The sequence below is a fragment of the Clostridium sp. 7_2_43FAA genome (genome assembly GCF_000158375.2).
GTDB lineage: Bacteria > Bacillota > Clostridia > Clostridiales > Clostridiaceae > Clostridium > Clostridium tertium.
In genome coordinates this window covers 499,917-557,587 of record NZ_JH815222.1, presented here as the reverse complement: position 1 = coordinate 557,587, position 57,671 = coordinate 499,917, and the positions used below count along the sequence as shown (strand labels likewise).

Genomic DNA, 57,671 nt, shown 5'->3' with positions numbered 1-57,671 from the left:
TTAAAAGTTCTAACAAATCTAGTTTAGTTGAAAAAGTTATTACTAAAGCTATACAAAGCGCCCCAATTTTATCAATAGATAATTTACCATTTTGCCATACCATTTTTAAAGTTTCCCAAACACTTTCTGCTAGTAAAGAAAGAAAAATCAATATTATCAAGTTTTCCATGCCATAATCCACCTCTTTTTATATCATTTAACTTATTTTATATTGCCGTGCTATATTCTAATATTAAGTACCTCATCTTTATAATTTTTATATATTATTTAATACTATTTAAATACACTTTTTATAACCATAATTTATTATTAAATTTAAAATTTCTTAATTTTATAAAATTCTAATTGACATAAAACTTGTCTTTGATTTATTATCTATATCAAGTAGTTAATTATTTTCCAGGTAGATGTTTTCATACTGCTTTCTATCTGGTACTATAAAACATTAAAAATAGCACTTAGGACATCCCTCCTAAGTGCTATTTATTTCGTATCAAATTAAAATTATGTATTTGCTAAATATTTATTTTTGTAACTGCTTATTTAGAAGAAATATATTTTCTATCTCATTCCCATTCTCATCATAACATTTAACATTTGCTCCTACTATGTATCCTATTGTATCTCTATCAAGTACACTCCCTTGAATTTTTAATAATATATCCTCATTCATAGGCAACTCTACTTCCTTTGTTTCATTATCCCTATCACATACTATCTTTACTTTCATAAATATCATTCTCCTTTATAATTTTAGTATGCTTCAATAAAAACTAAAATATTTCTAATAAACATACATATTATTACTAATTTTTGATGGTCTCCACGTTTATACTACTCCTATAATTATTATTCTTTTAATATAGTGTTAATTTAATATTTTTTTAATACTAAAAAATATTATTTTGCTATAATCTTTTTATCAAAAATAGGACATCTAAAAATATAGATATCCTACTAAAATTATTTAAACTATCATAATATCTTTTTAACACCTTTAAAGCCCCTGCCACCTTATTAGCAGAATCTAATGGCTTATCAATTGATTCAAAATGAATATACATAAGCCTTGGATTATCAAATAACCAGTGATTATGCAATGCAGTTACTAGTATTCATCTCTCCTTTAATTCAAATATAAAATCATTTATTTCATTTTCAAGTATAACTGTTTCGCCTAAATTAAGAGTTCTACCATTATCATCGAGAGATTCAAAAGAAAACAATGCTAATAAAGCTAATGGTGATTGTGTTCTTATTCCTAATATTTCTGTCCTTATATTTGTCATAAATGTTACTGTACAAACATTATTATCTGTACTCAAAATCTTTGCACCAAGTATTCTGGCAAATTCATTACAAGTTCTACAAAAGTTTATCATAAGTTTCCTTCTAAATATTATAGATAATAATCCTCTTTCTTTGATGATATATAAAAATTATCTCTTATTAAACTTTTTTAAATTTACTTTTACTATTTATTTGTACTACTTAAAATAATCAAACTCATATTTAGCTTTTAACTGCAAGAGAAAATAATTTGTAAAAATTAGGTGAATATTCGCCAAGTTATATCTAATATTAATATCATTCATATAAGCTTTTTATAAGTACAAACAAAAAGCACCTAGATTTTACTCTAAGTACTCTTTTATTATTATGGCAAGTAGCTTTTTAAAGGATGCTACTAAGAACCTTTTCTCTTTATTTAGGCATATCATAAAGATATTTATAAATTCACTTTATTTTCCTCTTTCTGTATTTGGTATACTTTTTTAATTTTCAAATAAAAAGAAGTTTTAAGATCTACTTAAAACTCTCGATTCAAACAAAAACTATCTTCTATTTTGCTCTTTCTTAGCTCTTCTACAAGATATACATCTTGTTGGCTCATTATCGAATCCTTTTTCTTTGTAAAATTCTTGTTCTCCTACTGAAAATATGAATTCACTTCCGCAATCTCTACATGTTATTGTCTTATCTGTCATAAATATTCCTCCTAAATTTAAAGATTCCAAATGGATAATAACCTCTAATTTATGAGAAATTATTTATCTAAATCAAACCTATTTTTATTAGCTCTTTGCTATTTATTTATAATAACATATTCTAATAGTTTTTACAACATTTTTTTATATTTTAGAATAAAAGTAGAATTTTGTAACAAACACTCTGAATAGAAAAGCCCCCATGAAAAATAAAAAAATTTATGTTATACACAAGAAAAATATATATAATATATGCTTGTTTTATTAAAATAAAAGAAAAACACTAGGCGTTAACCTAGTGTTTTTCATATTGCGAGATAAGCCGTAAGCGGAGTTCTGTATTAAGCAATCATCTATCTAGGCTTATTGTTGCCAATAAGCTCAAGCGGTACACCCGGAAACGGAGCGGGCAACTCCTAAATGTTTCCCTATTCGACCTTGCTCCAGGTGGGGTTTACATAGCCATCATGTCACCATGATGCTGGTGAGCTCTTACCTCGCCTTTCCACCCTTACCTAAAAATTTAGGCGGTATCTCTCTGTTGCACTTTCCTTCAAGTCGCCTTGACTGGACGTTATCCAGCACCCTGCCCTATGGAGCTCCGACTTTCCTCTCCTAGATCTAGTCTAGCAGCGATTGCATGTCTTACTCGCGAAGATTATCTTAACACAACTTAATTAATAATGCAAATTATATTTTTTACAATTTACACAAATTGTAGTATTAATACTAACATAATTAATATAACCCAAGAGTAAAATCCTATCCCAGAAAGTAATAAAGTTAATAATATAAGTATGAATATACATAACCTAGCAGCTGGATTTACACAAGTTTTAAAAAAAGTTCCACCTTTTCCAATATTTTTACCTATACCATCACATATATCTTTAAAACCATCTTGAAATACTTTTGTCCATGATTTATTTTTCTTTTTATAATATGATTTACTCATAGTTCATCCCCCAATAATATTCCTATTATTAATATTATGCTTAAATCAAAAATTTTGTGTATAAAAAAGACCTTACACAAATGTGTAAGGATCTTCACTTTTTGTAGATATTAATATTTCTAAGTCTTCTAATTTATCTTTTATTTTATTTATAACTTCTAAAAAAACTATCCATTCAGACGAAAAATGTCCTGTATCTATTATAGATACTCCCATTTCTTTATAATCAGATGCATAATGATATGTTGTATCACCTGTTATTATGCAGTCTGCTCCTTTTTTGTATGCTTTTTCAAAAAAGTCACTTCCACTTCCATTTATAACTGCGATATTTTTTACTTTTTCACAGCCCCTAACAACCTTTAAGGAATTTATATTTAGCTTTTCTTTAATATCTTTTATTAAATCTTCCAATTGAATATAATCTTCTAATCTAATAATTCTCCCTAACCCTTCATTGTCATTTCTAGCCCTCTTATTTACCTCTAGAAGCTCTTTAGATTCATATCCTAGTATATTTACTATAGTTTCATTTAAACCTTTCTCAGCCGAATCTAAATTAGTATGACTAGAATATAAACTTATATCATTTTTAATAAGTTCTATTATTTTTTTGCCTATTAAAGTATCAGTTGTTATACTATTAGGTTTTCTAAATATAAGTGGATGATGGGTTATTATTAAATCTACCTTCTTTTCCTTTGCTTCTTCTATAACATTTAAGGTACAATCTAAAGCCAAAAGTATTTTTTCTACTTTCTTTTGTTTATCCCCTACCATTAGTCCTACATTATCAAAATCTTCTTTTAATGTTTTTGGAGCAAATTCCTCCATTACCTCAATAACATCTTTAACTTTTTTCATAAACATCTTCCTTATAAAAAATTAATCATATTACTAATAACATCTATTTTTTCTTGTATTGATTTTCTTCTTTCACTTGCATTAACAGTACTTTCTGTTATAAAACTAATAATCCTTTTATAATTTTCAACTTTTGAAATTAAATACTCCTTCATTAAATGATGTTTTTGCATCAAAAGTTTTGGACTTACTTCGTAATATATTGAATCTAAACTAGTAGCTTCGCCCTCTTTTCGTCTTACCTTAAAAAGCTCATAATATATATTTTCATCTAAACAAAGATCTTCACTTATTATTTCATAATTATTATTATAAAGATATTCTCTTAACACTTCTGGATTTTGTGCTGGTTGAAGTATTAAATATTTCATAGAGTCAACTTTTTCAATTTGTGATTCAAGTATATCTCTAATTAAATTTCCTCCCATACCTGCAATTACAGTTACCTCTACCTCATCTTTTTCTAGAGCCTTAAGCCCATCACCTAATCTAAACTCTAATTCGTCTCCTGTGCCTTCTAATATAGCATTTAACCTTGCTTTATCTAAAGGTTCCTTATTTATATCTACTGCAATTGCTTTACTACAAATTCCATTTTTTACTGCATATAGAGGAATATATCCATGATCTGTTCCTATATCTGCTAATACTGATGTGTTTTCAATGTGTTTAATTATAAAATTTAATCTTTCGCTTAGTTCCATAATTCTTCTCCTTGCTAAATTAAAATTAGCACCTTTTGGTGCTAATCTAAATAATCCTTTAATTTTTTACTTCTTGAAGGATGCCTTAATTTTCTAAGAGCTTTCGCTTCTATTTGTCTTATTCTTTCTCTTGTTACATTAAACTCTTTACCAACTTCTTCAAGAGTTCTTGCTCTTCCATCATCTAATCCAAATCTTAGCCTTAATACTTTTTCTTCCCTAGGAGTTAAAGTATCTAATACATTTATTAATTGTTCTTTAAGCATTGTAAATGCAGCTGCTTCTGCTGGTGCTAAAGCATCATCATCTGGTATAAAGTCTCCAAGATGTGAATCTTCTTCCTCACCTATAGGAGTTTCTAGAGATACTGGCTCTTGAGCTATTTTTTGAATTTCTCTTACCTTATCTACTGGTAAGTCCATAACCTTTGATATTTCCTCTGGGAATGGATCTCTTCCTAGCTCTTGTAACAATTGTCTTTGTACTCTTATTAGCTTATTTATAGTTTCTACCATATGTACAGGTATTCTGATAGTTCTTGCTTGGTCAGCAATAGCTCTTGTTATTGCCTGTCTTATCCACCATGTAGCATAAGTAGAGAATTTAAAGCCCTTTCTATAATCGAACTTTTCTACTGCTTTTATAAGCCCTAGATTTCCTTCTTGTATAAGGTCTAAAAATAGCATTCCTCTTCCAACATATCTTTTAGCAATACTTACAACAAGTCTTAAATTTGCTTCAGCTAATTTTTTCTTAGCTCTTTGATCACCTTGCTCTATTCTATTTGCTAATTCTATTTCCTCTTCTGAAGATAATAAAGGAACTTTTCCAATTTCTTTTAAGTACATTCTTACTGGGTCATCTATTGCAATTCCTTCTGGAATAGTTAAGTCTAAGTCTAGTTCCTCTTCGACTTCATCTGCTTCATTAGGATCACCTATTACTTCAATTCCCATTGACTCTAACACTTCATAAATTTTTTCTATTTGTTCTGGACTTAGGTCAATATGCTCAACCTCATCCATTATTTCCTTATATGTTAAAGTACCACTCTTCTTTCCTTTATCTAGTAGATTTTTAACTATAGTCATTTTGCTATTTTTGTCCTCATTCTCTTTTTTGCCTTGCTTAGCTTTTGTTTTTTCATCTACCATTTTGTTACCTCCTTCCGTTATTACCAACTACTACTTTGCACCTCTCTTTAACTGATCATTAACATTTTTTAATTCAATTGCGATTTGTATAGATTCTTCAATTTTTCCTTGTGATTCTAATACTTTTTGCTTACGTTTTAATTCATTTAGTTTTTGATTCAATTTATAATTATCCAATTGCTTGATAAAATCTTGTATTAACTTTTTATTATCCTTACCTATCAGTACATGATGTTCTTTTATTTTTACAATTTCCTCAATTGTTTTTACATTTGTACACTTCGATTCTAAAAAGGTAATTATATTATTTATATTCCCCTTTTTGGCTTCTTTAATAATAGAAAAAATCTCTTTATGTTCTGGAAGAATTAACTCATCTTGGTTTATTAACTGACTAATATAATCAAAATACTCTTCATTTAAACATAACTTCATTAAAGATCTTTCAGCTTTTATAAAAGCTGGCTCTAAATATAATTTTGTTCCATTTTCTTCCTTATTATTCATAAAATCATTTTCTTTTATATTTTTTGTCATTTCTTTTGATAATAAATCGTATAATGTTTGTTCTCTTATGCCTGTATTTTCAGATATTTTTTTTATATAGACATCTTTTTCTATAGAATTAACACTTGCTAATATTTCTGTAACTCTTTTTCCATATCTAACTAAGTCATTACTATCTTTAAGATTAATTCCTTCTTCTGCTTTCTTAAGCCTATAATCGATTAAGCTTTCAGCACCATTTATTAATTTTATAAATGCATCTTTTCCATTGCTTCTCACATATTCATCTGGATCTTTTCCCTGTGGAATACTTAAAACTCTAACATCAAATCCTGCATCTTTTAATATATCTAGTCCTCTCATAGTTGCTGCTTGACCTGCTATATCAGCATCATATGAGATTATTACCTTATCTGCATAACGTCTTAATAATCTTGCTTGATTTGTAGTTAAAGCTGTTCCTAATGAAGCCACTACATTTGTTATTCCATACTGATGCAACGTTATTAAGTCCATATATCCTTCAACAATAATAAAGTATCTTTCTTGCATCTTGCTTTTTATTGCAAAGTTTAATCCATAAAGATTAGTTCCCTTTTGAAACACCAAAGTTTCAGGTGAATTTAAATATTTTGGTTTTGAATCATCTAAAACTCGTCCTCCAAAACCTATTACCTTCCCCCTGTAATCAAATACAGGAAATATAACGCGATTTCTAAACCTATCATATTTATTTCCTGTCCTCTCAGAAGTAGATACTAATCCTGCTTCAAGCAATAAATCATCTTTAAAGCCTAACTTTCTTAAATGAAATAATAAATTATTCCAACTATCCTTTGCAAAGCCTAATCCAAATCTTTTAATTGTCTCTTCCTTAATACCCCTATTTAAAAAATATTCCTTTGCTTCTTTTGTTAATCTTAAGTTTGAATAAAAGAACCTTGCTGCTTCAACATTAACTTTATAGAGCAATTCTCTCTTTTTTGCAGTTGGACTTATTCTCCCTTTATCACTTTCTATTGTAATATTAACCCTATCAGCTAAATACTTAACTGCTTCAACAAAAGGCATATTTTTATTTTTCATAACAAAAGTAATTACATTCCCTGATTCACCACATCCAAAACATTTATATATTTGTTTATCCTGTGATACGGAAAATGAAGGTGACTTTTCATTATGAAATGGACATAGTCCTGAAAAGTTTCTTCCAGATCGCTTTAGTCTAACTGACTCAGATATTACATCTACTATATCATTTTGTTCTTTTACTTTTTCTAGAATCTCTTCAGAAATCTGCAAGGAGATTCACCTCCTTACCTATAATTTTCGTCAACTTATATTCATTTCGACATTTTTTCTCTATTTCCTTCTTTGAAAGAAAATTTTTATAAAAATTTATTAAATCTTCTTTATTTATATTCTTTATCAAATCTAAAATTCCTTTTAAATATATACTTTTTATTGTATCCATTTATTTAATATATTACTATTTTTGGTACAAATAGAGAGTTAAACTTATTTAAGCAATAATCATCACTCATTCCAGCTATATAATCTGTAACTGCTCTTTTTAATCCTTCTTCTTTAGCTATTTCTTTATATATAGTTGGCAATTCATCTTCATGAGTATAGTAATAGTTTATTATGTTTTCTAAAATAAATTTCGCCTTATTTCTCTCTACTTTTAAAATATCCCCTAAGTAAACATTTTTAAACATAAATCTTCTAAGCTCTGTCATAGCCTCCCAAACCTCAGTACTAAATTTTATATCAACTTCATTATTATTTAATGCATTTGTAGTGTTTTCTATTACATCTGTAACTAAAGTTTCAATTCTTTGAGAATGTGTTTTACCTAACACCTTTATTACTTCCTTTGGCAATACATCTTCACTTAAGAGCCCAGCCCTTATTGAGTCATCTATATCATGATTTAGATATGCTATTTTATCACTTACCTTAACTACTATTCCTTCTAATGTCTTAGCTTTGTTGTTGCCATTATCAAGACCACTATGATGTAATATTCCATCTATAACTTCAGTTGTTAAATTTAATCCTAATCCATTCTTTTCAAGTTTCTCAACTACTCTAACACTTTGTTCATTGTGTCTAAATCCGCCTTCCAAAAACTCATTTAAGACCTCTTCTCCATTGTGGGCAAATGCTACATGACCTAAATCATGCCCTAATGATATGGCCTCAATCAGATATTCATTTAATCCAATTCCACTACCTATTGTTCTTGCAATTTGAGATACTTCTAATGTATGAGTCAACCTTGTTCTATAATGATCACCAAAGGTCTTTATATAAACCTGAGTCTTATGTTTCAATCTCCTAAAGGACTTGCTATGAATGATTCTATCTCTATCAACCATAAAACAAGTCCTTACAGCGTCACTTTTTTCATCTCTTTTTCTTCCTAAAGTTGAAGTGCTAAAAGTAGCTTGAGGGACTAATGTCAACCTTTCGAAACTCTCTATTTTTTCTCTTACATTCATATATCTCACCTCTATATTACATATTCTATATTTTTCTCTTTTTTCCTCTATTTAAACATATTTTATAATAATATATTTAATACCAATTATATTTTACTTATATAAGTATATTTTGTTTTTTTTATTAATATCTTAATAATGAGTAATTATATAAGGAGAGAGTAATGGAAAACCTATTATCAGATTTAAGAGAAGAGTTGCTTCCTGTTAATGAAATAAAGACTAATATTTTGTCTCACTATAAACTTCAGAAAGCATCTATATTTAGTATTAAATTCAAAGATACAGAAAAACAAAGAGCTGTATATAGAATAGACTCTAATAATAAAAGTTATTGTTTAAAAAAAGTTTATTATGATGAAGCAAATCTTTTATATGTATATTCAGCCATGGAATGGTGTTATAGAAATAGAATCGATGTTCCTAAATTGTTACCTACTGTAGATGGAAATAGATATGTTAAATATAAAGATATGCTATTTATATTAACTCCATGGCTTAAAGGTGAAAAATGTGATTTTGATAACTTAGACCATGTTTTGTTATCATCAAAAACATTAGGCAAACTACATATAGCTTCTAAAAACTTTTCTCCAATAGCTGGAAGCAGCTTAAGAGAAGGTTTTGAAAATTATAACGAAACTATATCAAAACACTTTAATCAACTACTTTTGAGTATAAATAATGCTCATAGATATAATGATAGATTTTCAAAAATATTCCTAGAAAATATTAACGAAAACTTAGAACTTGCTAAAATTTCATTTGAAGTATCATCATCAATTATCCCTAATGAACTTTCAAGATCTCTTTGTCATGGAGATTACGTAAATAAAAACATACTAATAGATGACAATAAAATTTCTCTCATTGATTTTGATAAATGTAAAATGGATTATTGCTCTAGAGATATATCATATTTTTTAAGAAGATTATTGAAAAGAGAAAGTACTAATTGGCAGATAAATTTAACCTTAGAAGTTCTTGATAAATATATGGAAGAAAACACTTTAACCAGTTCAGATTTAAAATATATCTTAGCATATATTGCTTTCCCTCAAAAGTATTGGAAATTATCTAGAGATTATTATAAAAATATAAGAAGATGTAATAAAAATGCTTTTATTCAACTCCTTGAAAAAGGTTTAGATAGGACAGCTAATCAATTAGAGTTTATTTATGAGCTTATGAATTCATTTGAAAAACATTATAATGTAAAATTTTAAAGAGGAGGTTTAACACCTCCTCTTTTTATAAATTATCTTTTATTTCTAACCTGTGCTTGTGCAGCAGCTAGTCTTGCTAATGGAACTCTAAATGGTGAGCATGATACATAATCTAATCCAATATTATGACAGAACTCTACTGATGATGGATCTCCACCATGTTCTCCACATATTCCAAGCTTAATATTTGGTCTAGTTAATCTACCTTTTTCTACTGCTATCTTAACTAATTCACCAACTCCAGTTTGATCTAGCTTAGCAAATGGATCTTGTTCGTAGATTTTCTTTTCATAGTAATCTTTTAAGAATTTAGCAGCATCATCTCTTGAGAATCCAAATGTCATTTGAGTTAAATCATTTGTTCCAAATGAGAAGAACTCTGCTTCCTTAGCAATTGTATCTGCAGTTAACGCAGCTCTTGGTATTTCTATCATAGTACCAACTTTATACTCTAATTCAACACCCTTTTCTGCCATAACTTCTTGTGCTGTTTTAACAACTATATCTTTAACATATTTTAATTCTTTTATTTCTCCAATAAGCGGAATCATTATTTCTGGAACTATGTCAAATCCTTTAGCATTTTTCACTTCTATTGCTGCCTCAATTACAGCTCTAGTTTGCATTTCAGCTATTTCTGGATAAGAAACTGCTAATCTACATCCTCTATGTCCCATCATTGGATTAAATTCATGTAATTCATTAACAGTAGCCTTTAATTCTTCAAAAGTTATATCTAACTCTTTAGCTAATTCATGAATATCCTCATCATTATGTGGTAAGAACTCATGTAGTGGTGGATCCAAGAATCTTATAGTAGCTGGCATTCCACCTAAAGCTTCATATATTCCAACAAAGTCTTCTCTTTGCATTGGAAGTATTTTTTCAAGAGCTTTTCTTCTTTGCTCTTCATTCTTAGCAACTATCATTTCTCTAACTGCCATTATTCTATCTTCTGCAAAGAACATATGCTCAGTTCTACATAAACCTATACCTTCTGCTCCAAATTCTACTGCTTGTTTTGTATCTCTTGGAGTATCAGCATTAGTTCTAACCTTTAATTTTCTAATTTCATCTGCCCATCCCATAAATGTAGCAAAATGTCCTGATATTTCTGGTGTAACTGTCTTAACAGCTTCTCCATATATATTTCCTGTTGAACCATCTATTGAAATAAAATCATTATCAGTATAAACTTTTCCATCAACTTCTAAAGTCTTAGCTTCTTCATTAACTTTTAAAGCTCCACATCCTGCAACACAGCAAGTTCCCATTCCCCTAGCAACAACAGCTGCATGAGATGTCATACCGCCTCTAACAGTTAATATACCTTCCGCTGCTATCATACCTTCTATATCTTCAGGTGAAGTTTCTAGTCTAACTAAAACAACATTTTCACCTTTTTCTTTTCTTTCTTTAGCTTCTTCAGCTGTAAAAGCTATTTTACCACAAGCAGCTCCAGGTGATGCAGGAAGTCCTTTAGCAATTGGTGTAGCCTTCTTTAAATCTCCTGTATGGAAAGCTGGGTGAAGTAGAGAATCTAATTGATTTGGCTCAACCTTTAATATTGCTTGTTCTTTAGTTAACATTCCTTCTTCAACTAAATCAACAGCTATCTTTAAAGCTGCTTGAGCTGTTCTCTTACCATTTCTAGTTTGTAAGAAATATAGCTTTCCTTCTTCTATAGTGATTTCCATATCTTGCATATCTCTATAGTGATTTTCTAATGTATGAACTATATCAGTAAATTGTTTATATATAGCTGGATTTTGCTCTTCTAATTTTGCTATTGGAAGTGGTGTTCTTATACCTGCAACAACGTCTTCACCTTGTGCATTCATTAAGTATTCACCATATATTTTATTTTCTCCAGTAGCTGGGTCTCTTGAGAATACAACTCCTGTACCTGAAGTTTCTCCTTTATTACCGAATACCATTTCTTGTACGTTAACTGCTGTACCCCATTCCCCTGGAATATCGTTTAATCTTCTATAAACTATTGCTCTTGGATTATCCCATGATCTAAATACTGCTGTAATAGATTCAATTAATTGAGTTTTTGGATCTTGTGGGAACTCTTCTCCCATTTCTTTTTTATAAAGCTCTTTATATCTTCCAACTAATACTTTTAAATCATCAGCTGTTAAATCGGTGTCAACTTCAACACCCTTTTCTTCTTTTATCTCATCTATCAGATTTTCAAATAATCTCTTTTCAATCCCCATAACAACATCTGAGAACATTTGAATGAATCTTCTATATGAATCATATGCAAATCTTGGGTTATTAGTTAAATCAGCCATTGCAACTACTGATTGATCATTTAATCCAAGATTTAATACTGTATCCATCATACCTGGCATTGATACTCTTGCACCTGATCTTACAGATACTAATAATGGTTTTGTTAAACTCCCAAACTCTTTTCCTGTTAGTTTTTCTAGTTCTGCAATTTTTTCGTGAATTTCTTCAATAACTTCTTCTGCGATTATTTTTCCATCCTCGTAATACTTATTACAAGCCTCTGTTGTAACTGTGAATCCTTGTGGTACTGGAATTCCTAGTAGAATCATTTCTGATAAATTTGCCCCTTTACCTCCTAGAAGGTTCTTCATTGAACCATTGCCTTCACTAAAAAGGTAAACGTACTTCTTTTTCTCCATCTCAATACTCCTCCGTTCAATCAAATTGAATATATTTACTAACAGTACTTTTGCACTGTAGTTACCCTAAATAAATTACCCATAGTCTTCTCTTAATTGCCTTCTCCAAGCTTAACAAAAAGCTTTGTTATGTTAGTTTTTGATATCTTTCCAATTATTTTAAATTGATTTTTTTCATTAGCTGTTGTTTCTATCTTTTCTACTATTGGAATACTATCAATCTCATGCTCAATAATTTTCTTTGCTAAGCTATAAGCACTATCTTCCGCATATCCACATATGATATTTGGCATTCTAGTCATTATAACCCCAATAGGAACTTTATGAATATCAGTTCCCCCTATAGCATTTTTTAAGAAATCTTTTCTAGAAACTGCACCTACAAGCACTCCGTTACTTTCTACAAACAATGTACCTACATCGTTTAAGAATAAGAATACGATTGCATCATACACTGTAGTTTCCTCACTTACTGTAACCGGTTTAGACATAATTTCTCCAACTAAAACCTTAGAAATATTTTCTAAAATTCTAGTATTTTGTGCCTCTCCTAAATATACATAACCAACCTTAGGTCTAGCATCAAGTATCCCTATCATTGTTAAAATAGCTAAATCTGCTCTTAATGCTGCTCTAGTTACACCAAGATGCTCTGCTAAAGCTTCGCTTGTAACAGGCTGTCCTTCTTTTACTATCCTTATAATTTCCTCTTGCCTTTGTGATAACTTCAAATTTATCCCTCTTTCTGCATTTACAAGGAATATTCAGATAATTTAGATTTGTTTGATTAGTTTGATATTTACAATCTAATTATAACATTTTCTAAAAGTTTGACTATACTTAATTTTCTGAAAAATTAGTCATATTAGCTGAATATTCCTTTTCTGTTTATTTTATTCTGCTGTATCTCCTGTTTATCTCAATTTTGCTTTAATTTAGTCCTCATCTTCAAAATTCACAGTATATGTAAATACATTTTCATCTACTTGCTCATTTTTATCAGATTTTGTTTTCTCATTATTATTGTCATTGCCCTTAAATTTTTCATTTTTAACTTCGCTTACTTTATCTTTAAACATATAAGCAACATCTGTAGCAGCATCCTTTATATCATTAGCAGCCTTACTTATATATTTATTAACAACTTCGACACTACCATCTGCTTTAGTTATTTCTATAGTTATTTGAGTTACCACTGCTGCAATAACAACAAAAGCTAATATAGGCGGAATAATGACAGCAATTACCCCAGCTGCTATCCCTGCATTAACAGGAACATCTACAAGTTCTTTACCATCCTTACTAACTTTAATCCTAGTAACATTTCCCTTATTTATTAAGTCTTTTAACCATTTCTTAAGCTCATCTATAGTTTCATATTTTTCTTTCTCTGGGCTATCTTCTATATGGTCTTGCTTAATTCCCTTTGTGCCTTCAATATATATTATTGCTTCTAGTACGTCTCCATTACTTACTTCAAGGGCATATTTTGCCTCTGCATAGCTTACACCAGTTCTCTCTTTAACTTGATCTACCTTTTCTAAAGTTATTTCCATATCTATTCACTCCTTTATATAATTTAACATTTCTAAGCTTTTTGGCTTTTTAGAATAATTTGAGGATATAATAAATGTCGTAACCTTACTTATATCTCTCTTTACATCCGCATTAATATTTAGTTTGTATATCTTATCCATAGGAGTCCTCATTAAAAATCTTATAGCATTATATGCAGGCTTTGAAATATAAATTCCATGTTCTCTTGAACATTCTTCACAAACTCCACCATAATGTGATAAAGATATATAATTAGATACCGATATTTTTTTTCTACAACTTACACAACTTTCTAAGTTTAATCCATACCCAGTTGCTTTTAATAATCTAAGTTCAAAGGATCTAATAAGCATTTCATAATCTAATGCATCTGTATTAAGTAAATACATACAAGTTAGAAAATCTTTAAATAGCCCCTCATTTACTTCTCCCTCTTCTACACATATATCTATTAATTCACATATATAGGATGAGTAAGTTAATTTATCTAAGTTATCCAATAAGCCTTGAAAAGAATTTGTTATTTTACCTTCTTGAAGATTAAATAAACTTTTCCCTTTAAATAAAACATACTCTCCGTAGCATAGAGGCAAAGTAAGAGATAAAAGCTTACTCTTACTTTTTCTTGCTCCTTTTGCTATAGCTGTTATTTTTCCCAAGTTATTTGTGTATAACCATACTAGTTTATCATTTTCTTTAAATTCTTTAGTCTTTATAACTACCGCATTTACCTTATGTAGTGACAGAAACACCATCCCCTTATTTTATTTAACCTTTTTATACCCTAGCTCTTTTAATAGGTTTTGATTATCTCTCCACTCTTTTCTAACCTTTACCCAAATTTTTAGATTAACCTTAGCACCTAAGAATTTTTCTATTTCATATCTTGCACTTTCACCTATTTTCTTTAGACATTGACCATTTTTTCCTATAATTATTCCTTTATGTGAATCCTTCTCACAAAGCATATCTACTTCAATGTGCCATGTTCCACTTGGACTTTGTTTCATTTGAATTATATCAACTGCAATTCCATGTGGTATTTCTTCTCTTAATGTTCTTAAAGCCTTTTCCCTTACTATCTCTGATACAACAAATCTCTCTTGTACGTCTGTTATCATATCATCTGGATAATATTTAGGTCCTTCTGGCATTGTTTCAATCATCAATTCAACTAATTTATCAACATTTTTTCCTCTAAGTGCTGAAATAGGAATTATTTCTTTGAACTCTAATTCTGATGAATACATTTGAAGAGTTTTTGCAACTCTCTCTTGAGTAAATTCATCAATTTTATTTACTACTAAAAACACAGGAGCTTTTTGGTTCTTTAAAGTCTCTATTATAAATTTATCTCCTCTTCCTATTTCCTCTTCAGGATTTATTAAGAATAATACAAGATCTACTTCTTTTATAGAATCTTTTGCTGAGTTAACCATGTATTCTCCTAATTTATGTTTAGGTTTGTGTATTCCTGGTGTATCTACGAATACTAACTGATGATCTTTTCCTGTTAATATTGTTTGTATATTATTTCTAGTAGTTTGGGGTTTATTTGATACTATTGATAGCTTTTCTCCCATTATATGATTTAATAAAGTTGATTTCCCTACATTTGGCCTACCTACTATTGTTACGAATCCTGATTTAAACATTTTTCCTCCTAATTATCTAAATCTTTTAGTTAATGCTTCTAGCATTATTTTTAAAAGTTTTAATTAGATACTTATCCTTATTTTTATTATTTTGTCTTTTTAATTTCAAAATTATTGTATCTTTTATTATATCATTACTTTTTCAAAATTAAAGCATTGTTAGTAAGATTTATAAAAGTACCAAGATACTATATTATATCTTAAATATAACAAATATCAATAATGTTAATAAAGTTCCAAATAGAGCCCCCACAATAACCTCCCAAATAGAGTGCACATTAGAATCTACTCTACTTTGCGCTGTTATTAATGCCATTAAATAACTTAATACTATACATATGGGTTCTTCTGTTATTAACGAAATTGCTGTTGCTATTGAAAACGAAAGAGCACTATGCCCGCTAGGCATTCCTCCTCTTAATGGCGTTCCTTCTCCAAAAATAGACTTTATTATTAAAGTAGCTAAAACTACAAATACTAATGCTATAAATATCATATAAGGTTCTGATTCTTTTACCTTGTGTATTACATCATAAGACAAATTAGATATCTTATCCCAAAATATTATATATCCTACAAGTAATGCATTTACAGCTGTAACTAATACAGCTCCTGCTGATGCATTCTTTGCTATTTTTGCTAAAGGATGATAATGATTTGTAGACATATCTATAGTTGCTTCTATTGCTGTATTAATTATTTCAGCTCCAAGTACTAATGTGATTGTGATTGCTAAAATAAGAAACTCTATCTTTGATACATCGAATAAAAAACATGCTAACAGCACGCATAATGCTGCAAATATATGAATTTTCATATTTCTCTGTGTTCTCACAGTTTCTATAATCCCATTTATTGCATAGTTAAAACTCTCCACCATCTTCTTTATTTTCATAAGCTCCCCCCACTTATAGTATTATCTTCTAATTTGCAATTTATTTAATATTTCTTCCTCTCTTTTTCTCATTCTTTTTTTGTCATCTTCCTCCATATGATCATAACCTAATAAATGAAGAATTGAATGTACTACTAAATAGCTAACTTCCCTTTCATATGAATGGCCATATTCCTCACTTTGCTCTAAAGCCCTTTCCAAAGATAAAACCATATCTCCTAAAATCAATTCATCTCCATCTTTGAAAGTTTCATCAAAATCATAATTTAAATACATTTCATTAAAAACTTTCTTATCTTCAAAATCTAACATTGGAAAAGATAACACATCTGTTGCTCTATCAATATTTCTTGTTTCATTATTTATTTCCCTTATTTCTTCATTATCAACAAATAATAAAGAAATTTGATATTGACATTCTACCCCTTCTTCTTTCAATGAAAAATCACATACATCGCTTAATCTTTCTATAAAATCTTCTGTAACCTCTAACTTATCTTGTCTGTTTTCAGTATATAACATTTTTATCTCCTTTATTATTTTTTTAAAATTAAAGGGAAAGGTATGATACCCTCCCCTATCAAATCCCTTATAAAATTAAATTGCTTAGTTATTTCACTTTCTTTTCAGTTGGATATTCGATTCTATGATGATATATTCCATCTAATGTCTTAAGAAAAGTCTTTCTTATAGTCTCTATATCTTTTAATGTTAAATCACAATTCACAAGCTGTCTAGAATTAAGTTTATCATTTATTATATTATTTACCATCTCTTCTATTTTACCCTTTGTAGGCTCATTAATTGACCTTACAGCAGCTTCTACACTATCTGAAAGCATCAAAATTCCTGATTCCTTAAAAGATGGAATTGGTCCTGGATATCTAAAATCCTCTTCCTTAATTTCCTCTGGTTTATCTGATGAATTCTTAAGTTTATAATAGAAATATTTAACTAATGTAGTTCCATGATGTTGTTCTATCATATCTTGAATTACCTTAGGAATTTTATGCTCCCTAGCCATTTCTAAACCATCTTTTGTATGTGATAATATAATTAATGTACTTAAATTAGGTGTTATCTTATCGTGGGGATTTTCTTTTCCCATTTGATTTTCTCCAAAAAAGTATGGTCTTTTTGTTTTTCCAATATCATGATAATAAGCACCTACTCTAGCTACAACTGGATTTCCTCCCACAGCCTCTGCAGCAGCTTCTGCCAAATTAGCAACCATCATACTATGATGATATGTTCCTGGCGCCTCCATTAATAGTTTTTTCATTAATGGTTGGTTTGGATTTGATAATTCTAATAATTTTATATTAGTAACTACATCAAATATCGATTCAAAGAAAGGTAATAGCCCAACTGCTAAAATTCCTGAAAGTAAAATGCCTATTGCAGTATATCCTGTCTGTATTAATATTTCTTTTATATTATTTGATGAAATCATACCTAAAGTAAATGATAATAAAGCTAGTATTCCAGTTATATAAATGGTTGAATATATTATATCATTTCTTTGCTGAACTTTTTTAAGACCTGTTGATCCAAGAACAACACTTAATATTGATAACACAACTACTGATGGATTAAATCCAACTATTATAGCTATAAATATTATATTTAACAAATTTACAACTAAGGATATCTTATAATCGATTAATATTGTCATAAGCATAGCACTACAAACTAACGGTATTAAATATGGAGAAATTACATTTAACCCCATTGAAATCAATATTATTATAAGATTTATACTACTTATAAGTATGATCATTTTAGTGTCATTAAATACTTCAGGCTTTTCTTTAGATATATATCTATATTGAATAAATAATACTAAAGCAACTAATATTCCTAAAGAAATAAATGAGAATAAGTAACTCTTTGTTGTACCATTATTTAAAAGACCTAATTCTTTTAAAATTTCTATTTGTCTTTCAGTTACTGGCTCCCCTTCTTTTACTATTATTTGATTTTTCTTTATTATTTCTTTTGGAACACTTTTTTGAGCTTCTTTAACTGCTTCTTCCATTTTTGCATTATCAACAAATTTATTTGGATTAATTTGAATATGGCATATATTCTTTAAAACATCCTCTAAGTCTCTATCTATATTACTATTAGACAATTGACTATCTGCTATTGACTTAGCTTCTAATAAATCTTCATATTTATTTTCTTCTATTTCTTCCTTATAAACTGTTTCTAATACATTTACTACCAAATGTTGTATCTCAGATGTCTTTTCCTTTAACTCAACTAATATCTTATACTCAGCATCAGTTAAATTAAATTCTTCAATTTTTTTTATTTCAGCTATCTTATCTTTTTCTTCCTTATTAGAAGAATTTTCAGATACAATCTTATTAAATAATTTATTAACATTTTCAATTGCTTGAGCTTTTACCTCACTTTTAACTATATACTGCTTATCTTCTCTTGCTTTAGCCATAGCCTCTTCTTCTTTTTGCTTAGTTGCAATTTCATCTACAGTATCAATAGGAGCTTTTATATCTACAGTTGCTATATCTCCAACTGAAAGATTATGCCTCTTAGGTGCAATCACTGTTAATAAAAGTAAATATATTACTAAAAACACAGTTAGATAAGTAAATCCTCTTTTGTATTTTATATCATCTTTTTTCTTTTCTTTATTCCAAAACAAGTCCATCACCCTCTAATCCATATAGTTTTTCTAATAATCTATCGGCTCATTATTTACTATATTTTGTTCTACAACAAATACTACATTTACTATTATATTTCCATCCGAACTATCCTTTGTGCTTATTATTCTATCAACCACTTTAGCTTCTCTAGTTAAATTATTATAAAGAGATTCCTCTAATTCATTTACTGCACTATCAATCGCCTCTTCTTTTGTGTATGTAACTGGAATTTCTCTCTTTTCAAAATAATTAGCCTTCTTTATAATTTTTCCACTCTCTTCTATTTTATCATACTCTTCAAAATCTTTTATAGCTTTTTTCAGATAAATTTTTTTTCCGAATACTTCTACGTATATATCACTATCTTTCTCTCCACTTCTTTTTAGCTCTGTCCCTTCTACTTTAATAGTCATACTCTTTTCATAAAAAGTATTTGCCATAACTACACCTTCTGGTACAACTTCATATGGATCTTCCTCTTTACCGTTAATTCCTTCTATAACAATATCACCAGCCTTCACCATATCTCCAACATGAACTGCTGATCTACCTGAAAAAGCATAAACTCTACTTACTTCCCCATCCATCTTTGCAACTAAATTTCCTTGTTTTTCTTCTTTAACTTCTGGTGGATTCACTTTCTCTTCTATAAATATCTTCAATGTTGAGCCTTCTATTCTAGCTCTTAGCCATAAAACATCCGAATTTACATCCTCTAGTTTCTTTTCTACATCTTTAACATCTATTTTATTTTTGCTTATCCCTGGCTTTATACCTATTTCATATAATTGTTGTCTTAACTCATAAGGTGAAACATTCTTTTTAGTAGTTATTTCTATACTCCAAACATAGGTAGAAAAATATAATAACAACGCAATAAATATCCCTCCTCCTATAGCTAAGAATAATTTACTCTTTAGTTTTCCTATAAAAAATAATATTCCGGTACTTCCTATGACTTTACTTTTACCATTCAATCTTTTTACAACATCAATTAAAACATTATAATCATTATAATCAATTGTTACTCTAATCGTTGCTACATCTATTCTCTTAACATTTATAACATTTATATTTTCATTCCACAATATGTTTAAAAGTCTTTCTGGCTTTAATATGTTAACTTCAACTACTACTTTTCCACTATCAAAAACTCCTGTTGCCATATTACACCTCGTATGATATAGATTTAAATTTTCCACTAATTGTTATTGTAGAATCCCCAATATAAAGTATCTCAAAATTCTCACCTTCAATATTAATGGCCTTTACTTTTGTATTTACTTTTATAACATTTCTCTCAAATAATATTATTCCTTTATGATTTTCTATCGTTATTTCATCATTTCCTATGATAGTTATTTTAGGAACATTTAAAACTATATCTTTAGGTAAATCAAAAGTTTCTGCTATGATTTCTCTGCTCTTCTCTATTTTTCTTTGCATAATCTTCTCTCCTTATATTTTTCCTAATAGTACTTTATGATAAAAATATATAGAAAATTACTTATAATTTATTTGAGTTTATAAAGTTAACAGTTTCAATGCCTTATAAAATCTATTTCAATATAACAAAAAAGCAAAAGGAACTAGATAAGTTCCTTTTGCTTTATTTATTAGTTAATATTCTTCTTATAAATTGACTTTATTTTGTCATAACTAAGCTAATTAAGACTTAGCTATCTTTTAAATGTTATTAACACCGATGGTGTAGCCGTTCCTTTAATAATTCTATCTTTTCTTTTATAACTGCTGAGGAAGGTACTCTAACAAGATCTACCTCTTTAGAATATCCAATTAATTAAATCCTGTTTATTCCCTTAAATTCAAGTATAATAATTCTTACACTTATTTTTGCTAAAATATATAACTATAGTCCTCAACCTTAATGTATTATAAACAATACATCCAGACTTATTGGATAAATTGTAGACTCCAATAATAGCTTTTAATTAAGTTCTATTAAAATTTCAAACCAAAATAGTTTCTACTTGAATTTTCTCTTTCTAGCAGCTTCTGATTTTTTCTTTCTCTTCACGCTTGGCTTTTCATAGTGTTCTCTCTTCCTAACTTCTGAAAGAACTCCAGCTCTAGCGCATTTTCTCTTGAATCTTCTTAATGCACTTTCAAGTGTTTCATTTTCTCCAACTTTTATTTCTGACATCTATTATCCCTCCCTCCGCTAGCTCAAATTAATTAATTTAACTCAGCTACGGGCTTAATAACACACGCTATATTATACAATAGGCACATCTTAAAGTCAACCTTTAGATAAAAAACTCTTTAGCCTGGTGGCCATTTTAATTCTCTTTGTCCTAGCACGTGAAAATGCATATGATCAACTGTCTGCCCACCATCTTTTCCACAGTTATTAACAATTCTATATCCTGTTTCAGCTATATTTAGCTCCTTTACTAGTTTATTAATAACTAAGAAAATATGTGAAATAATATTTGCATTTTCTTCACTTACTTCATTCACACTTTTTATATGTTTCTTAGGTATAACTAAAAAATGTATAGGTGCTTCAGGGCTTATATCATAAAAAGCTATGACCTTTTCATCTTCATAAAGCTTTTTACTTGGTATTTCACCCTCTGCAATTTTACAAAAAATACAATCCATAAATTCACCCCGTTTCTTTAATTGATAATGGTTAATTGATAATTTATAATTTTGGAGATAATTCAGCATAACCGAATTATTTTCAATTATTCGACAACTACTTTTACCTTTGCTTTTAATTATTGTTAACATTTTATTCTTATATTAGATAGCTAATGTATCATTAAACGAATAAGTTAACATAATTTAATTATAAACTTATTTTTATATAAAATATAATAATTATTCCAATAATTTAACAAAGTTAAATTATCACCTTAATTATCCATTATACATTGTCGACTACCAATTGTTATAGAAGTTTTGCTATTCCAATTTCATTTTCTGCTTCTGTAATTTCTATATCAACTATTTTACCAGTAACATCTGCACATGTACATGGTACTTGAACTTTTATATAATTTCTTGTATATCCTTCATATATACCATCTTTACCTTTTACTTCTGCTTCTATAAGTGCATCCATTTCTTTTCCTATGAATTTTTCTATGAATTCTTTTTCATTTTTATTGCTTAATTCAATTAATAACTTACTTCTCTTTTCCTTTATGCTTCCATCAAGTTGATCTTGCATATCTGCAGCTTTGGTTCCTTTTCTTGGACTATATTTAAATACATGAGTTTTAGTAAGCTTAATATTTTTTAAAAATTCATATGTTTCATTGAATTCCTCTTCTGTTTCTCCTGGGAAACCAACTATGACATCAGTTGTTATAGATACATCTGGCATAGTTTCTCTTAATAAATTTACTGAATCAGCATATTCCTTTGCAGTATATCTTCTATTCATTCTCTTAAGTGTAGCATCACATCCACTTTGTAGTGATAAATGGAAATGTGGACATAACTTCTTAAACTTCTTTATCTTTTCTATAACTTCAGGCGTAAAGAATGCAGGTTCAATTGATCCTATTCTTATTCTTTCTATCCCCTCAACTTTTTCTATTTCTTCTATTATGTCTATTAAATTAACACTACCTTCTAAATCTAAGCCATAAGAAGCTGTATGTATTCCCGATAAAATTATTTCTTTAAATCCATGCTCTGCCAATTTATTAACTTCTTCTAATACCTTTTTAGGATCTTTTGAACATACTGAGCCTCTTGAATATGGAATTATACAATATGTGCAAAATCTATTACATCCATCTTGTATTTTTAAAAATGCTCTCGTTTTATCTTGATATTCTTCTATATTTAATTCTTCAAACTTCTTATTTTTAAGTACACCTTCAACATGAACTTGTGACTTTCCTTCGTCTCTAGCTTTATTTACATAATAAACAACATCACCTTTGTTTCTTGTTCCAAGAACTACATCTACTCCCGGTATTTCTGAAACTTCCTTAGGTGCAATTTGTGAGTAACATCCTACAACTGCTACTGTAGCATTTTCATTTAATCTTCTTGCTCTACTTATAATTTGTCTTGATTTTTTATCACCCATATTAGTAACAGTACAAGTATTTATTACATATACATCAGCTGCTTCACTTGCATCCACAACTTCATAGCCTTCTCTAATAAACTTTTCGGCCATTGCTTCTGATTCATATACGTTAACTCTACATCCCAATGTAGAAAATGCAACTTTCATTATTAATTTCCTCCTAAATCTCCTAGCTCATATTGAACTAAAGAAGTAGCTACAAAACCTGCTGTCTCTGTTCTAAGGATTCTACTTCCTAAAGTTACTATATAAGCACCATTTTCTTTTAGTCTATTTATTTCATCTTCTTCAAATCCGCCTTCAGGACCAACTAGTATTCCAACAGTTTTTATTTTAGTTCTATCCAAATCAGTATGATTAAATAAAGTCTTAATTCCAAAGTTTTCAGCATTTTCGTATGGAACTATAACCATGTCTAAATTATTCATTTTATCTAAAGCTTCATCAAAGCTTATTGGATCCACAACATTTGGTATTATACTTCTTTTACTTTGTTTAGCTGCTTCTAGCGCTATTCTATTAAGCCTATCTAATTTCTTAAAATCACCTTTTAATTTTATATCAACTCTATCTGTTAAAGTTGGTATAAATTCAGTAATTCCAAGTTCTGTCCCCTTTTGAACTATTAAATCCATCTTTTGTGCCTTGGGCAAACCTTGAAACAAATATATTTTTACACTACTTTCATTGTTTATTTGAAGCTTTTCTTCTATTTCAACAATAACTTCTTGCTTAGTTATTGTTGAAATAGAAGCTAAAAATTCTTCACCATCACAATTATTTAAGACTATTTTATCCCCTTCATTTAGCCTTAGTACTTTATATAAATGTTTTACATCATCACCTAAGATTTTAGCTTCATTATCTATAAAATTTTCTTTAGGAGTAAAAAATTTATGCATTGTTCATTCTCCTTAAAACTATTTTACTTTGGCAACTATACAGTTCCATTCCCCATCTTTATTTATTTCTATTACTTCAAATCCAGTTTCTTCAAGCTTTTTAGTAACCATATCTACTCTATCATGTATTATTCCTGAAGTAATAAAGTATCCATTATCCTTTAAGACTCTTTTTACGTCTTCCGTTAAAATACATATAACTTCTGCAATTATGTTAGCAACAACTATATCTGCTTTTCCATCAATTACTTCTACTAAATTACCATATAATATTTGTATATTTTCCAAATTATTATATCCAACATTTTCTTTAGCAGATTCAACTGCAACTGGATCTAAATCAACTCCAACAGCCATTTTAGAACCAAGCTTTGCTGCTGCTATAGCAAGAATTCCTGAGCCACATCCAACGTCAAAAACAGTACTATCTTCCTTTACATACTTTTCTAAGGATTGAATACACATTCTTGTTGTTTCATGTGTACCTGTTCCAAAAGCCATACCAGGATCAAGCTCTACTACTAACTCTTCCCCCTGTGCATCATATTCTTCCCATATAGGCTTTACAACTATTTTTTCTCCAACCTTCGTTGGTTTATAATATTTTTTCCAGTTATTAGCCCAGTCTTCTTCAAACATTTTTTCACTTTCTACTTTAGCTACTCCTGTGTCAATTCCAAGCTCTTTAAGTTCATTCATCTTTTCATTTATATACTTTAATATCTCATCTATATTATCTTCTTCTGAGAAATAAGCTTTAACAACTGCAACCTTCCCCTTATGCTCTAATACATTAATATCTGCAAAATCCCAAGTTAATGGTCCTTGTTCTCTTTCTAATATGTCATTCGGATCTTCAATTGCAACTCCTTTACAATCTAATCCATAAAATATTCCTGAAACAGGTTCTAGTGCCTCACTTTTAGTTATAACTCTAACTTCTATCCAAGTTCCTTGCATTTAAATCAGTCCTTTCAAACATACTTTGACTAATTTATTATTTTACACTTATGTTAACTTTCTGTCTATATTTAAAACTAAAGTAATTAATTCCTTTTAAATAAATTAAAAAAATTAAAAGTATTTGGAACGACCCCAAATTACTTTAATTTTTAACATATATTATTTTGCTGATTTAGCTGCTTCTAAAACTTTATCATAACTTGGTTCACTTGTTATTTCATCAAGATACTCAACAAAAGTTACAACTCCATTTGAATCTACAACAAATGATGCTCTTGTTAATAAACCTAATTCTTTTGCATAAGTTCCAGTAGCCTTAGCAAAACTTCTATCTTTGTAGTCTGATAAAGTCTTAACTTTTTCTACTCCTTCTGATCCACACCATCTAGCTTGAGCAAATGGTAAATCCATTGAAACAGTATAACATGTTACTCCATCTAAACTATCTACTTCTTTATTAAATCTTTTTACTTCCATATCACAAACTGGTGTATCTATTGAAGGTACTGTTAAAAATACCCTAACACCATTTGTATCTTTAAGAGTAAATTCTCCTAAATCATTTGTTGTAACTGAAAAATCCGGTAGCTTATCTCCAACACTTAATGTGTTTCCTTCTAATGTTATTGGTGATCCTTGAAATTTTACTTGTTTCATTTTACCCTTCTCCTTACTTTAAGATTTCTATTCTATCTTTTCCAAAATCTCATAAAATTATATATTTCAATTATACTTGATAATTATTATTTGTAAATACTTTTTATTGCTATAATTTTCTGCTGTAAGTCGAAGGCAATTAATTAAATGTTTATACAGCGTATTTATTTACTATTTCTTTAAAGCTTTCTTCTTTTTCTTCTAGATATTCTTCAAATTTTAAATCACTAACTTCTATAGCTTTAGAAAGTTCATATAAAAATTCTGGAATCTTATTGCCTGGAATATCTCCATAAGAATTGCCTAAATTTGTTTTTCCTACACCAAATGATCCACCAGCAAACATAGTGAAGCATTCCTCAATTTTTTCTCCTACTCTCTTCTTCTTACCAGTAAATCCTATAGATCCAATTTGATGAACCCCACAAGAATTTCCACATCCTGAAATATAGACTCTTGGTAATACATCTGATTTATATTCTCTATCTTTAAAATAATCCATAATTGAGTTTAACATTCCTTGACTATTACATATTCCCACTTGACATGTTGGTACTCCTATACAAGATACACTTTGTTCTAAATTAGTTGTTGCCCCCATATTTTCAGTTAATTCTAATAGTTCTCTAGCTTCATTACCATTTAAGTTTCTAAAATAAACTCCTTCTGTCATAGCTAATCTAATTTCTATATCTTCAAAATTTTTAATTGTATCTAGAATTGCTTTTAAATCATTAGCAAGTAATTGCCCTCCAATTGGATGAAGATAAACACTATATAATCCTGTTTGTTTTTGGTTAATAATTCTTGGATTATTAATTTCTACCTCTATTCCTTTTTTATTACAAATTTTATCTTCAACTTGTATTTCTAAATTACCTTTTTCTATAACTTCTTCTATATGTTTTTTATAACATTCTAAGAAATCTTTCTCGCCCATTCTTTCTAAAATATATCTAACACGTGCTTTATTTCTATTTTCATAATTTCCTTCAGCCTTAAATAAGCTTACCATTGCTTCTACATAATAAAGTACATCTTTAGCTTCAATTAAATCACAATATTTAACTGCTTTTCTAGGATTTTGTCCTAAGCCTCCACCTAAATATATTTGAAAATACTTCTCTCCATCTTTATTAACTGCAACAAAACCTAAATCTTGAACGGTACAATGTGCTGCATCATATTCACTATTCGAAAATGCAACCTTAAGCTTTCTAGGAAGCTTATAAGTATATATTCTTTCTAAAAAATAATTCCCTACAGCTTTTGCATAAGGAGTTACATCGAACTCTTCTTTTGGATCAACCCCCGATAGCGGTGACATAGCAACATTTCTTGGATAATTTCCTCCTGCACCTCTAGTATATATATCATTATCTAAAGCTTCTATCATTAAATCACAAACTTCATCAATGATTAGACCATGCAGTTGTATTGCTTGACGTGTTGTTAAATGTATTTTATCCAATCCATATCTTTTTGCAAAATCATAAACCTTATACATTTCATCAACATTAGTTATACCTGAAGGAATCCTAAGTCTTATCATGAATTCTTTACCACCTCTATGAGCATATACACCAAATCCTCCAGATATATGCTTGAATTGCATTACATTTAATTCCCCATTTAGAAATTTATGTCCTTCTTTTCTAAATTCTTCTATTTCTCCATATAGAACTTCTTTTAATTTGTCCATTTCATACCACCTCTTTTATAAATTAGTACTATTGTTAATTATATCACTAAATATAATATACATTTATTGAATATTCCTATAGTAATAATAGGGAAAACTTATATTGTATATCATATCACTTTTAGTATTTTGTGCATATATCATATATTTTATAAAAAAAAGAATTAGCAACATGCTAATTCTTTTATTTAAATAAATCTTTAAATCCTTTTTTATGATGGGTTCCTTCACCAATATTTTCTCCACAAGCTTCCATAAATGCTTTTAAAGCATCTTTTTGCTTATCATTTAAGTTCTTAGGAATATCAACAATTACCTTAACATATTGATCTCCTCTGCCTGATGAATTTACTCTTGGAACACCTTTTCCCTTTAATCTAAATAAAGTTCCTGATTGTGTTCCTGCAGGAATTGTATATTTTACATCTCCATCTACAGTTGCAACAGTTATTTCAGTTCCTAGCGCTGCTTTCCCCATAGATATATGAGTATCTATATATATATCATTTCCTTTTCTTGTAAACTTCTTAGATGAAGCAACATTTATTCTTACATATAAATCTCCTGGAGGACCATCATTAGTTCCATGATCTCCTTGCCCTCTAAGCGGCATAACATTTCCCGTATCAACTCCAGCTGGAATATTAACAGTTATTTTTCTATTTTTTCTAACATTTCCTTTTCCATGACATGTAGTGCATGGATCATCTATTACTTTACCACTACCACCACACGTGCTACATGTTGAAGTACTTACAAAGCTTCCTAAAGGTGTTTGCCTTTGTACTCTTACTTGACCTTGACCATTACATGTTGGACAAGTTTTTGCTGAAGTACCTGTTTTAGCTCCACTACCTTTACATGAATCACAAGTTTCACTTCTATTTATAGAAATTTCCTTTTCTACTCCAAATATAGCCTCTTCAAAGGTTAAATTAACTGTATATTCTAAATCTGCACCTCTTTGTGGCCCATTTCTTCTTCTACTGCTACCACCGCCGCCGCCAAAGAAGCTATCAAATATATCTCCAAAACCTCCCATATCTGAGAAGTCAAAGCCACCAAACCCACCTGATCCAAATCCACTTCCGTCAAAATCCGCTGTTCCAAACTGATCATATCTCGCTTTTTTTTCTGGATCTGAAAGCACTTGATAAGCTTCATTTATTTCTTTAAACTTATCCTCTGCTTCTTTATTGCCTTGGTTTTTATCAGGATGATATTTTATAGCTAGCTTTCTAAAGGCCTTTTTTATTTCTTCATCTGAAGCTCCCTTTTGAAGCCCAAGGGATGCATAATAGTCTTTATTTGCCATCTATTTTCACCACCATTTTTTTACTTTATAAAAGGGAAGACGACTTATGCCTTCCCTCATATATTATATATATTAGACTAATAGGTTACAACTATTTATCGTCTTTAAAATATTATTTATCTTCTTTAACTTCGAAATCTGCATCTACAACATTATCATCTTGTGTAGTTTGGCTTGCACCTGCTCCTCCCATATTGTTTGGATCAAATCCAGCACCTGCTGCACCATTTGCATTTGCATCAGCATATATCTTTGATGATATCGCATAGAATTCTTGGTTTAATTCATCCATAGCTTTCTTTATAGCTTCTAAATCTTCGCCATCTTTTACTTTGTTTAATTCATCAAGTTTAGCTTGAACCTTAGCTTTATCGTCAGCTGTTACTTTATCACCAAGTTCTTCTAAAGTTTTAGTTGTTTGATAAGCAACTTGATCTGCATTATTTTTAACTTCTATTTTTTCTTTTCTCTTCTTATCTTCTTCTGCAAATCTTTCTGCTTCTTTTACTGCTGCTTCTACTTCAGATTCACTTAAGTTAGTTGAAGCTGTAATAGTTATATTAGCTTCTTTATTAGTTGCTTTATCAACAGCTGATACTTTAACTAATCCATTTGCATCTATATCAAATGTAACTTCAATTTGTGGAATTCCTCTAGGAGCTGGCGCAATACCTGATAATGTAAATCTACCTAGAGTCTTATTGTCAGCTGCCATTTGTCTTTCACCTTGAACTACATGAATTTCAACTGATGTTTGACCATCTGCTGCAGTTGAGAATGTTTGACTCTTCTTAGCTGGAATTGTAGTATTTCTTTCAATAAGTGGTGTAGCAACTCCACCTAATGTTTCAATTCCTAATGTTAATGGAGTAACATCTAGTAACAATACATCTTTAACTTCTCCAGTTAATACACCTGCTTGAATAGCTGCTCCAACTGCAACACATTCATCTGGGTTTACTCCCTTTGAAGGTTCTTTTCCAGTAAAGTTTTTAACTGCTTCTACAACAGCTGGGATTCTTGTTGATCCCCCAACTAATATTACCTTATTGACATCACTTAATGAAAGGTTAGCATCTGCTAAAGCTTTTTTCATTGGCTCAATTGATCTTTGAACTAAGTCATGAGTTATTTCATTGAATTTAGCTCTAGTTAAGTTCATATCAATATGCTTTGGACCTGTTGCATCTGCTGTTATAAATGGTAAATTAATGTTTGTTTGCATTGATGATGATAATTCAATCTTAGCTTTTTCAGCAGCTTCTTTTAATCTTTGAAGTGCCATTTTATCATTTCTTAAATCTATTCCATTTTCAGCCTTAAATGTTTCAGCTATATGATCCATTATTCTTTGGTCAAAGTCATCTCCGCCTAATTTAGTATCTCCATTTGTTGATAAAACTTCGAATACTCCATCACCAAGTTCTAGGATAGATACGTCGAATGTACCACCACCTAAGTCATAAACAAAGATTTTTTGATTTGTATCCATTTTATCTAAACCATAAGCTAAAGCAGCTGCTGTAGGTTCATTTATTATTCTTAATACTTCTAATCCAGCTATTTTACCAGCATCTTTAGTCGCTTGTCTTTCTGAGTCATTAAAATATGCAGGAACTGTTATAACTGCTTGAGTTACAGCTTCTCCTAAATAAGCTTCTGCATCAGCCTTTATTTTTTGAAGTACCATTGCTGATATTTCTTGTGGTGAATGATCTTTGCCATCTATATTAACTTTATAATTTGTACCCATATGTCTCTTTATTGATATTATTGTTTTATCTGGGTTTGTGATCGCTTGTCTTTTAGCTACTTGACCTACTAATCTTTCTCCATTTGCTTGGAATGAAACTACTGATGGAGTAGTTCTTGCCCCTTCTGAGTTGCTGATTACTACTGGTTCTCCACCTTCCATAACAGCTACACATGAGTTAGTTGTTCCTAAATCAATTCCTATTATTTTTCCCATAATTTATTTCCTCCTAAAAACTATCTTTTTAATAAGTTTAGTTAATATCAATATTAGTTAGCTACTTTTACCATTGTATGTCTAATTATCTTTTCGCCTCTTTTATATCCCTTTTGAAATACTTCAACTACTGAATTAGTACCAAATGATTCATCTTGAACGTGCATAACTGCTTGATGTAGATTTGGATCAAATTCACCAGTTGCATCTATTTCTTCAACTCCTAATTTTTCAAAGGATCCTTTAAAACCTTTTATAGTCATATCTATTCCTTTTTTGAAGTCTTCTACACTTCCATCAACAGCTATTGCTCTTTCTAATGTATCTAATACTGGGATCATTTCTTTTAATACATCTGTACACGCCTCTGTATAAATGCCTTCTTTTTCCTTAGTTGTTCTTTTTCTGTAATTATCATATTCTGCTGATATTCTAAGTAATCTTTCTTTTAAAGCTTCTACTTCATTGTTTAGCTTCTTATTTTCATCTTTTAATTTTCTCATATTATCTAGATCATTTTCCTTATCATTATTTTCTTCAACTATATCATCTGAAGATTGATCTGTTTCTGATTCAGTAGTAGAATTTACATCCTCATTATTTTCTGTTTCAACTGTTTCTTCTATATCTTCTATTACCTCTTTGTTATCTTCCACAACAACACCTCATCTCTTTTATTCTATAATTTGATTTCTTAAGCTTTTATTTAACTCTTTCATAACTTGCCCCATAATAGCTATAACCTTAGAGTAGTTTATCCTCTTTGGTCCAATTAATCCAATCTTACCAATAGGTCTTCCATCCAATGAATACTCCGCTGATATAATTGAACAATCCTTAGCCTCTGGAAAATAATTTTCATCACCTATTCTTATGGTAATATCACTACTAGGTTCTATCAAATCTATTAAATTATCTTTATCATTAATTAAAGAAAGAATTTCCTTAGCTTTTTCAATATTATTATACTCAGGATAATTAAATATATTTGTAGTTCCTTCAACAAATACTTCTGTATTGTTAGCTTCTTTTAATGTTTCATATAAAGCAGGTAATATTCCATTAAATAGTTCATCGTAGCCATTTAATTCTACTTTGAGCTTATTAATTACTTCCAAATTAATTTCTTCAATAGTTAAATTCCTTAGCCTTATATTTAAGACTTCATTTATCATTCGAATAGTTTCAGGCTTTGGCATATTATTTATTCTTATTCTGTGATTCTTAATAATTCCACTATCTGCTACTATTACTGAAACCAAATTATGACTATCAATAGTAAGTAATTGAATAGATCTTATATAGCTACTTCTTACAGATGGAGTCTGTACTACAGTAGTTAAATTAGTAAGCTCTGATAACAATGAACAAGCTTGCTTTACTATCTTATCAACCTCATACATTGCTGAATTTATAATGTACTCCCTTATTTTAAGCTCCTCTTCTCGAGTTAGCCTTCCAGTTTCCATTAGCTTATCTACATATAGCCTATATCCTTTGTTTGAAGGTATTCTACCTGCAGATGTATGTGGTTGCTCTAGATAACCCATTTCTTCTAAATCAGCCATTTCATTTCTTATTGTAGCTGATCCAACTCCTAAATCATATTTCTTAGCTATTGTCCTTGAACCTACTGGTTCCCCTGTCATGATATAGTCATTAATGATAGCCTGAAGTATTTTTATTTTTCTTTCATCAATAGCCATTACATCACCTCTATCTGTTAGCACTCATTATAATCGAGTGCTAATGACTACAATATCAATATATTCCTTATTACCTTTTTTGTCAATTTGAATAACTTATAAATTAAATAATCTCATTTAATTTTATTAATTTATCATTATTTTTCTCTACTTTTTTAACATATTCTCTTGTTTTCTAGGCACTCCATTTTATAATATAAAATCACTCATAACCAAATTAGATAACTCAATCCCTTTATCAGTTAGCCTTAAAATATCATTTTCTAATACAAGTAACTTTTTGTTTATATTTTTCTCTATAACATCTTTATATATACTATTTATGTGTATTCCAAATCTTCCTTTAAATTCATTAATGCTTACTCCTACATTCATTCTAAGTCCCATAAATATAAATTCTTCCATATTATCTTCTTTTGAATTTTCAATTACTTCTTCTATGACACTCTCGTTACTATTAACTTTTTCTATATAAGACTTTACATCTTCTATATTTTTTATTCTTTTTCCATCTATAAATGAACTTGAAGCAGATCCAACTCCTAAATAATCATCACATCGCCAATAAACCTTATTATGATAGCACTCATACCCTGGTTTTGAATAATTAGATATTTCATACTGATTATATCCATGCTCCTTAAGTATTTCCTTAGTAGTTGAATACATCTCCCTCTCATCATCCTCTGAAGGTAATATTAGTTTGTTTCTTTCCCATAGTTTATAAAATACTGTTCCTTCCTCTATAATCAGACTATACGCAGAAATATGCTCGGGGTTTAACTTTGCAATTGTTTCTAGAGATTCTTTCCACTCATCTACTTTTTGATTTGGCAATCCAAACATCAGATCTACATTTATATTCTTAAAGCCAACTTTCCTAGCTAAATTGAAATTTTCTTCAAATTGCTTAAAACTATGTATTCTTCCTATATCTTTTAAAAGTGAATTTTGTACTGCTTGAAGTCCCATGCTTATTCTATTTACACCACCACTTAGCATAGTTTCTAATTTTTCTTTTTCTAATGCTCCAGGATTACATTCCATAGTAAATTCCATATTTTCAGTTAGATTAAGTTTGCTTATAGTTTTTAGTAATTTATATATTTGATTAATTTCCAAATAAGATGGAGTTCCTCCGCCTATAAATATACTTTTTATTTTATAGTCTATTACTTTTTCATCTATTTCCTTGCATAATGCATCTACATAATCATCTTTAAGATGATCTAATGAGGCATAAGATGGAAAATCACAATAAAAACATTTTTGTTTACAAAACGGTATATGTATATAAAGTGCTATTTCTTTTAAATCTTTCATTTGTATAATCACTCTTTCTCTCATTTAAATTTCTCTTTATTGCTATTATACAGAACTACTCCAAAATGAAAAGGTAAAAAATAGGAGAATAAATTATATAATATAATTTATTCTCCTATTTTTATATTTCTATAAGATCTATATTAATAATGTTGTGCAATACTATATCCTTTTGCGCTCGTCGAATCTTTGTATCGATTACATTACCTTCTAAATTCACCTTCATTGTTGCATTTAATCCGTTTCTTAAAATATATGTTTCTAATTTATGACTAACCATTGATATTAATGATGTTTCTCCATTTTTTCTTTTAATGGTACCAGTTACTAACCCTGAATTTCTTAATACTTTTCCCTTCTTTTTTAAATCCCTCAATTTTGCCTCTAGCATAACATACACCTCACTTAAATATTTTATACAATTTAAATATATTTTCCTTTATTAACTTTAATTACAAATATATTTATTAAGTAAATAATTTTATAAAAAAATTTATATATTCTACTGATTGCCTACATAATTAAGATAATGCCCTATTAAATTTTTATTGTAACTTCTATGTCAATAACTCTTTAATTGAATATATTATTTATAGATTATCACTTGAAAAATAGTTTGTATAAGGAGAGATTTATTTTGAAAACATTTAAAATACTCGCCTTCGATGGTGGTGGAATTAAAGGTGCTTTAAGTGTCGAAATTTTAAATAGAATTTGTTCGAAATATCCCAACTTTTTAGATGAAGTAGATTTATTTACAGGCACTTCAACTGGTTCAATAATTGCTTCATTGCTAGCAAAAGAAGTTTCTATTAATGAGATAAGTAATTTATACAGTAATCCTACTGCGAAAAAAATTTTTTCTCCATCTCATTTTAATTTATTTCGTCCCAAGTTTAATAATATTAATTTGAAGAATATTATCTCAAATTATTTCGATGACAACCTAAAAGTTGGAGACTTAAAAAAATTTATTTTTATTCCTGCTTTTCATGTAAAGGGATTAAACAAAAATACTTGGGAACCAATATTCTTTAATAATTTATCTAAAAATCCAACATGTGATTTTAGTGTAAAAGATACTATCTTATCAAGCTCAGCTGCCCCTACATACTTTCCATCATATAAAGGTTTTGTCGATGGAGGCGTTATTGCTAATTCTCCTACAGCTATTTCATTATTAGCAGCTTTAGCAGCTCTTGGCCCTTCTTATAGCCTGGAGCAGATAAGACTACTTTCTATAGGTACTGGTGATAGTCCTGAAAGGATTAACGGCAAAACAGAAAAATGGGGAATTTTACAATGGTCATTTCACCCCCTAGCTAAAATGAAATCCCCATTATTAGCTCTTTTAATGGATGGAATGTCCGATTTAGAAGATATGTACTGCAAAGAAATTTTAAAATCTAAATATTTTAGGATAAATCCAAAGGTCTCTAAGTTTATTGAAATGGATGATTATAAATTTATTCCTTACTTGAAGTTAGTAGCTAATACTTACGACTTATCATCTTTATACAATTATATCGAAAGTATTTATTTAAAATAATTTAATATAATGCACAACTTTAAGTAAATTTAAATATAATAAATTATAATATTACCACCTTACTCTTATAGTTATCTATCAAAAAGGCTAAGTTTCTTTATGAAACTTAGCCTTTTGATATTTGAATTTATTTATCTACTTTAAGAACTGCCATGAATGCTTCTTGTGGTATTTCAACCGATCCCACTTGTCTCATTCTCTTCTTTCCTTCTTTTTGCTTTTCTAACAGCTTCTTCTTTCTTGATATATCTCCACCATAACATTTAGCAAGAACGTCTTTTCTCATAGCCTTAACTGTTTCTCTTGCTATTATCTTTGAACCAACTGCTGCTTGAATTGGAACTTCAAACATTTGTCTCGGAATTATTTCTTTTAGCTTTTCAGCAATTCCTCTTCCTTTTTCGTAAGCTTTTTCTCTTGGTACTATCATAGATAAAGCATCTACAACATCTCCATTTAACATTATATCAAGCTTAACTAGCTCAGTTTGAGTATATCCCTTAAATTCATAATCTAATGATGCATATCCTCTTGTTCTAGATTTTAATGTATCAAAGAAATCATATACTATTTCATTTAATGGAATATCATAATTTATAGAAACCCTTGTTTCCTCTAAATATTGCATGTCAATAAAGGTTCCTCTTCTTTCTTGACATAATTCCATTACAGCTCCAACATAGTCAGAAGGTGATATTATACTTGCCTTAACTATTGGCTCCTCCATGTATTCTATCTCTGTTGCTTCTGGAAGGTTTGTAGGATTTGTAAGTTCTATTATATCACCATTAGTTTTTATTACCTTGTATATAACTGATGGTGCAGTTGTAATTATATCTAAATTAAATTCTCTTTCAATTCTTTCTTGAATTATTTCCATATGTAATAATCCTAAGAATCCACATCTAAATCCAAAACCTAAAGCTATAGATGTTTCTGGCTCAAAACTTAAAGCAGCATCGTTTATTTGAAGCTTTTCTAAAGCATCTTTAAGCTCTTGGTATTTTGCTCCATCTACAGGATAAATTCCTGAATATACCATTGGTACTGCTGGCTTATATCCTGGCATAGCTTCAGCTGTTGGTCTATCTGCTTCAGTTATAGTATCACCAACTCTTGCATCTCTTACATTTTTAATAGATGCAGCTATATATCCTACATCTCCTGCACGTAATTCAGCTATCGGTAGTGTCTTAGGAGTAAATACCCCTACTTCTGTAACTTCGCATACCTTATTTGTAGCCATTAACTTAATTTTAGTTCCTGGCTTAACTACACCATCGAATATTCTTACATATGAAACAACACCTTTATAACTGTCATAATATGAATCAAATATTAAAGCTTTAAGAGGTGCATCTTCATCTCCATCTGGCGCAGGTATATTTTCTACTACTGTTTCTAAAACATCTCCTATATTTAACCCTGTTTTAGCAGAAATCATTGGAGCATCTTGTGCCTCTATTCCTATTATATCTTCTATTTCTTGTTTAACTTCATCTGGTCTTGCAGATTGTAAGTCAACTTTATTTATTACTGGAGCTATTTCCAAATCATTGTTTAATGCTAAATAACAATTAGCTAAAGTTTGTGCTTGAACACCTTGTGTAGCATCTACAACTAATATTGCACCTTCACATGCAGCTAAGCTTCTTGAAACTTCATATGTAAAATCTACGTGACCAGGAGTATCTATTAAGTTTAATATATACTCTTCTCCATCTGATCTTCTATATATAAGTCTTGCTGCTTGAGACTTAATAGTTATTCCTCTTTCTCTTTCTATTTCCATATTGTCAAGGATTTGCTCTTCCATTTCTCTTTGTGTTAGAGTTCCTGTGGCTTCTAATAATCTATCAGCTAGGGTTGACTTCCCATGATCTATATGGGCAACTATTGAAAAATTTCTAATATGTTTTTGTCTATTACTACTCATATATAAAACTACAACCGTTTTTTTGGTTAATAGTCACTTCACCCCCATTATAATTAAATCAAAGTAAATTATATCACAATGCCTAGGATACATGTCAATATAAATGTGAAGTTGTTAAACGCTTTAAAATACTATATCTAATTAGATTTTTCTAAAAAGTCATTAACTATTTTATCTAATTTATTATTATTAGTATTTGTATTTTTATCTTTAGGTTCTATATTATTTTCATCATATTGATTACTTTCATTTATATCTTCTTGACTATTTTCATTTATAGAATTTGTTTCTTCATCCTTGTCATCACTCTTTATTTTATCATTAATTTTATTCTTTATACTATTAAATCCATTATATATACTACTACCTAGCATGTAAATTTTTTCTGTTATTGGATTATTAGCATTTATCATAAACTCTTTATCTGATACCTTTATGGTTGTATTTTCATTATTTTCATCTGTAGTATAGATTTTAATTTCTGCATTATCCCTTATAAATTCCTCAAAATCTTCTCCAAATTCTTCTTTTACTAATTGATAATTATCTTCTCCATTCCCTATTGGTGATAATGCTCTAGTATTTACAATATTAATTTGAACAAAACCAATAAGAATTAATAATGAAAATATTAATGTTCCTATTAAGACTTTTTTATTAAACAAAAAAGCACCCCCTAGTATTTTTATTATCTAAAAGGATGCTCATAAATATCAAATTTTATTCAATTTTAATTCCTATTTAAGTGTTCTGCCAAAACTCTTGCTATATATTTTGCAGTTAATTTTGCTTCTTGAGCAGTATTTACATTTGCACCTACTTCTATAAGTACAAAATTGTCACTTAAGCTATAATTGATAGATGTTGCTGCAATTTCATATTCATAAGTGTTTCTAATTATCCCTGGAAATAAAGTATTAGCAGTATTATACAATTCATCCACCAAGGCTTTATTAGCTTCATATCTTGTACTGTTTTGTCCTGTAACAAACATCATCTTAGCTAAATTTTGATCATTTAAATTAACTGTTACTGCATCTTTATTAGCTACGCTATCTCTATGCAAGTCTATTATTATTTTAAAATCACCATACTTATTCAAATAATTTGTTAACGTCTGATTGGATCTTGTATAAGAATCATTATAAGAAACACTATGATTTGTCTTATCGTGAATTACCGATATTCCATACCCTTCTTCTAGTTCCTTCGATAAAACATCACCAACACCTACAACATTAAAGTTACTATCCGTAGTATCTTTTCCTGCTTCTGCATAGTTTTCTGTTGTATGTGTATGGAATATAAGGACTTCTGGCTTTGAGTTATCTAATGCTTTCTTTAAGCTTGGATCATATGCTGCACTTACCTTATTTAATTCTGCAATTTCCTCTGAGGTCATTTTAGCTATACTTTCGTTTTTCAATGAAAACGGTGTTAAACCTTTTATTGCTGAGCCTAAAGCAGAATCTCCTAAAGTACTGTCTTTAAACAAGCTTATTTCTCTTCCAACTATTCCATAAGTACTAAATCCTCTAAGACCTAAAGCCTCTAACGCTACATTCTTTACTGAAAGGTTATTTTCTGCATACTCACCTTCATCATACACTTGAGCTTTTACAACTGGCATAGTGAAATTTAACATTTGAACATATGCATAGCCACCTCGCTCATTGTATTTATTTATAACTCCCATTGCTCTTATAAAAAATACAATAACAGCAAGTATAATTATTACATATCCAAAATTAAAGCCTGATTTAGGTGAGGCTGGTTTTCCCCTAACACTTCTTAGTTTTTGCTTAGGTATAGTTTGTCTTAATGAATACAACGGCAACTCCCCCTTTTCTATATTATTTATATTAGGGGAGTTACATAATTATTAATACTTTTATTAAATTTATTTAATTAATTCATAAATTTATTTATATCTTCCATATCCAAATTAGGTTGTACTGCCATGTTTATTCCATTAGCAATTATTTTTGCTAAAGATTCTATAACCGCATCAACATCTTTAGGAGTTACCATCAAATCTCCAACAAATGGATCTAATATTTCTTTTATTAAATTGCTCTTTTCAACTTTATCCACTGACTTTAACATATTATAAAACTCTTTTCCACTTTCTGCCTTACTTATGAGTTCATCAAGCAATAAATCAATAGTATCATTTGCTATTGTTGATGCATGAACTACAGTCGGAACTCCAATTGCAATAACCTTTACTCCTAACACTTCTTCATTTATTTTCATTCTATGATTGCCAACGCCTGCTCCTGGAGAAATTCCAGTATCACTTATTTGAATAGTCCTATTAACTCTTTCTAATTTTCTAGATCCTAATGCATCTATACATATGACTAAATCTGGTTTTATTCTATCTACTAAAGACTTTACTATTTCTCCTGTTTCTATTCCAGTAACACCTAAAACACCTGGTGATATACAACAAACGGGTCTTACTGAATCATCTATTGCATCTGGCATCACTTGTTTTAAATGTCTAGTTACCATAATTTTTTCTGTTACCTTTGGTCCAAGTGCATCAGGAGTTACATTCCAGTTTCCAAGTCCAACAACTAAAGCTGTCTTTTCTTCTGAGATATCAACCATTCTTTTTAACACATTATCAACAACCTTAGATACTTTATCCATAGATTCTCCATCATAGTGTGTAAATTCTGGAAAATCTATAGTTATATAATTACCCTTAGGTTTTCCAAGTTCCTTTCCTGCTTCATCACTTTCTATAGTTACTGTAGTTATTTTTATATCATCTTCCTTTTCTTCTTCTACAATAACTCCATCTAGTTCCCTTTTATTTTCTTTTGTATACATGTCTCGTGCTTCTATAGCTAAATCTGTTCTTACATTTATCATACTAATACCTCCTAAAATTCTTCCATCCTTCTTATTTTTCCTTAATGTTATAATTTAATACTTGAACTTATAAAGTTTCAATGATATAATCTAGTATGTTAAAAACGAACTCGAACGCAGATTTCCCCAAAGCTGCAAAGAGACCCTATAAAATTATTAAGGGGGTGAATTTAGAATGGCAAATATTAAATCAGCAAAAAAGAGAATTAAAGTTACAGAAGCTAAGACTGCTCAAAACAGAATGATAAAATCAGCTTTAAAAACTGCTATAAAGAAGTTTGAAACTGCTGTTGCTGCAAATAATGCAGAAGAAGCTAACGTTCTTTTCCCTAAGGCTGTTAAAGCTTTAGACATGGCAGCTCAAAAAGGAGTATGTCACAAGAACATGGTAGCTAGAAAGAAATCAAGATTAGCTGCAAAGTTAAACGCTATGGCGTAATCAAATAAGAAGCCGGTCCACTGGACCGGCTATTATTTTACATAATTACTTTACCATAAATATATTAAAAAGCATAAGTTCCATCTCCATAGTTTTATCTATACCAGACGTTTTTAGCTTATTTTCAGTTTCTAAACAAATTTCCATTAATCTTTGCAATTGCTTTACAGTAAATTTATTGCATTGGTTCACAAGCTTTTCGCATATAAAAGTTGGCAATTTATATTTACTTGCAAGATCATTTGTATTAAGCCCATTTTGGCTAAGTATCTTAATTTCATATAATCTTTTGAAATTATTTTCTATATTACTTATTATTAGCATATGTTGATCGCTTTTAAATAATAATTCATCTAGTAAATCAATTGCTTTTTCTGCTTTTCTTTGAGATATTAAATCAATTAAATCAAATATATCATCTTCACTAGAATTAGCTATAAGTTTATCTATATCTCTTTTAGTTATTTGTTTCCCATTAGTATAAGAAATAATTTTATCTGCTTCTCTCTTAATTATATCAAAATTATTTTGGACTTTTTCAGCAAAATATCGTGCTTCTATCTTTCCTATTTCTTTGCCATTAGCTTTAAATACTTCTTCTACCTTTTTATAATATCTGTCTTTTTTAAGCCTATCAAAATAAACTACTTTAGAAACTTTATCTAGTGATTTTATTTTATTATTTTTTTTAGGAGTATCTCTTTTATCATTAAATAAATAATACATTATTAGCACTGTATAAGGTGGTAAATCCTTTAGATATTTTAATACTTCATTATAAATTTTAGTGTTTGCACTATCTGTTTTATCCTTTAAAAATGCTGCTCTATATACAACTACAACTTTCTTATCTCCCATAAAAGGCATTGTTTCACAAGCATTCATAATTTCATCAAAATTTGTAGTTAATCCATCTAACCTTATATAATTTAAATCTAATAAGGATTTGTCTACAGTATTATTTACAATTAAATTTATTCCTTCTTTTATAAGTTCCTCATCTAAACCACAAAAAATATAAGAATTTTCTATTTTATTTTTTTTAACTTCACCTTCTAGTGCATCAAAATCTATCAAATTAATCTACCTTTCTTTAATTAAATACTAAAATCTTATTTTCAAGCAAAATTATCTTACTATAATCGCTCAATTTACAATCTATTATATCATAATTAGAATCATTTTTCCCTTTTGATATTTTAAGTACATAACTCTTATTTCTTCCTTTTAGTATAATATCTTTATTGTATTTTAACATTTGATAATTATCATTTATTCTTATATTATTAAAATCTTTATATGAATTTTGTGATAAAGTTACTATTTTATATTTTTCCAAATCTACACTTTTTTTCAGAGCAACTATACTTCGTTCTCCTTTAAAGCTTATTGCTATTATTCCATCTTTATAATATTCTATCTTAGGAAATGGACTATATACTAACATGTAATAATAGAAAATTAGTATTAATGGAAAATAAATAACTTTTCGATAGCCTTTATAATAAAAATAACATGTAATTGAAATAATAATATAACATATAATTACCATTTCATTTAAATATAAGGCATTTGGAGTTATATTTAGTAACCATTCTGTTGATATATCTATAAATAGTGTTACATAATAAGTTATAAAAGCTATATAGTTAAAAAGAGCATTGAATTTAACTAAAACAGCTAATAAGTTTCCTAGTACAACTACTATATTTATTAAAGGTAATAGTAGTAAATTTCCCATTAGAAATCCCAAAGAAAACTCTTTAAAATATATTATTAAAATTGGAAATGTAAAAACTTGTGATGATAAACAAATAGATATTCCTTCCCTTAAAAACTTTGGGAACTTATATAACTTTTTATTTATTGATTTGTTAAATAGTATTATCCCAAGAGTAGCTAAAAAACTTAGTTGAAACCCTACTTCGAAAACGCTATATGGCTTATATAAAATTAATACAACTCCAGCCATAGATAATGATGCAAGAGGATTATAATTTCTTTTTAAAGGAGTTGCTAAGCCCATAAATAACATCATTATATATGATCTTACAGTTGATAACGCAGCACCTGTAAATATTACATAAATTATAGAAACTATAGGAGCAAGTTTACTTCCAAATATCCTTTTTAATATTGAGTAAACTAGAACCATATGTAGCCCTGATACAGAAATTGCATGAAGTACACCTAAATTTTTCATATCTTCTTCATCATCTCTATCTAAAAAATCTGAGTATCCAAATGATATAGATGTAACTATTGCTGCTCTTCTATATCCTAATTTTTCCTTTAATGAATTAAATATATCTTCTCTAATTCTATATATTTTTCCTTTTAAATCAACATCTAATTTCTTAAAATCATCTACTTTAAACTCTCCTATTACCCCTTTTTCTTGATTTATTTCTTTAGTAAACTCTCCAGTTATTATAAGCCTTTCACCTAATTTAACATTTTTTAAATTACCCGATAAATATATCTTTCTTTTTGATACCTCTGCAGTTGCTCCGTACGAATTAATTGATATTATTCTTACATTCTCTTTTTCACCGACCTCTAAATTATAGTAATAAATATTATTAATTATTGGTATGGAAAAGAAAGCTATAAGTATAATAGTTAACTTCAAATTTATTTTGAATATTAACATTAAAAAAAAATAGCTAGCAATAAGTATTGCTAGCCCAATATTTCTGTTTGAAATTACAAATATATAACTCGATAATATAAAAGTAATAAATATATATGGTAATATATTTATTTTTTCTTCATAATTCAAATGGCAACACCTCATTAATAATTTTTACCATTTTTTTATAATTAAATCTCCTAATAAAAAAATAAATATTAACCACGATATCACAATAACAAATATCATTGAATAAGTAAATTTAGTTATCATAATTAATATGAATAAAGATACTAAATAAATTAATATAGTTAATATTAATAGCTTTACTCCTTTTAAATTTCCTTTTTTAAATATTTGACAATTAATTAAGGTATCTATAATCAGCATTACTCCCATTAAAGAAAATCCTATTATGTCATAATTATCTTTTATAAAATAAATTGCAACTCCAGGTATAACACAAAATAATATACCTCTTAAAACTACCTTTTTCCCTTTATAAACATCATTACCATATATCATATTTATAAGTATTATAGGTGAAAGCATTAAAAAGTTCATTAATATAATAAAATACTCGTCTACTACCGTTCCGCTTGTTATAAAATATTTTAAATTTAAAAATACAATTTCGCATAGCATAGCTATTGTATATATACTTATTCCTCTTTTTATTCCTTCTTCTACTTCAGCATGTTTTTCTTTTAATTTAAAGAAAGCTTTGATACTACTTTTATAAGTATATATGTCTCCCATTTTTTTTAGTAACATTGATAACTTACCTTTAACTATTCCAACCCTTGCTAAACTTATAAGAGAAATATCTCCTAAGGTTTCTCCCTCAATAGAAAACTTATATCCATCAGTATGATATAATGATATAATTTTATTCTTTTGTTCCGGATTTAGTTTACAATAAATCCTCGTTTTAGAAACAACTTTAAGCATTTCCTCATTACTTAAAGATTCTAATTCAACTCCTGTAGTTATCTGTTCTAATGACGATATAAGACCTATTTTCTTACCAAACATTTCAGAAGCTATTTTATTATCTTCAGTAAATATAATTGGTAAGACACCCTGCTCCATAATATTTTCAATATCATCAACTACATCATCAATTAATGGATTCTCTAAAGCTATAATTCCAACAAACACTAAATTACTTTCTATATTTTCAAATTCTGAAGGCTCATAATTAAAACTTCTATATGCAAATGCTTCTGTTACTAATCCTTCTTTTGAAAAATTTAAATCTGTAAGTTTAATCTTAATTATATCCTCTGGAGAAATTTCTCTTTCTATTCCATTAATAAGAATGTGAGTACAACAATTTAATATTCCTTCCAAACTTCCTCTAGAATTTGCTCTATATCCATTTCTATTTTTGTTTACTGTAGTTATAATATTCTCATTAGAGTCTCTTTTTATTTGGAACTTCCTCTTATTTTTACTCTCTAAATTACCTTTGAAAATAGAATTTTCAACACCATATTTTACATATGCTACTTCAAACATATTTCCTTTTGACCAATTATTATCACTATTGTACTTTGCATTATTACAAAGTATTGATATATCTAAAAGTCTTTTGATATTTATATCATTAATATCTATTGCATTATATTTATAAATTTGTTCATTTGTATATAATTTATCTAAAAATAATTCCTTTTTAGTTATAGTCCCAAGCTTATCTAAGAAAAATATTTTTACATCATTAACTAAATCTAAAGCTGAAAAATTTGTTAGTTCAATATCGTCTTCTTTCAAAATTTTTTCTTTTATGTATTTTCCATAATATGTTACTATAAGCGGGATAAATATACAAATTGTCGCAAATATCTCTTGACTAAATAGTTGTTTTTTGTCAATTAATTTCCCAGGAAATACAACTACAAAAATTGCTTGTACAATAATTAAACATAATGCAAGTTTAATTAAAATTTCCTCTACTTTTTTTATAGTAATATCCTTTTTGCTATTTGAATCATCTATTATTCTTATTAATTTTCCTAATTGTGTATTATTCCCAATTTCTACAACAATCCCTTTTCCTGAGCCTTCTTTAACTAAGGATCCTCTAAAAAGAATATTACTTATTTCACCAATAGATAATATTTCATTATCTAGCTTTGTCGAAAACTTATCCTTTAAAAATCTATCTCCAGTTACATTACTTTCATCCACTTTAAGATTTTCACTCTCTATAATTCGAATATCAGCTGCAATTATGGAATTTTTTCTAAAATAAACTATATCTCCTTTTACTAACTCTTCTGCTTCTACTAGCTTCTCTACTCCTTCTCTTAAAACTAGCACTTGAGAAGTATTTAAATTTTGTAAAACTTCTATTTCTTTTTCTTTAGAAACTTCATGATATAACTTAAACCCTAAATTAAATAATAGCAAAAATATAGTTAGTACACTAACTATGTAAAATTTATTAAATAAAAAAAATCCTATAAATAATAAATATAAATACAAGTATTTTTCTTTTAAGATGTCTAATGCTAATTTAAACATTCCTCTAGAATGTGGAAGAGAAATTTTATTATTCCCATCCTCTTCTTTTCTTAAATTACAATCATATTCATAAAGCCCCTTATTTACATTACTCCCAAGTGAATTTACCACCCTTATCCAGCTATTCCCATAATAACTTTTCATTTTCCTCCTCCTACCTCTAATAATTCGCCATTTATTACTATCATTTTTTAAGTTATTTTAATTATATCATTTTTTATATTTAACTAAAAAAAAGAAAAACCTAACACTTATAGTATAAGTTGTTAGGATATTTTTTTAAAGTATTAATTTCTAATATTTTCTATAAACTATTAAGATTTTGTTTTTGGATTAAATATTAATGCCATTATGTATCCAAAGAAAATTGCAGCTGTTATTCCTGCTGCTGTTCCAGTTATTCCACCTGTAAAAGCGCCTATTAATCCTTTTTCTTCAACGGCTTTTATAGCACCTTTTGCAAGTGAGTTTCCAAAGCCAGGCAACGGCACTGTCGCTCCAGCTCCACCTATTTCTACTAATTTATCATATATTCCGAATGCACCTAATATTGCTCCAACAGTTACAAAGATTACTAATATTCTTGCTGGTGTTAACTTTGTTGTATCCATAAGAATTTGTCCTATTACACATATTATTCCACCTACGATAAAAGCATTTAAATACTCCATACTAGTTTCCCCTTTCTATTTTTCTTTAAATTCTATTGCTACAGCATGTGCTATTCCAGGGATACTTTCTCCTTGTAAAGACGAGGTTGTACTCATAAGAGCTCCTGTAGAAATTAATAAAAGATTTTTTATTTCTTTTCTCATTAATTTTTTATAGAAACATCCTGATGATACCACAGCTGAGCATCCACATCCACTTCCACCTGAATCTGTATTTTGAACTGTATCGTCATATATCATATCGCCACAATCAAAATAATTTTCCCTTATATCATATCCATATTCTAATAGTAATTTACATGTTATTTCCTTACCTACTTTACCTAAATCTCCTGTTGCAATTACATCGTAAAATTTAGGATCTCTACCTGTATCCTTGAAATGCCTTGCTATTGTATCTACTGCTGCTGGTGCCATAGCCGCTCCCATATTATTGGGATCTTTTATTCCATAATCTTTTACAACTCCTGTTGTTATATATGTCACTTCTGGAAAATCACCACTTTTTCCAAGAACCATAGCACCTGAACCAGTTACTGTCCACTGAGCTAATGGACTTCTTTGTGACCCATATTCTAAAGGAAACCTAAATTGCCTTTCTGCTGAACTAAAATGTGATGAAGTAGATGCAACAACATAATCTGCAAATCCTCCGTCTATCATCATAGAAGCCACACTTAATGATTCTGACATAGTGGAGCAAGCTCCATATAATCCAAAGAACGGTATATTTAATTTTCTAGCTGCAAAAGATGAAGATGTTATTTGATTTAATAAATCTCCAGCAAATAAATAATCTATATTCTCTTCTTTTAATCCAGCGCGATTTATTGCACTTGTTATTGCTGTATACATCATTTCGCTCTCAGCTTTTTCATAGCTTTCTTTTCCAAACATATCATCATTTAATATTTCATCAAAATATTCCTTCAAAGGTCCTTCACCCTCTTTAGGTCCAACAATAGAATATGTTGCTATTATTTTAGGAGGGTTTTGAAGTTTTACGGTTTGCTTTCCAACTTTTTTTATATTTAAATTATTAGTACTCATAGTGATGCCCCTTTCTTATCTTAATAGTTGTATAAGATAATAAATAATACCTATTATTACAGAACTTCCTATACCATATACTAACACTGGCCCTGCTATAGTAAACATTTTAGCTGCTACTCCAAACACGAAACCTTCCTTTTTAAATTCTATAGCCGGAGCAACAACAGCATTTGAAAAACCTGTTATTGGAACTACTGTTCCTGCACCTCCAAAAGATGCTATTTTATCATATATTCCTACTCCAGTTAATAAAGCTCCTAAAAATACCATAATTATTGGTAACAACATTTTAACTTCTTCTTCTTGAAATCCATATTTAACTAGAAGCGTTTGAAAAATTTGACCTAAAGTACAAATTGCTCCTCCAACTAAAAAAGCTCTTGCACAATTTCTTACTATTTTAGGCTTTGGATTTGTCTGATCAGTAATAGTTTGAAATTTATTTAATATCTGTTGTTCACTTGGTGTCTTTTTTTTAGCCATAATATTACTCCTTTCTAAATATGTATAATTTTATTATTCCAATAATAATAAATATAACACTGGAATATACTTCAAAATTTTTTCAATAAAAAAAATCTTTTGACATAACTTCAAAAGATTTTTTACTATACATTATTCATTTTTTCTTTCCTTTATTATCATTTGTAATTTAAGATTTTTCTTTATTCTTGTAGTTTTTGTTTCATTAAAACTAATACTTTTTTTTCAATTCTAGATACTTGAACCTGACTTATACCAAGCATTTTCGCAACTTGAACTTGTGTTTTATCCTTAAAATATCTAAGCATTATTATTTGTCTTGCCTTACTATCGAGACTTCTTAGTGCTTCTTTTAATGCAATCCTATTTATCATATCACTATCATCTTCACCTTTTTCACTTAGTTTGTCTATAAGTAAAACAGGGGCACCATCATCTTGATGAATAGTATCATATAAATATTGCATACTAGCAGAAGATTCTATAGCAAATAGTATTTCTTCTTTATCTACTCCAGAAAACTGAGATAGTTCTTCAATAGTTGGTTCTCTATCTAATTTTTTAGTTAGCTGCTCTTTGTCAAAATGTAATTTTCTAGCTAAACTTTTTACATTTCTACTGACCTTTATTATTCCATCATCTCTAATAAACCTCTTTATTTCTCCTATTATCATAGGAACTGCATAGGTAGAAAACTTTACATTAAATTTGTCATCAAAATTATTTATAGCTTTAACTAAACCTATAGAACCTATTTGAAATATGTCTTCGTAATCATACCCCCTATTAAGGAATTTTTTACTAATGGATGATACAAGAGGTAAATTCATTTCAATGACTTTATTCATAGCATCTTGATTACCTGCCTTGGCTAGAGGTATTAATTGTGAATTTTCTTCATAATTATACGCCTCTTTTCTTACACTTCCATTTTCCATATACTTCACCTAACTTACTGTGTTGAATTTCTTCTTCATTACAACTTTAGTTCCTTTACCTTCTTCGCTATTTACTTCTAAGCTATCCATAAATGTTTCCATAACTGTAAATCCCATCCCTGATCTTTCTAGCTCTGGCTTTGAAGTATATAATGGTTCCATTGCTTGCTCAACATTTGTAATCCCTCTACCAAAATCTTCAATACTTATAGTTATTTCATCTCCACTTATAGTAGCTTCTATTTTGATTATGCCCTCTTTTTTGTTTTCATAACCATGTATTATAGAATTTGTTACAGCTTCTGATACCGCTGTCTTTACATCTGTTAATTCTTCTACTGTTGGGTCTAATTGGGATACAAATGCAGCAACTGCAACCCTTGCAAACCCTTCGTTTTGGGATTTACTCATTAACTCTATACTCACTTTATTATCTACCATTTTAAACCCCTCCATTAAATATTGACTACAGCTTCATCTATACTGCTATATACATCAATAATTTTATACATACCTGATATTTCAAAAACCTTATTAACAGTTCTATTTATTTCTGCTACACAAAGTTTTCCATCCCTGTTTTGCATTTTCTTGAATCTTCCTATTACTACACCTATTCCAGAGCTATCCATAAATGTTACTCCATTAAAGTTTAATATAACTTTTTTTATGTTATCCCTATCTATCCTATCATCTATTTTAACTCTTACTTCTTCAGCACTATGATGATCTAATTCACCCATTAGGCTAACAACTAGTTTGTCTTCTTTTTTATCGAATTTTAGATACATACAAACTACTCTAAAGTCTTCCTTTAGAGTACCCACCTCCTCAATAGTTATTTCAAATATTTTCCTTCTTTTTCCATAATTTTAACATACTATTTTATTCATAGTCAAATAAAATAATAACTTTTTATCTTATTACTTTTAAATTAATAGAAAATTTTAGTGTTTTATTTATTATTTCATATAAGCTTCATAAACTAATTCAATATATTATATAATTTTTTCTAAATTGGCTCACGTTTTGTTAGCCCATTTAGAAAAAAATTAATATGGAAGTATAAAAGAGGGTAGCGAAACGCGACCCCCTTGTAAAAATTAGATATTAACTTTTTAAAGGTACTAAAGATTTACTTAAATTTAAATAAATTAAATTCTATATTAAAGTAAATTTCTGAAACTAATCCTTTTTCTTATATTTCTATTCCTCTTTTTTTTCTATAACCTTTTTATATTTTTTTAGTTCTAATTGTAAGCTTGTATAAAAATCCTCTAAAGATTCTCCTTCTTCTAATATTAAAGTTTCTATTGCGTCATCTAGATTATCCATAGTATATATATGGAAATCTCCATTTTCTATAGACTTCTCAATTTCTGGTATTAATATTAATTCATCCTTATTTGAAGAAGGAATTAAAACTCCTTTATTTTTAACTGTATCTAAAAAATCACATACTCTATAGAATCCTTCAATTTTTTCATTAACACCTCCAATTGCTTGCACCTCACCTAATTGATTTATAGATCCAGTTACTGCAATTGTTTGCTTTATAGGCCTTTTGCTTAATGAAGATAAAATGCACATAATCTCTGCTACTGATGCACTATCTCCATCGACTAATCCATAAATTTGTTCAAAACTCAAATAAAAATCTACCGGTATTTCTTCATATGGATTAATTATATTATTCAGTAATCCCTTTAATATATTTATTGATTTTTCATGTATTTTTCCACTTAGTCTACTTTCCTTATGAATATCTACTATTCTTCCTGATCCTTTATGAGATACGCACGTTATTCTCATAGGCTTTCCAAAAGAATGATATCCAGTATCTAAAACGGCTAGTGCATTTATAACTCCTACTTTTTTTCCTATAATAGATATTAAAATTTTATTTTCTTTATAAAGTTTATCATATTCATTTTCTATTCTTTCTTTAACATATGCAATATCTACTATATCTTTAGATTCTATCATTAATGAATTTCTCTTTTTTGCATTATCATTAGCCAAAATCATTAATTTTTCTATTTCAGTAGTATCTATATTTATTTTAGTCTTACTATTTGCTGTTCTTGATAAATATTTGATGATTTCATTTACTCCATCCTCTGTAATAGGCATAAGATTATTTCTCTTTACCTTATCCTTTATAGACTTGTTTATATAAGCTGTAACATTATCATTAGTCTCTACAATAGGATTAAACTCAGCTCTTAGTGGAAATAACTTTCTGAAATCTTCATCTAAACTGTATAATGTATCATAAGTCTCTTGATCACCTATTAAAATCACTTTTACATCTATAGGTATTGGTTGTGGCTTTAATCCACTTATTGATATTACTTCCACATATGATTTTGAAATATCATATGTTATTTTGTTAGTTATAAGGGCTTTTTTCAAATGATAATATGAATATGAATTATTAGCAAGTGAACTTACTCTAACAATTAAACATCCACCATTTGCTTTTAATAAAGTTCCTGAGTTTATCAAGGATATATCAGTCGTATACACACCATTATGGTTTTCATACTCTATAAACCCCATTAAATTGTTTAAATTTGGATCCTCTTCATAAATAACAGGTGGCGTAGATCTTAAACTATTGTCCACAAGTAAATGTATATCATACTTATTTATAACTTGATAAAGTTGTTCTTCATCTTCTTCAATATCCATTGTATAACAACTTATAATTTCTTTTTCCATGGATATAAATAATTTTTCTAAATATTCATAAGCTGCATCATCATCTATAAACTCAAGTAAAACCTCATCCTTATATCCCTCCATTTCATTTGCTAGAAAATCACTATATATTTCTTTTAACTTTTTTATTGACTTAGTTTCTATTTCTTTTAATTTTCCTAAAACTGATTCTGCTTTTTTCTTTAAAATAGATGCCTTAGCCACAATAGCTTCTTTTTTGTTTTTTTCTAAATTATCATATTCCCTTTCGCTAATTACTTTTCCACTTATTAATGGAATAAAAGCAAAACCTTTATTTGTAACCTTTACTTCAAAATCTTCCTTCTTTGCCATCTCCATTAATTCACTTATATAATCATTTCTCTTACTTTGTATTTCCTCTATAAGTTCATCCTTTTCATCTTCAGATGATGCATTATAGAACTCCTCTACTATTTCTATATAATTATTTCTTATTTCTTCAACTGCGTCCTTCAGCTTTTTACCATTACCATTGCTAACAAATAATACTTCTGGCTTCTTATCATCCTCTAATGAAACATAGCAAATGTCTTTTGGAGGTTCCAGATATTTATACTGCTCCTCTATATAACCTTGCAGCTTCTTCAGTTTTTCCTTAGAAAATGAATCGATTAAATAAAGATTATAGCCTTCTTTATTTATATTAAGAGCTCTTCCAATCTTTTCATACTCACTATCTATTTCAGGAATCTTTGTTACACTGCCTTTCAGATCACTTTCCTTGAATTTAAAATTAAATTTTACTTCTTGTGAAGTTAACTCTTTTCTCATATATTTTCCACTTTCAAATTGCTTTAGCAATTATTAAGAAGCAGTTTCCCCCCTTTTTTTTAGTATTTACTATATAGATATTCTTAATATGCTTGTTTAGGGAATAAATTTTTCTAATTTAATTATTTTTTTATATATATTATATTAAATATATATGAGAATTTATTATCTATCACCAATACTTTCTTTCTTCATAATTATATATTTTTTGCTAATGTCTAGTTATAAAACAATAAAAGGCCTGTATTTTTCTTATTACAGGCCTTTTGTCTATTTTTTTATAATTACATTAGTTCTATAAACTTATTTACTACTTCTTCTGCATGTTTATAATCTTGTTCTGATGGAACAAAGCAGAATGATAAACCCGGCTCAACTACTTTAAGCTTTAAATCTTTTAGTCTTGACGTTAGCATTCTTACGCCTTCTCCGCTCCATCCATAAGATCCAAATGCTAATGCCGGCTTTCCTCTATTTATTATAGGATTAACTAAGGATAATAAATCCCAAGATGGTTTAACTGCATCTTGATTTATTGTTGGTGATCCAACCATAAATCCTCTTGCTCTTTCTATTTTTGCTATACTTTCTTCTAAAGGAATAGTAGTTATTTCTGTTACATCTACATCATATCCTCTTGCTTCTAGCTTTTCCTTCATAAAGTTAGCCATATTTTCAGTATTTCCATATGCAGAAATATAAAATATTTCCACCTTATTTTTATCTACTTCTACTTCTGTTGCCCATTCTTTATAAAGGTTTAAAATCTTATCAATATTAGCCACATGAACTGGTCCATGGCTAGGCGCAATACACTCTATATTTAAATCTTTTATCTTTTCTAAGCCCATTAATACAAATTTTTTAAATGGTCCCATTATACAATTAAAATAGTATTCCATTTCAACAAAATAATCTTGATTTAAACTTTCTGTAATTCCGCCTTCTGGACAATAATGAGATCCAGTAAAATCACATGTAAATAATAAGTTTCTTTCTTTTACATATGTGAAAATAGTGTCTGGCCAGTGTAAATTAGGTGAACTTATAAATTTAAGACTTGTTTCTCCAAGTGAAATTTCTTCCTTAGCTTCTACAGCATTAAACTCTCTATTTAATATATTTTTCAAATAATTTAATGCAGCTTTAGATGCAACTACTTTTATTTCTGGATAATCTTCAATTAATCTTATAAGAGATCCACTATGATCTAATTCCGTATGCTGAACTATTACATAATCTACTTTTTTATTACCAATTACTTCTTTTAAATTATTTTTAAACTCATCATAAAATCCAGTTTTAACAGTATCTACTACTGCTACTTTTTCGTCATTTATTACGTAAGAGTTATAGGTTGTTCCTTTTTTTGTTTCCATTATTATATCAAATATTTTTAAATCCGGGTCTTTAACCCCTATCCAATATATATTATCTTTTAACTTTTCCTGTAACATATCCCTACCTCCAACTTTACTCTTTTATCTCTATACATTCTAGTAATATTTTACCATAAATATATTTGTCAAACAATTATGAAATTCGACTTTTTTTGTATATTTATTATATATTTTTTAATTATGCTATATTTTTTATATTTTTATCATATCTGTTATATTATCAACTTCTATTATATATTCATAATGCAAGGCTCTTGTTAATGATACATATAAAAGCCTTTGATCTAACAAAGTATTTTTAAAGTTAGACTCACTTGGATTATAAATAATAGTTGCATCAAATTCTAATCCCTTTGTTAAATAAGATGGTATTATCAATATATCATCATTATGCTCTTTTTCATTTCCTTTTATTAATGTTGCTTTAAATAAAGAATTCTTTTTTATAAGTTTTTCTAAAATTTTACCATCTTCTATACCTTTTGTTATTATTGCTATACTACTTTTACCTTTATTCATAACTTCAGTAATTATACTGTTTATATTTTTTATTACATCTTTGCTGTTATTACATTTTATTATTTTAGGAGATTCTCCGTGTCTTAATACAGGTTTTGCTCTTTTTAACTCTAGTCCTTGTGATTCTAATGCACCATTAGCAAAATCTATAATTTCAACTGTAGATCTATAGCTTTGAGTAAGTTGCATATATGTCGCTTTTCCTTCAAAAACCTTTTCTACTATATCACTCCAATTTTTTATTCCTTTATAATAATATATTCCTTGAGCAATATCTCCAACTAAAGTAAGAGAATTCCCCTTAGTTAATCTATTTACTAAATAAATTTGGAATGGATTATAGTCTTGTGCTTCATCTACTACTATATGTGAATATTTTTCTTTTTCTTCAACACCTTCTAAAAGAATATTAATATATAAAAGTGGTGCTAAATCATCTTCATCTATAATTCCCCTATTATAATTTGAAATGATTTCTTCTTTCATAAATTCTGATAATTCTTTTGGTATCTTATTTAAAGTTGCAAGTTCAAAAAATTCTTCATTTTTAAATAAATCAACATATATATCCTTAGAGGTTATTCCCCTCCAACTTTTAAAATAATCATTCATTTCTTTTTTTGAGTTGTTTTTTATATTACTTTTTATTTCATCTCTTTCTGAATAAATTTTTATCAATTGCTTCCTTCTATCTTCACAATCCTCTTGTTTATTTTTTATCTCTTTAATTCTTATATCCCATTCTAAATCTACTTGCAGGCAAAGAACTCCTATTCTCTCTTTAAGCTTTAATCCTAGATATCTTTTTATTTCATCCTTTCTTTTATTTATTGGATAATTTTTTAAGTCTTTAAGATAAAGCCTCATTATTTCCCTTTTGTTAAATAATACATAATTACCAATCATTATGTCTGTTATATCAACAGAATCGCTTTCTAATAATGTAATGTATCTATCTATAATAGATTTAAAGGTTAATGTTCCTTTTATTTTAGATGCATTTATTATTAATTTACATTTCTCTGCATCTGTAGACTCAATTAACTCCTTAAGTTTTTCATCTTTTCCCTTTACCTTGCTTCTAACTTTTAAATGATTAAGTACCAAATCTTGAAAAGTAGTTTGTTTTACTTCATCAACACCTAAATTCGGTAATATATCTGAAATATAATCTAAGAATAACTTATTAGGAGCTAGAACTAAAATATCTTTTCCACTCATCGTTTCTGAGTATCTATAAATCAAATATGCCAGCCTATGTAAAGCTATAGTAGTTTTCCCAGAACCAGCCGATCCCTGAACTATAATAGGTAGATTCTTTGGCCACCTTATAATATCATTTTGTTCCTTTTGAATAGTTGCTACTACTTCTTTTAATTTTTTTCCTCTACTTTCCTCAAGATTTATTTTTAAAAATTCATCAACTAAGTCATTTCCTTCATCACTAGTTTTTATTATAATTTCATTTATTCCTTCATCGAATATTTCTTTTAATGAATCTTCTTTAAATAAAAATTTTCTTTTTAGTGATAAGTTTCCTTCAATTATTCCTATAGGCGATTTATAATATGCATATCCTCCAGTTCCACTATAATATAAATCTGCTACTGGAGTTCTCCAATCTACTACTATTTCTTCTCCATCTAAAGTTGAACTTACTGATTGTTTGCCTATATATATACTTTCATCACGACCTCTCAATTCTCTAAAATCAACTCTACCAAAATAAGGAACCTTTATAGCCTCCTCATAATTTTTTATATCTTTTCTTAACACAGAATATATTTTTTCTGTAGTTTCTTTTTCTTCGTTATAATTTCCTTTTGATTCCTTTGTTAAAGCTCTCAACTTACTTTCTATACCTTCATAACTCTTTTTTTTCTCTAAAAGCTCCGTATCTATCTTTTTCCTTTTTTCCTTTAATATTTCTTGTTCTAATTTTAAATCCTTATTCATATTTTTACCTCTAAATTCAACTAATGCCTTAATTATAGGCTAATTAGATTCTAAATTCAATTATTATAGTATATAAACTAATCAAGTAAAAACTATTAACTATCAAAAGCATAAAATCTCATATATTCCAATTATTTACTATACCCAAAACATTTATTCCTTTTCTTACCCATTTATAAATTATAAATTTCAATAAGTATTTTACTTTCCAATATTGTGTGTTAGAATCTTATCGTAAAGGAGATGTTAATATTGTCTAAACAAACTAAAACACCTAACTATATAAAAATAGCTGTTGATATAGCTCATAGAATAATAAATAATGAATTTTTGGAAGGAAGTAAGATTACAGGAAGAACAACTTTAGTTAGTATATATAATGTATCTCCAGAAACTATTAGAAGATCATTAGCCTTATTAAAAGATATGAATGTTGTTACTATTAATGAAAAAAGCGGGATTATAATAAATAATAAGACTTATGCAAAAGAGTTTTTAAATAAATTCAAAACAAAATCAGATTTTACTCATTTAAATAGCGACACTTTTGACTTAATAAAAAAAAGGAAAGATATCGATAATAAGCTTGAAAAAAATATTAATGCAATAATTGAATTTGCTACTCAACTAAGAAATGTTGGTTCTATTATTCCCTTTGAAAGTATAGTAGAAGAAAATAGTATTGCTGTAGATAAAAGTATTGGTGAACTCGACTTTTGGCATAATACAAAAGCTACTATAATTGCTGTTAAGAGGGATGGAGATTTATTTTTATCACCAGGACCATACTTTAAAATACATTCACAAGATATAGTAGTTTATGTTGGAGAAGATTCAGTTCTAGAAACAGTTAAAAATTATATTTCTTTACCATCATCTGATAAAGAAAAAGAATAACAGCGAGAGAATAGATAATTCTGTGTAATTATTATTTTTATTGTTTTAATATTACTGGAAATTTTCATTTCCAGTAATATTTTTTTATATTTAAGAAATACTAATAATGTTTCTTATTACCTTTTTTAGTATTTCAAAAAAATCAAATAGTATGCATATAATTTATAAAAAGTACAAGCTTCTAAGCTAATTCATCTTTTAATTGATCTTCAAATACTATTGAAAGCTCCGCTAGCGTAGCTCCCCAATTATGTATAGGTTGGGTCCATTTTTCTAATATCTCCATTGTTGCTAAGTAAACACATTTA

52 protein-coding genes, 1 other RNA gene and 1 pseudogene (1 of these 54 only partly in view) are annotated in these 57,671 nt (G+C 28.5%); 4 read left to right on the top strand and 50 right to left on the bottom strand.

All coding sequences use genetic code 11. From position 1 onward, the window contains the following. The 11 genes and pseudogenes from CSBG_RS04195 to CSBG_RS04150 form a co-directional block, all read right to left on the bottom strand. On the bottom strand, nucleotides 1–169 hold the 5' portion of the coding sequence (locus tag CSBG_RS04195; protein ID WP_008677356.1) for a hypothetical protein. The gene continues 122 nt to the left of window position 1, outside the view; only the first 169 of its 291 coding nucleotides appear in the window; the start codon lies at nucleotides 167–169; its stop codon lies off the left edge, out of view. 354 nt (nucleotides 170–523) lie between these two features. Beyond that, on the bottom strand, nucleotides 524–730 hold the full coding sequence (locus CSBG_RS04190; RefSeq protein ID WP_008677355.1) for a hypothetical protein: 207 nt from the start codon (nucleotides 728–730) through the stop codon (nucleotides 524–526). 256 nt (nucleotides 731–986) lie between these two features. Beyond that, nucleotides 987–1,382, bottom strand: a pseudogene (locus CSBG_RS04185) (DUF1259 domain-containing protein); the annotation flags it as partial. 453 nt (nucleotides 1,383–1,835) lie between these two features. Continuing rightward, nucleotides 1,836–1,988, bottom strand: a complete 153-nt coding sequence (locus CSBG_RS04180) for a zinc-ribbon domain-containing protein (RefSeq protein ID WP_008677353.1) — start codon at nucleotides 1,986–1,988, stop codon at nucleotides 1,836–1,838. Between the two features lie 309 nt (nucleotides 1,989–2,297). Further along, nucleotides 2,298–2,640: RNase P RNA component class A (gene rnpB / locus CSBG_RS17845), an RNA gene on the bottom strand. 54 nt (nucleotides 2,641–2,694) lie between these two features. Beyond that, nucleotides 2,695–2,943: a hypothetical protein gene (locus CSBG_RS04175; RefSeq protein WP_008677351.1), complete on the bottom strand. Its 249-nt coding sequence runs from the start codon at nucleotides 2,941–2,943 to the stop codon at nucleotides 2,695–2,697. Between the two features lie 72 nt (nucleotides 2,944–3,015). Continuing rightward, nucleotides 3,016–3,807: a Nif3-like dinuclear metal center hexameric protein gene (locus CSBG_RS04170; RefSeq protein WP_008677350.1), complete on the bottom strand. Its 792-nt coding sequence runs from the start codon at nucleotides 3,805–3,807 to the stop codon at nucleotides 3,016–3,018. Between the two features lie 11 nt (nucleotides 3,808–3,818). Next, nucleotides 3,819–4,511 (bottom strand): class I SAM-dependent methyltransferase, encoded by a 693-nt coding sequence (locus CSBG_RS04165; RefSeq protein WP_008677349.1) that lies wholly within the window; start codon nucleotides 4,509–4,511, stop codon nucleotides 3,819–3,821. A 41-nt stretch (nucleotides 4,512–4,552) separates the two neighbouring features. Further along, nucleotides 4,553–5,665, bottom strand: a complete 1,113-nt coding sequence (gene rpoD / locus CSBG_RS04160) for an RNA polymerase sigma factor RpoD (RefSeq protein ID WP_008677348.1) — start codon at nucleotides 5,663–5,665, stop codon at nucleotides 4,553–4,555. A 30-nt stretch (nucleotides 5,666–5,695) separates the two neighbouring features. Continuing rightward, nucleotides 5,696–7,474 carry a DNA primase gene (gene dnaG, locus CSBG_RS04155; RefSeq protein WP_008677347.1) on the bottom strand — a complete coding sequence of 593 codons (1,779 nt, stop codon included), beginning with the start codon at nucleotides 7,472–7,474 and terminating at the stop codon, nucleotides 5,696–5,698. A 176-nt stretch (nucleotides 7,475–7,650) separates the two neighbouring features. Next, on the bottom strand, nucleotides 7,651–8,679 hold the full coding sequence (locus tag CSBG_RS04150) for a deoxyguanosinetriphosphate triphosphohydrolase (protein WP_008677345.1): 1,029 nt from the start codon (nucleotides 8,677–8,679) through the stop codon (nucleotides 7,651–7,653). A gap of 164 nt (nucleotides 8,680–8,843) precedes the next feature. Here CSBG_RS04150 and CSBG_RS04145 point away from each other — a divergent pair, with 164 nt between their 5' ends. Beyond that, nucleotides 8,844–9,905, top strand: a complete 1,062-nt coding sequence (locus CSBG_RS04145) for a CotS family spore coat protein (RefSeq protein ID WP_008677342.1) — start codon at nucleotides 8,844–8,846, stop codon at nucleotides 9,903–9,905. Nucleotides 9,906–9,937: 32 nt separating this feature from the next. Here CSBG_RS04145 and ppdK read toward each other — a convergent pair whose 3' ends face one another. From ppdK to CSBG_RS04030, 23 genes are all read right to left on the bottom strand, one after another. Further along, complete coding sequence (gene ppdK / locus CSBG_RS04140; RefSeq protein ID WP_008677340.1) at nucleotides 9,938–12,568, bottom strand: pyruvate, phosphate dikinase; 2,631 nt, start codon at nucleotides 12,566–12,568, stop codon at nucleotides 9,938–9,940. Between the two features lie 92 nt (nucleotides 12,569–12,660). Beyond that, nucleotides 12,661–13,299 (bottom strand): helix-turn-helix transcriptional regulator, encoded by a 639-nt coding sequence (locus CSBG_RS04135; RefSeq protein WP_008677338.1) that lies wholly within the window; start codon nucleotides 13,297–13,299, stop codon nucleotides 12,661–12,663. Between the two features lie 204 nt (nucleotides 13,300–13,503). Then, the gene (locus CSBG_RS04130) at nucleotides 13,504–14,124 is read right to left on the bottom strand and encodes a DUF4342 domain-containing protein (protein ID WP_008677337.1); all 621 of its coding nucleotides are present in this window, start codon (nucleotides 14,122–14,124) and stop codon (nucleotides 13,504–13,506) included. Between the two features lie 6 nt (nucleotides 14,125–14,130). After that, entirely contained in the window at nucleotides 14,131–14,880 is a 750-nt protein-coding gene (gene recO / locus CSBG_RS04125; protein ID WP_035285008.1) for a DNA repair protein RecO, read from the bottom strand. A gap of 9 nt (nucleotides 14,881–14,889) precedes the next feature. Continuing rightward, complete coding sequence (gene era, locus CSBG_RS04120) at nucleotides 14,890–15,780, bottom strand: GTPase Era (RefSeq protein WP_008677335.1); 891 nt, start codon at nucleotides 15,778–15,780, stop codon at nucleotides 14,890–14,892. Nucleotides 15,781–15,973: 193 nt separating this feature from the next. Then, complete coding sequence (locus CSBG_RS04115) at nucleotides 15,974–16,675, bottom strand: diacylglycerol kinase (protein ID WP_008677334.1); 702 nt, start codon at nucleotides 16,673–16,675, stop codon at nucleotides 15,974–15,976. Between the two features lie 21 nt (nucleotides 16,676–16,696). Beyond that, on the bottom strand, nucleotides 16,697–17,197 hold the full coding sequence (ybeY, locus tag CSBG_RS04110; protein WP_008677333.1) for an rRNA maturation RNase YbeY: 501 nt from the start codon (nucleotides 17,195–17,197) through the stop codon (nucleotides 16,697–16,699). Between the two features lie 88 nt (nucleotides 17,198–17,285). Beyond that, on the bottom strand, nucleotides 17,286–19,352 hold the full coding sequence (locus tag CSBG_RS04105) for an HDIG domain-containing metalloprotein (RefSeq protein ID WP_035285005.1): 2,067 nt from the start codon (nucleotides 19,350–19,352) through the stop codon (nucleotides 17,286–17,288). A gap of 24 nt (nucleotides 19,353–19,376) precedes the next feature. Continuing rightward, entirely contained in the window at nucleotides 19,377–20,516 is a 1,140-nt protein-coding gene (yqfD, locus tag CSBG_RS04100) for a sporulation protein YqfD (RefSeq protein ID WP_008677331.1), read from the bottom strand. Between the two features lies 1 nt (nucleotide 20,517). Next, nucleotides 20,518–20,796 (bottom strand): sporulation protein YqfC, encoded by a 279-nt coding sequence (yqfC, locus tag CSBG_RS04095; RefSeq protein WP_008677328.1) that lies wholly within the window; start codon nucleotides 20,794–20,796, stop codon nucleotides 20,518–20,520. Nucleotides 20,797–21,337: 541 nt separating this feature from the next. Next, complete coding sequence (rpsU, locus tag CSBG_RS04090) at nucleotides 21,338–21,514, bottom strand: 30S ribosomal protein S21 (RefSeq protein ID WP_003441547.1); 177 nt, start codon at nucleotides 21,512–21,514, stop codon at nucleotides 21,338–21,340. A gap of 119 nt (nucleotides 21,515–21,633) precedes the next feature. After that, nucleotides 21,634–21,975 (bottom strand): histidine triad nucleotide-binding protein, encoded by a 342-nt coding sequence (locus tag CSBG_RS04085; RefSeq protein ID WP_008677318.1) that lies wholly within the window; start codon nucleotides 21,973–21,975, stop codon nucleotides 21,634–21,636. 292 nt (nucleotides 21,976–22,267) lie between these two features. After that, the gene (gene mtaB / locus CSBG_RS04080; protein WP_008677315.1) at nucleotides 22,268–23,572 is read right to left on the bottom strand and encodes a tRNA (N(6)-L-threonylcarbamoyladenosine(37)-C(2))-methylthiotransferase MtaB; all 1,305 of its coding nucleotides are present in this window, start codon (nucleotides 23,570–23,572) and stop codon (nucleotides 22,268–22,270) included. A gap of 2 nt (nucleotides 23,573–23,574) precedes the next feature. Continuing rightward, a complete protein-coding gene (locus tag CSBG_RS04075; RefSeq protein ID WP_008677314.1) occupies nucleotides 23,575–24,327 on the bottom strand; it encodes an RsmE family RNA methyltransferase in 753 nt (250 codons plus the stop codon). Between the two features lie 18 nt (nucleotides 24,328–24,345). Next, nucleotides 24,346–25,287 (bottom strand): 50S ribosomal protein L11 methyltransferase, encoded by a 942-nt coding sequence (gene prmA / locus CSBG_RS04070; protein ID WP_008677312.1) that lies wholly within the window; start codon nucleotides 25,285–25,287, stop codon nucleotides 24,346–24,348. Between the two features lie 162 nt (nucleotides 25,288–25,449). Further along, on the bottom strand, nucleotides 25,450–25,947 hold the full coding sequence (tpx, locus tag CSBG_RS04065; protein WP_008677311.1) for a thiol peroxidase: 498 nt from the start codon (nucleotides 25,945–25,947) through the stop codon (nucleotides 25,450–25,452). Between the two features lie 151 nt (nucleotides 25,948–26,098). Continuing rightward, the gene (locus tag CSBG_RS04060; protein WP_008677309.1) at nucleotides 26,099–27,649 is read right to left on the bottom strand and encodes a nitrite/sulfite reductase; all 1,551 of its coding nucleotides are present in this window, start codon (nucleotides 27,647–27,649) and stop codon (nucleotides 26,099–26,101) included. A 184-nt stretch (nucleotides 27,650–27,833) separates the two neighbouring features. After that, nucleotides 27,834–28,964, bottom strand: coding sequence for a molecular chaperone DnaJ (dnaJ, locus tag CSBG_RS04055; protein ID WP_008677307.1), 1,131 nt, complete (start codon nucleotides 28,962–28,964; stop codon nucleotides 27,834–27,836). Between the two features lie 112 nt (nucleotides 28,965–29,076). Further along, complete coding sequence (dnaK, locus tag CSBG_RS04050; RefSeq protein WP_008677305.1) at nucleotides 29,077–30,933, bottom strand: molecular chaperone DnaK; 1,857 nt, start codon at nucleotides 30,931–30,933, stop codon at nucleotides 29,077–29,079. 53 nt (nucleotides 30,934–30,986) lie between these two features. Continuing rightward, a complete protein-coding gene (gene grpE, locus CSBG_RS04045; RefSeq protein ID WP_008677302.1) occupies nucleotides 30,987–31,589 on the bottom strand; it encodes a nucleotide exchange factor GrpE in 603 nt (200 codons plus the stop codon). An 18-nt stretch (nucleotides 31,590–31,607) separates the two neighbouring features. After that, nucleotides 31,608–32,639 (bottom strand): heat-inducible transcriptional repressor HrcA, encoded by a 1,032-nt coding sequence (hrcA, locus tag CSBG_RS04040; protein WP_008677301.1) that lies wholly within the window; start codon nucleotides 32,637–32,639, stop codon nucleotides 31,608–31,610. A 189-nt stretch (nucleotides 32,640–32,828) separates the two neighbouring features. After that, the gene (hemW, locus tag CSBG_RS04035; RefSeq protein WP_035285638.1) at nucleotides 32,829–33,962 is read right to left on the bottom strand and encodes a radical SAM family heme chaperone HemW; all 1,134 of its coding nucleotides are present in this window, start codon (nucleotides 33,960–33,962) and stop codon (nucleotides 32,829–32,831) included. A gap of 121 nt (nucleotides 33,963–34,083) precedes the next feature. Beyond that, nucleotides 34,084–34,353 (bottom strand): hypothetical protein, encoded by a 270-nt coding sequence (locus tag CSBG_RS04030; protein ID WP_008677297.1) that lies wholly within the window; start codon nucleotides 34,351–34,353, stop codon nucleotides 34,084–34,086. A gap of 246 nt (nucleotides 34,354–34,599) precedes the next feature. Between CSBG_RS04030 and CSBG_RS04025 the strand changes: the two genes are divergently transcribed. Further along, nucleotides 34,600–35,511: a patatin-like phospholipase family protein gene (locus CSBG_RS04025; RefSeq protein ID WP_008677295.1), complete on the top strand. Its 912-nt coding sequence runs from the start codon at nucleotides 34,600–34,602 to the stop codon at nucleotides 35,509–35,511. 127 nt (nucleotides 35,512–35,638) lie between these two features. Here the strand turns inward: CSBG_RS04025 and lepA are convergent, their stop codons facing one another. From lepA to gpr, 4 genes are all read right to left on the bottom strand, one after another. Beyond that, a complete protein-coding gene (gene lepA, locus CSBG_RS04020; protein ID WP_008677294.1) occupies nucleotides 35,639–37,447 on the bottom strand; it encodes a translation elongation factor 4 in 1,809 nt (602 codons plus the stop codon). Between the two features lie 137 nt (nucleotides 37,448–37,584). Then, complete coding sequence (locus tag CSBG_RS04015) at nucleotides 37,585–38,112, bottom strand: hypothetical protein (protein ID WP_008677293.1); 528 nt, start codon at nucleotides 38,110–38,112, stop codon at nucleotides 37,585–37,587. 65 nt (nucleotides 38,113–38,177) lie between these two features. After that, nucleotides 38,178–39,278 (bottom strand): stage II sporulation protein P, encoded by a 1,101-nt coding sequence (locus tag CSBG_RS04010; RefSeq protein ID WP_008677292.1) that lies wholly within the window; start codon nucleotides 39,276–39,278, stop codon nucleotides 38,178–38,180. A gap of 77 nt (nucleotides 39,279–39,355) precedes the next feature. Further along, entirely contained in the window at nucleotides 39,356–40,330 is a 975-nt protein-coding gene (gene gpr, locus CSBG_RS04005; RefSeq protein ID WP_008677291.1) for a GPR endopeptidase, read from the bottom strand. A gap of 175 nt (nucleotides 40,331–40,505) precedes the next feature. Between gpr and rpsT the strand changes: the two genes are divergently transcribed. Next, nucleotides 40,506–40,769 (top strand): 30S ribosomal protein S20, encoded by a 264-nt coding sequence (rpsT, locus tag CSBG_RS04000; protein WP_008677290.1) that lies wholly within the window; start codon nucleotides 40,506–40,508, stop codon nucleotides 40,767–40,769. A 45-nt stretch (nucleotides 40,770–40,814) separates the two neighbouring features. On the opposite strand, the gene holA is transcribed toward rpsT, so the two are convergent. The 12 genes from holA to helD form a co-directional block, all read right to left on the bottom strand. After that, nucleotides 40,815–41,846, bottom strand: coding sequence for a DNA polymerase III subunit delta (gene holA / locus CSBG_RS03995; protein WP_008677289.1), 1,032 nt, complete (start codon nucleotides 41,844–41,846; stop codon nucleotides 40,815–40,817). A 16-nt stretch (nucleotides 41,847–41,862) separates the two neighbouring features. Beyond that, nucleotides 41,863–43,422 (bottom strand): ComEC/Rec2 family competence protein, encoded by a 1,560-nt coding sequence (locus CSBG_RS03990; RefSeq protein WP_147567998.1) that lies wholly within the window; start codon nucleotides 43,420–43,422, stop codon nucleotides 41,863–41,865. Between the two features lie 153 nt (nucleotides 43,423–43,575). Then, nucleotides 43,576–46,074, bottom strand: a complete 2,499-nt coding sequence (locus tag CSBG_RS03985; protein WP_008677285.1) for a cation-transporting P-type ATPase — start codon at nucleotides 46,072–46,074, stop codon at nucleotides 43,576–43,578. A 170-nt stretch (nucleotides 46,075–46,244) separates the two neighbouring features. Then, nucleotides 46,245–46,601, bottom strand: a complete 357-nt coding sequence (gene spoVAE / locus CSBG_RS03980) for a stage V sporulation protein AE (protein WP_008677283.1) — start codon at nucleotides 46,599–46,601, stop codon at nucleotides 46,245–46,247. 15 nt (nucleotides 46,602–46,616) lie between these two features. Next, nucleotides 46,617–47,651, bottom strand: a complete 1,035-nt coding sequence (spoVAD, locus tag CSBG_RS03975; RefSeq protein WP_008677282.1) for a stage V sporulation protein AD — start codon at nucleotides 47,649–47,651, stop codon at nucleotides 46,617–46,619. Nucleotides 47,652–47,666: 15 nt separating this feature from the next. Beyond that, nucleotides 47,667–48,137 carry a stage V sporulation protein AC gene (gene spoVAC / locus CSBG_RS03970; protein WP_008677280.1) on the bottom strand — a complete coding sequence of 157 codons (471 nt, stop codon included), beginning with the start codon at nucleotides 48,135–48,137 and terminating at the stop codon, nucleotides 47,667–47,669. Between the two features lie 182 nt (nucleotides 48,138–48,319). Beyond that, nucleotides 48,320–49,075 (bottom strand): RNA polymerase sporulation sigma factor SigF, encoded by a 756-nt coding sequence (sigF, locus tag CSBG_RS03965; protein ID WP_008677279.1) that lies wholly within the window; start codon nucleotides 49,073–49,075, stop codon nucleotides 48,320–48,322. Between the two features lie 9 nt (nucleotides 49,076–49,084). Then, a complete protein-coding gene (spoIIAB, locus tag CSBG_RS03960; RefSeq protein WP_008677277.1) occupies nucleotides 49,085–49,516 on the bottom strand; it encodes an anti-sigma F factor in 432 nt (143 codons plus the stop codon). Between the two features lie 14 nt (nucleotides 49,517–49,530). Next, nucleotides 49,531–49,866: an anti-sigma F factor antagonist gene (gene spoIIAA / locus CSBG_RS03955; RefSeq protein ID WP_035284999.1), complete on the bottom strand. Its 336-nt coding sequence runs from the start codon at nucleotides 49,864–49,866 to the stop codon at nucleotides 49,531–49,533. A gap of 415 nt (nucleotides 49,867–50,281) precedes the next feature. Next, nucleotides 50,282–52,591 (bottom strand): AAA family ATPase, encoded by a 2,310-nt coding sequence (locus tag CSBG_RS03950; RefSeq protein WP_008677274.1) that lies wholly within the window; start codon nucleotides 52,589–52,591, stop codon nucleotides 50,282–50,284. A 284-nt stretch (nucleotides 52,592–52,875) separates the two neighbouring features. After that, on the bottom strand, nucleotides 52,876–54,048 hold the full coding sequence (locus CSBG_RS03945; RefSeq protein WP_008677273.1) for an FprA family A-type flavoprotein: 1,173 nt from the start codon (nucleotides 54,046–54,048) through the stop codon (nucleotides 52,876–52,878). 135 nt (nucleotides 54,049–54,183) lie between these two features. Next, nucleotides 54,184–56,466, bottom strand: coding sequence for an RNA polymerase recycling motor HelD (gene helD / locus CSBG_RS03940; protein ID WP_008677271.1), 2,283 nt, complete (start codon nucleotides 56,464–56,466; stop codon nucleotides 54,184–54,186). Between the two features lie 252 nt (nucleotides 56,467–56,718). Here helD and CSBG_RS03935 point away from each other — a divergent pair, with 252 nt between their 5' ends. Beyond that, a complete protein-coding gene (locus CSBG_RS03935) occupies nucleotides 56,719–57,363 on the top strand; it encodes a TrkA C-terminal domain-containing protein (protein ID WP_008677269.1) in 645 nt (214 codons plus the stop codon). The last annotated feature ends 308 nt before the right edge of the window (nucleotides 57,364–57,671 follow it).

Bases quoted from the DNA above. Each gene is read 5' to 3' on its own strand.
- CSBG_RS04190 (WP_008677355.1), bottom strand. From the start codon at position 730: ATGAAAGTAAAGATAGTATGTGATAGGGATAATGAAACAAAGGAAGTA.
- CSBG_RS04180 (WP_008677353.1), bottom strand. From the start codon at position 1,988: ATGACAGATAAGACAATAACATGTAGAGATTGCGGAAGTGAATTCATA.
- CSBG_RS04175 (WP_008677351.1), bottom strand. From the start codon at position 2,943: ATGAGTAAATCATATTATAAAAAGAAAAATAAATCATGGACAAAAGTA.
- CSBG_RS04170 (WP_008677350.1), bottom strand. From the start codon at position 3,807: ATGAAAAAAGTTAAAGATGTTATTGAGGTAATGGAGGAATTTGCTCCA.
- CSBG_RS04165 (WP_008677349.1), bottom strand. From the start codon at position 4,511: ATGGAACTAAGCGAAAGATTAAATTTTATAATTAAACACATTGAAAAC.
- rpoD (WP_008677348.1), bottom strand. From the start codon at position 5,665: ATGGTAGATGAAAAAACAAAAGCTAAGCAAGGCAAAAAAGAGAATGAG.
- CSBG_RS04150 (WP_008677345.1), bottom strand. From the start codon at position 8,679: ATGAATGTAAGAGAAAAAATAGAGAGTTTCGAAAGGTTGACATTAGTC.
- CSBG_RS04145 (WP_008677342.1), top strand. From the start codon at position 8,844: ATGGAAAACCTATTATCAGATTTAAGAGAAGAGTTGCTTCCTGTTAAT.
- ppdK (WP_008677340.1), bottom strand. From the start codon at position 12,568: ATGGAGAAAAAGAAGTACGTTTACCTTTTTAGTGAAGGCAATGGTTCA.
- CSBG_RS04130 (WP_008677337.1), bottom strand. From the start codon at position 14,124: ATGGAAATAACTTTAGAAAAGGTAGATCAAGTTAAAGAGAGAACTGGT.
- recO (WP_035285008.1), bottom strand. From the start codon at position 14,880: ATGGTGTTTCTGTCACTACATAAGGTAAATGCGGTAGTTATAAAGACT.
- era (WP_008677335.1), bottom strand. From the start codon at position 15,780: ATGTTTAAATCAGGATTCGTAACAATAGTAGGTAGGCCAAATGTAGGG.
- CSBG_RS04115 (WP_008677334.1), bottom strand. From the start codon at position 16,675: ATGAAAATAAAGAAGATGGTGGAGAGTTTTAACTATGCAATAAATGGG.
- ybeY (WP_008677333.1), bottom strand. From the start codon at position 17,197: ATGTTATATACTGAAAACAGACAAGATAAGTTAGAGGTTACAGAAGAT.
- CSBG_RS04105 (WP_035285005.1), bottom strand. From the start codon at position 19,352: ATGGACTTGTTTTGGAATAAAGAAAAGAAAAAAGATGATATAAAATAC.
- yqfD (WP_008677331.1), bottom strand. From the start codon at position 20,516: ATGGCAACAGGAGTTTTTGATAGTGGAAAAGTAGTAGTTGAAGTTAAC.
- yqfC (WP_008677328.1), bottom strand. From the start codon at position 20,796: ATGCAAAGAAAAATAGAGAAGAGCAGAGAAATCATAGCAGAAACTTTT.
- rpsU (WP_003441547.1), bottom strand. From the start codon at position 21,514: ATGTCAGAAATAAAAGTTGGAGAAAATGAAACACTTGAAAGTGCATTA.
- CSBG_RS04085 (WP_008677318.1), bottom strand. From the start codon at position 21,975: ATGGATTGTATTTTTTGTAAAATTGCAGAGGGTGAAATACCAAGTAAA.
- mtaB (WP_008677315.1), bottom strand. From the start codon at position 23,572: ATGAAAGTTGCATTTTCTACATTGGGATGTAGAGTTAACGTATATGAA.
- CSBG_RS04075 (WP_008677314.1), bottom strand. From the start codon at position 24,327: ATGCATAAATTTTTTACTCCTAAAGAAAATTTTATAGATAATGAAGCT.
- prmA (WP_008677312.1), bottom strand. From the start codon at position 25,287: ATGCAAGGAACTTGGATAGAAGTTAGAGTTATAACTAAAAGTGAGGCA.
- tpx (WP_008677311.1), bottom strand. From the start codon at position 25,947: ATGAAACAAGTAAAATTTCAAGGATCACCAATAACATTAGAAGGAAAC.
- CSBG_RS04060 (WP_008677309.1), bottom strand. From the start codon at position 27,649: ATGGACAAATTAAAAGAAGTTCTATATGGAGAAATAGAAGAATTTAGA.
- dnaJ (WP_008677307.1), bottom strand. From the start codon at position 28,964: ATGGCAAATAAAGACTATTATGCATCCCTTGGGCTTCAAAAGGGAGCT.
- dnaK (WP_008677305.1), bottom strand. From the start codon at position 30,933: ATGGGAAAAATAATAGGAATTGATTTAGGAACAACTAACTCATGTGTA.
- hrcA (WP_008677301.1), bottom strand. From the start codon at position 32,639: ATGGCTATTGATGAAAGAAAAATAAAAATACTTCAGGCTATCATTAAT.
- hemW (WP_035285638.1), bottom strand. From the start codon at position 33,962: ATGAAAGATTTAAAAGAAATAGCACTTTATATACATATACCGTTTTGT.
- CSBG_RS04030 (WP_008677297.1), bottom strand. From the start codon at position 34,353: ATGCTAGAGGCAAAATTGAGGGATTTAAAAAAGAAGGGAAAAGTATTA.
- lepA (WP_008677294.1), bottom strand. From the start codon at position 37,447: ATGAGTAGTAATAGACAAAAACATATTAGAAATTTTTCAATAGTTGCC.
- gpr (WP_008677291.1), bottom strand. From the start codon at position 40,330: ATGATAAATGTAAGAACAGATTTAGCTATAGAAGCACGAGACATGTAT.
- rpsT (WP_008677290.1), top strand. From the start codon at position 40,506: ATGGCAAATATTAAATCAGCAAAAAAGAGAATTAAAGTTACAGAAGCT.
- CSBG_RS03990 (WP_147567998.1), bottom strand. From the start codon at position 43,422: ATGTTAATATTCAAAATAAATTTGAAGTTAACTATTATACTTATAGCT.
- CSBG_RS03985 (WP_008677285.1), bottom strand. From the start codon at position 46,074: ATGAAAAGTTATTATGGGAATAGCTGGATAAGGGTGGTAAATTCACTT.
- spoVAE (WP_008677283.1), bottom strand. From the start codon at position 46,601: ATGGAGTATTTAAATGCTTTTATCGTAGGTGGAATAATATGTGTAATA.
- spoVAD (WP_008677282.1), bottom strand. From the start codon at position 47,651: ATGAGTACTAATAATTTAAATATAAAAAAAGTTGGAAAGCAAACCGTA.
- spoVAC (WP_008677280.1), bottom strand. From the start codon at position 48,137: ATGGCTAAAAAAAAGACACCAAGTGAACAACAGATATTAAATAAATTT.
- sigF (WP_008677279.1), bottom strand. From the start codon at position 49,075: ATGGAAAATGGAAGTGTAAGAAAAGAGGCGTATAATTATGAAGAAAAT.
- spoIIAB (WP_008677277.1), bottom strand. From the start codon at position 49,516: ATGGTAGATAATAAAGTGAGTATAGAGTTAATGAGTAAATCCCAAAAC.
- spoIIAA (WP_035284999.1), bottom strand. From the start codon at position 49,866: ATGTATCTAAAATTCGATAAAAAAGAAGACAAACTAGTTGTTAGCCTA.
- CSBG_RS03950 (WP_008677274.1), bottom strand. From the start codon at position 52,591: ATGAGAAAAGAGTTAACTTCACAAGAAGTAAAATTTAATTTTAAATTC.
- CSBG_RS03945 (WP_008677273.1), bottom strand. From the start codon at position 54,048: ATGTTACAGGAAAAGTTAAAAGATAATATATATTGGATAGGGGTTAAA.
- helD (WP_008677271.1), bottom strand. From the start codon at position 56,466: ATGAATAAGGATTTAAAATTAGAACAAGAAATATTAAAGGAAAAAAGG.